The 57,671-nt window shown below is 41.1% G+C and carries 44 protein-coding genes, 1 pseudogene and 1 riboswitch (2 of these 46 running past the window's edge); of the genes and pseudogenes, 26 read left to right on the top strand and 19 right to left on the bottom strand.

Translation table 11 applies throughout. The annotated features are described in order from the left end of the window. On the bottom strand, nt 1-282 hold the 5' portion of the coding sequence (locus JK635_RS13830; protein ID WP_202654549.1) for a DNA-binding domain-containing protein. The gene continues 561 nt to the left of window position 1, outside the view; only the first 282 of its 843 coding nucleotides appear in the window; it begins with the start codon at nt 280-282; its stop codon lies off the left edge, out of view. Next, nucleotides 279-1,460: a sensor histidine kinase gene (locus tag JK635_RS13825; RefSeq protein ID WP_202654548.1), complete on the bottom strand. Its 1,182-nt coding sequence runs from the start codon at nt 1,458-1,460 to the stop codon at nt 279-281. Before JK635_RS13825 ends, JK635_RS13830 begins: the two co-directional genes overlap by 4 nt. A 303-nt stretch (nt 1,461-1,763) precedes the next feature. Between JK635_RS13825 and JK635_RS13820 the strand changes: the two genes are divergently transcribed. Then, nucleotides 1,764-3,329 (top strand): YfcC family protein, encoded by a 1,566-nt coding sequence (locus tag JK635_RS13820; RefSeq protein ID WP_202654654.1) that lies wholly within the window; start codon nt 1,764-1,766, stop codon nt 3,327-3,329. A gap of 227 nt (nt 3,330-3,556) precedes the next feature. Here JK635_RS13820 and JK635_RS13815 read toward each other — a convergent pair whose 3' ends face one another. The 5 genes from JK635_RS13815 to JK635_RS13795 all read right to left on the bottom strand — a co-directional run bounded on the left by JK635_RS13815 (nt 3,557) and on the right by JK635_RS13795 (nt 9,671). Next, the gene (locus JK635_RS13815; protein WP_202654547.1) at nt 3,557-4,759 is read right to left on the bottom strand and encodes an MFS transporter; all 1,203 of its coding nucleotides are present in this window, start codon (nt 4,757-4,759) and stop codon (nt 3,557-3,559) included. Between the two features lie 23 nt (nt 4,760-4,782). Next, a complete protein-coding gene (locus JK635_RS13810; RefSeq protein ID WP_202654546.1) occupies nt 4,783-5,364 on the bottom strand; it encodes a TetR/AcrR family transcriptional regulator in 582 nt (193 codons plus the stop codon). A 520-nt stretch (nt 5,365-5,884) separates the two neighbouring features. After that, the gene (locus JK635_RS13805; protein ID WP_202654545.1) at nt 5,885-7,174 is read right to left on the bottom strand and encodes a globin-coupled sensor protein; all 1,290 of its coding nucleotides are present in this window, start codon (nt 7,172-7,174) and stop codon (nt 5,885-5,887) included. Between the two features lie 620 nt (nt 7,175-7,794). Then, nucleotides 7,795-9,282, bottom strand: coding sequence for a class I adenylate-forming enzyme family protein (locus tag JK635_RS13800; RefSeq protein WP_202654544.1), 1,488 nt, complete (start codon nt 9,280-9,282; stop codon nt 7,795-7,797). Then, on the bottom strand, nt 9,282-9,671 hold the full coding sequence (locus JK635_RS13795; RefSeq protein WP_202654543.1) for a MerR family DNA-binding protein: 390 nt from the start codon (nt 9,669-9,671) through the stop codon (nt 9,282-9,284). The genes JK635_RS13800 and JK635_RS13795 overlap by 1 nt, the downstream gene beginning before the upstream one ends. 94 nt (nt 9,672-9,765) lie before the next feature. On the opposite strand from JK635_RS13795, the gene JK635_RS13790 reads away from it, so the two are divergent. Beyond that, nucleotides 9,766-11,370 (top strand): acyl-CoA dehydrogenase family protein, encoded by a 1,605-nt coding sequence (locus JK635_RS13790; RefSeq protein ID WP_202654542.1) that lies wholly within the window; start codon nt 9,766-9,768, stop codon nt 11,368-11,370. 146 nt (nt 11,371-11,516) lie between these two features. Then, nucleotides 11,517-11,690: a hypothetical protein gene (locus JK635_RS13785; protein ID WP_202654541.1), complete on the top strand. Its 174-nt coding sequence runs from the start codon at nt 11,517-11,519 to the stop codon at nt 11,688-11,690. Nucleotides 11,691-11,811: 121 nt separating this feature from the next. Here the strand turns inward: JK635_RS13785 and nspC are convergent, their stop codons facing one another. The 3 genes from nspC to JK635_RS13770 all read right to left on the bottom strand — a co-directional run bounded on the left by nspC (nt 11,812) and on the right by JK635_RS13770 (nt 16,879). Further along, entirely contained in the window at nt 11,812-12,939 is a 1,128-nt protein-coding gene (nspC, locus tag JK635_RS13780; RefSeq protein WP_202654540.1) for a carboxynorspermidine decarboxylase, read from the bottom strand. 3 nt (nt 12,940-12,942) lie between these two features. Further along, the gene (locus JK635_RS13775) at nt 12,943-14,142 is read right to left on the bottom strand and encodes a saccharopine dehydrogenase family protein (protein WP_202654539.1); all 1,200 of its coding nucleotides are present in this window, start codon (nt 14,140-14,142) and stop codon (nt 12,943-12,945) included. A gap of 505 nt (nt 14,143-14,647) precedes the next feature. Next, nucleotides 14,648-16,879 carry a sensor domain-containing protein gene (locus JK635_RS13770; RefSeq protein WP_202654538.1) on the bottom strand — a complete coding sequence of 744 codons (2,232 nt, stop codon included), beginning with the start codon at nt 16,877-16,879 and terminating at the stop codon, nt 14,648-14,650. A 225-nt stretch (nt 16,880-17,104) separates the two neighbouring features. On the opposite strand from JK635_RS13770, the gene secA2 reads away from it, so the two are divergent. Together secA2 and JK635_RS13760 are read left to right on the top strand one after the other, a co-directional pair. Continuing rightward, on the top strand, nt 17,105-19,540 hold the full coding sequence (gene secA2, locus JK635_RS13765) for an accessory Sec system translocase SecA2 (RefSeq protein ID WP_202654537.1): 2,436 nt from the start codon (nt 17,105-17,107) through the stop codon (nt 19,538-19,540). Beyond that, nucleotides 19,541-20,413, top strand: coding sequence for an accessory Sec system S-layer assembly protein (locus JK635_RS13760; RefSeq protein WP_202654536.1), 873 nt, complete (start codon nt 19,541-19,543; stop codon nt 20,411-20,413). 167 nt (nt 20,414-20,580) lie between these two features. Here JK635_RS13760 and JK635_RS13755 read toward each other — a convergent pair whose 3' ends face one another. Next, a complete protein-coding gene (locus tag JK635_RS13755) occupies nt 20,581-20,988 on the bottom strand; it encodes a hypothetical protein (RefSeq protein ID WP_202654535.1) in 408 nt (135 codons plus the stop codon). A 542-nt stretch (nt 20,989-21,530) separates the two neighbouring features. Here JK635_RS13755 and JK635_RS13750 point away from each other — a divergent pair. Next, entirely contained in the window at nt 21,531-24,209 is a 2,679-nt protein-coding gene (locus JK635_RS13750; RefSeq protein WP_202654534.1) for an Ig-like domain-containing protein, read from the top strand. 188 nt (nt 24,210-24,397) lie between these two features. On the opposite strand, the gene JK635_RS13745 is transcribed toward JK635_RS13750, so the two are convergent. Then, nucleotides 24,398-24,955 (bottom strand): transposase, encoded by a 558-nt coding sequence (locus JK635_RS13745; RefSeq protein ID WP_202654533.1) that lies wholly within the window; start codon nt 24,953-24,955, stop codon nt 24,398-24,400. 331 nt (nt 24,956-25,286) lie between these two features. Between JK635_RS13745 and JK635_RS13740 the strand changes: the two genes are divergently transcribed. The 9 genes from JK635_RS13740 (at nt 25,287) to JK635_RS13700 (ending at nt 34,862) form a co-directional block, all read left to right on the top strand. Continuing rightward, nucleotides 25,287-25,796 carry a JAB domain-containing protein gene (locus JK635_RS13740; protein WP_202654532.1) on the top strand — a complete coding sequence of 170 codons (510 nt, stop codon included), beginning with the start codon at nt 25,287-25,289 and terminating at the stop codon, nt 25,794-25,796. An 11-nt stretch (nt 25,797-25,807) separates the two neighbouring features. Further along, nucleotides 25,808-26,110, top strand: a complete 303-nt coding sequence (locus JK635_RS13735) for a hypothetical protein (RefSeq protein ID WP_235888101.1) — start codon at nt 25,808-25,810, stop codon at nt 26,108-26,110. A 41-nt stretch (nt 26,111-26,151) separates the two neighbouring features. Beyond that, on the top strand, nt 26,152-26,421 hold the full coding sequence (locus tag JK635_RS13730) for a hypothetical protein (protein ID WP_235888100.1): 270 nt from the start codon (nt 26,152-26,154) through the stop codon (nt 26,419-26,421). A 250-nt stretch (nt 26,422-26,671) separates the two neighbouring features. Further along, complete coding sequence (locus JK635_RS13725; protein ID WP_202654531.1) at nt 26,672-27,544, top strand: tyrosine-type recombinase/integrase; 873 nt, start codon at nt 26,672-26,674, stop codon at nt 27,542-27,544. Between the two features lie 498 nt (nt 27,545-28,042). Beyond that, the gene (locus JK635_RS13720) at nt 28,043-28,429 is read left to right on the top strand and encodes a hypothetical protein (protein WP_202654530.1); all 387 of its coding nucleotides are present in this window, start codon (nt 28,043-28,045) and stop codon (nt 28,427-28,429) included. 75 nt (nt 28,430-28,504) lie between these two features. Beyond that, nucleotides 28,505-30,325 carry a DUF927 domain-containing protein gene (locus JK635_RS13715; protein WP_202654529.1) on the top strand — a complete coding sequence of 607 codons (1,821 nt, stop codon included), beginning with the start codon at nt 28,505-28,507 and terminating at the stop codon, nt 30,323-30,325. Between the two features lie 60 nt (nt 30,326-30,385). Continuing rightward, nucleotides 30,386-31,279 carry a tyrosine-type recombinase/integrase gene (locus JK635_RS13710; RefSeq protein WP_202654528.1) on the top strand — a complete coding sequence of 298 codons (894 nt, stop codon included), beginning with the start codon at nt 30,386-30,388 and terminating at the stop codon, nt 31,277-31,279. Nucleotides 31,280-31,293: 14 nt separating this feature from the next. After that, a complete protein-coding gene (locus JK635_RS13705; protein WP_202654527.1) occupies nt 31,294-32,034 on the top strand; it encodes a hypothetical protein in 741 nt (246 codons plus the stop codon). A 788-nt stretch (nt 32,035-32,822) separates the two neighbouring features. Further along, nucleotides 32,823-34,862 (top strand): hypothetical protein, encoded by a 2,040-nt coding sequence (locus JK635_RS13700; RefSeq protein ID WP_202654526.1) that lies wholly within the window; start codon nt 32,823-32,825, stop codon nt 34,860-34,862. 89 nt (nt 34,863-34,951) lie between these two features. Here JK635_RS13700 and JK635_RS13695 read toward each other — a convergent pair. The 3 genes and pseudogenes from JK635_RS13695 to JK635_RS13690 all read right to left on the bottom strand — a co-directional run bounded on the left by JK635_RS13695 (nt 34,952) and on the right by JK635_RS13690 (nt 37,054). After that, a protein-coding gene (locus JK635_RS13695) for an IS630 family transposase (protein ID WP_235888099.1) occupies nt 34,952-36,020 on the bottom strand; the annotation gives its coding sequence in 2 pieces (ribosomal slippage) (nt 34,952-35,509 and nt 35,511-36,020; 1,068 coding nt in all). Between the two features lie 71 nt (nt 36,021-36,091). After that, a pseudogene (locus JK635_RS26970) lies at nt 36,092-36,208 on the bottom strand (IS4 family transposase); the annotation flags it as partial. Between the two features lie 276 nt (nt 36,209-36,484). Beyond that, nucleotides 36,485-37,054 carry a competence protein ComK gene (locus JK635_RS13690; RefSeq protein WP_202654525.1) on the bottom strand — a complete coding sequence of 190 codons (570 nt, stop codon included), beginning with the start codon at nt 37,052-37,054 and terminating at the stop codon, nt 36,485-36,487. Between the two features lie 777 nt (nt 37,055-37,831). Between JK635_RS13690 and JK635_RS13685 the strand changes: the two genes are divergently transcribed. From JK635_RS13685 to JK635_RS13655, 7 genes are all read left to right on the top strand, one after another. After that, on the top strand, nt 37,832-38,551 hold the full coding sequence (locus JK635_RS13685) for a GntR family transcriptional regulator (RefSeq protein ID WP_202654524.1): 720 nt from the start codon (nt 37,832-37,834) through the stop codon (nt 38,549-38,551). A gap of 12 nt (nt 38,552-38,563) precedes the next feature. Beyond that, the gene (locus JK635_RS13680) at nt 38,564-39,634 is read left to right on the top strand and encodes an ABC transporter substrate-binding protein (RefSeq protein ID WP_202654523.1); all 1,071 of its coding nucleotides are present in this window, start codon (nt 38,564-38,566) and stop codon (nt 39,632-39,634) included. Between the two features lie 70 nt (nt 39,635-39,704). Continuing rightward, nucleotides 39,705-40,526, top strand: a complete 822-nt coding sequence (locus tag JK635_RS13675) for an ABC transporter permease (RefSeq protein WP_202654522.1) — start codon at nt 39,705-39,707, stop codon at nt 40,524-40,526. After that, entirely contained in the window at nt 40,526-41,314 is a 789-nt protein-coding gene (locus JK635_RS13670) for an ABC transporter permease (RefSeq protein ID WP_235888098.1), read from the top strand. Before JK635_RS13675 ends, JK635_RS13670 begins: the two co-directional genes overlap by 1 nt. A gap of 11 nt (nt 41,315-41,325) precedes the next feature. After that, nucleotides 41,326-42,384, top strand: coding sequence for an ABC transporter ATP-binding protein (locus JK635_RS13665; RefSeq protein ID WP_202654521.1), 1,059 nt, complete (start codon nt 41,326-41,328; stop codon nt 42,382-42,384). 10 nt (nt 42,385-42,394) lie between these two features. Then, the gene (locus tag JK635_RS13660) at nt 42,395-43,333 is read left to right on the top strand and encodes a carbohydrate kinase family protein (RefSeq protein WP_202654520.1); all 939 of its coding nucleotides are present in this window, start codon (nt 42,395-42,397) and stop codon (nt 43,331-43,333) included. Continuing rightward, on the top strand, nt 43,333-44,331 hold the full coding sequence (locus JK635_RS13655) for an ADP-ribosylglycohydrolase family protein (protein ID WP_202654519.1): 999 nt from the start codon (nt 43,333-43,335) through the stop codon (nt 44,329-44,331). Before JK635_RS13660 ends, JK635_RS13655 begins: the two co-directional genes overlap by 1 nt. 549 nt (nt 44,332-44,880) lie before the next feature. On the opposite strand, the gene JK635_RS13650 is transcribed toward JK635_RS13655, so the two are convergent. The 3 genes from JK635_RS13650 to JK635_RS13640 form a co-directional block, all read right to left on the bottom strand. Next, on the bottom strand, nt 44,881-45,150 hold the full coding sequence (locus tag JK635_RS13650; protein WP_235888097.1) for a hypothetical protein: 270 nt from the start codon (nt 45,148-45,150) through the stop codon (nt 44,881-44,883). A gap of 213 nt (nt 45,151-45,363) precedes the next feature. After that, entirely contained in the window at nt 45,364-47,442 is a 2,079-nt protein-coding gene (locus tag JK635_RS13645) for an FAD-dependent oxidoreductase (RefSeq protein ID WP_202654518.1), read from the bottom strand. A 281-nt stretch (nt 47,443-47,723) separates the two neighbouring features. Then, complete coding sequence (locus JK635_RS13640; protein WP_202654517.1) at nt 47,724-48,722, bottom strand: acyltransferase; 999 nt, start codon at nt 48,720-48,722, stop codon at nt 47,724-47,726. A gap of 930 nt (nt 48,723-49,652) precedes the next feature. Between JK635_RS13640 and JK635_RS13635 the strand changes: the two genes are divergently transcribed. The 3 genes from JK635_RS13635 to JK635_RS13625 all read left to right on the top strand — a co-directional run bounded on the left by JK635_RS13635 (nt 49,653) and on the right by JK635_RS13625 (nt 53,246). Then, nucleotides 49,653-50,366 (top strand): DUF3298 and DUF4163 domain-containing protein, encoded by a 714-nt coding sequence (locus tag JK635_RS13635; RefSeq protein ID WP_202654516.1) that lies wholly within the window; start codon nt 49,653-49,655, stop codon nt 50,364-50,366. A gap of 299 nt (nt 50,367-50,665) precedes the next feature. Then, a riboswitch (cyclic di-GMP riboswitch) is annotated at nt 50,666-50,750 on the top strand. A gap of 87 nt (nt 50,751-50,837) precedes the next feature. Then, nucleotides 50,838-51,449 (top strand): hypothetical protein, encoded by a 612-nt coding sequence (locus JK635_RS13630; RefSeq protein ID WP_202654515.1) that lies wholly within the window; start codon nt 50,838-50,840, stop codon nt 51,447-51,449. Between the two features lie 171 nt (nt 51,450-51,620). Continuing rightward, nucleotides 51,621-53,246, top strand: a complete 1,626-nt coding sequence (locus JK635_RS13625) for a DVUA0089 family protein (protein ID WP_202654514.1) — start codon at nt 51,621-51,623, stop codon at nt 53,244-53,246. A gap of 412 nt (nt 53,247-53,658) precedes the next feature. Here the strand turns inward: JK635_RS13625 and JK635_RS13620 are convergent, their stop codons facing one another. Next, entirely contained in the window at nt 53,659-56,976 is a 3,318-nt protein-coding gene (locus tag JK635_RS13620; RefSeq protein ID WP_202654513.1) for a glycosyl hydrolase 53 family protein, read from the bottom strand. 589 nt (nt 56,977-57,565) lie between these two features. Between JK635_RS13620 and JK635_RS13615 the strand changes: the two genes are divergently transcribed. Further along, a protein-coding gene (locus tag JK635_RS13615; RefSeq protein WP_202654512.1) for a DUF5776 domain-containing protein crosses the window boundary here: on the top strand, nt 57,566-57,671 show its 5' portion. The gene runs 1,526 nt beyond the window's last position; 106 of the gene's 1,632 nt are visible here — the first part of the coding sequence; the start codon lies at nt 57,566-57,568; its stop codon lies beyond the right edge, outside the window.

Below are 57,671 nucleotides of genomic sequence, written 5' to 3'. Positions count from 1 at the left end.
TTTATAAGCATCTTCTCGCAATTCACTATCTCGTACTTGTGAAATCATAATAAATTTCAACTCAGGTTTGGTCTTGCCAAGTGCCTCCACTAAGGCAATCCCGTTTAGTTCGGGCATCAACAAATCGACTAATACAATATCAACATCGAGTAACATCAGTTCATTTAAGGCGTCTTTAGGCGATACCGATGTTCCAACTACCCGATTGCTCATGTCTTCTTCCACGATTCTTCGCAAGATCATCGTGACTGAAAGATCATCGTCAATAATATAAAAATTCATGACTGTTCCTCCATCGTTAGTTTTTCCTTGCTCAACGTTAAAAAGAAAATCGTTCCTTTTCCTTCTTCAGACACAACTTCTATATTCCCGCCGAATTGTTCGGTCACAATAATTTTAACGTGTGACAAGCCAATCCCCCGATAAACATCTCCCGTACGTTGATTAAATTTAGTAGAAAAACCCGGTTGAAAGATCATATCTTTAATCTCTGAAGGAATACCAGGACCGTTGTCAGCAATACTTATCAGCAACTGCTCTCCCTGATCCTTGACAATCACGGTGATAGAGCCTCCATGTTGATTTCCGATTGCATCAATGCTATTGGCAATAATATTCGACAAGATCGAAACCAAGTAGTAATGATTATTTATTTGCAGGTCAATTTGGTTCTTGACCGTAATCAAAATATCCAGTTCTCTTTCTCTAATAAGACTGCGTGAATGCATTAGGACGATTTTTAGGATGTCGCTTAAACGCATAAATGAGTCATTTTCTACTTCAAAATAACTCCCCAGCCCTTTGATCACGTTTTGATAATCTTTCTTTACTTCATGTACATCTCTGGCAATATCTAACGCAATACTTCCATTTTTGCTGGAAGGGTTTTCAATACAAAGCTCTTTATTGAGTAAATAAGCATTTTTCATGATTCTTTCAATTTCGTTAATATTCTTATTCATAAAATATACTTCACTTTTAACGGCCGAAACTGACCATAAAAAGTTATAATACCGCTGCTCATGACTCTTTTTTCGAATCATAAGCGTAAAGTAATGATACAAAAAGGCAATAAAGCAGCTAATAAGACTGCGTAGCAACGCTACTAAAAACAAGATTTTAAATAAATGGAGACTGTAATTTGAAAAATTCAACAGCAGACTAACTTCCAAAATATTAGAAACATAATCACAGAGCACAATAGTAAAAAAGAAAGAACTATCATTGCGATAGGCACGATGCCAGTATAAAAAATAGTACATACATCCGTAACAAATATAAAAAGCAATATCGGTAAATATATACTGTGCAATTGTTTCGATGGCATAATTATTGGTTATAAAAAGCAGAAGTCCTCGGAAAAAAGGTGAAGCAAATGCAATTCCAAGTGTTAATGGGATCGGATTGAGATCATCATTAAAATATAAAAAAACGGGTAATAAGATGACGGCCAGGGTCAAAATGAAGCCATCCACAAAAAACGGTATATTAATTTGTGCCGCTAACGCAATACAAGTGGCAGCAACGCTTATTCTCTTGATTTTATCTTGATTAATGTTGCGAGAAAAAAACGGAATAAAAAATCCCTCCTCATAAAAACTTGTCGAATCTTTTTGAGGTTTTTTGAAGCCTCCAAATACACTTTGATTATAGAAGTGAAAGGAGGAACAAGCAATGAACAATTTGCGAAACCTTTTAGACGATACTGCAGAGGAGATGAGCTTATGAATAATGTAAGCGTTGCAAAAAACACAGATGACTTTATGAACAATGTAGATTCCAGCACAGAAAAGCGTCCAAAAAAGAAGTTTAAATTAAGAATGCCCGGAGCATTTGTCATCCTGTTTTTCTTAACAATTGTTGCTGTAATCGCGACATGGGCGATTCCAGCAGGGTCTTATTCCAAGTTATTTTATGATCCATCTAGTTCTAAATTGACAATTACTGATCCTAATGGAGATGTCAAAAGCCTCCCTAGTACGCAAGCAGAGCTTGACAAACTTGGTGTTAAGATTAACATCAAACAGTTTACTTCGGGAGCAATAACGAAACCAGTCTCTGTTCCAAACACCTATCAAAGATTAGAACAAAAGCCTGCAGGCCCTGGAGCGATAACAGACAGTATGGTTCGCGGGACAATTGAAGCTGTTGATGTTATGGTATTTATTTTTGTTTTAGGCGGCTTGATCGGTGTTGTCAAGGCGAGTGGTTCGTTTGAATCCGGTCTTATAGCTTTGACGAAAAAAACGAAGGGACATGAGTTTCTCTTAATATTCTTCGTCTCTATTTTAATGGTTATAGGTGGAACTTTATGCGGTATCGAGGAAGAAGCCGTAGCATTTTATCCGATTTTAGTTCCTGTGTTTTTAGCGATGGGCTATGATTCCATCGTTTGTGTAGGTGCCATATTCTTAGCAAGTTCTGTTGGTACCGCATTTTCTACAATTAATCCTTTTTCCGTGGTCATTGCATCGAATGCTGCGGGTATAAATTTCACTGAAGGTCTTACTTGGCGAATTGCTGGGTTAGTTGTCGCAACGATTTTTGTAGTCCTTTATTTACGTTGGTATTCTAAAAAAGTGAAAGCGAATCCTACGTTCTCTTATTCTTATGAAGACCGTGATGAATTCAATAAAATGTGGTCTGTAGCATCTTCTGAAGGCAACCAAGATTCTGCGTTTACAGGGCGTAAAAAATTGATTTTAACATTGTTTGTCGCAGGATTCCCGCTTATGGTATGGGGCGTTATGGCTGCGGGCTGGTGGTTTCCTACCATGGCTGCTTCATTCTTAGTATTTGCTATTATCATTATGTTCTTAACGGCTACAGGGAAAAACGGTATAGGCGAGAAAGGTGTAGTCGATGCGTTTGTCAATGGTGCATCGAGTTTAGTGGGTGTTTCCTTAATTATTGGTCTTGCTCGAGGGATTAATCTCGTGATGAATGAAGGTTTGATTTCTGATACGATCCTTCAATTTTCATCCTCTCTTGTTTCGCATGTAAGTGGGCCAATTTTTATTCTGGTTATGTTAATGATCTTCTTTGTTCTTGGATTTATTGTTCCGTCGTCTTCTGGATTAGCTGTTCTTTCGATGCCGATCCTTGCTCCTTTAGCTGACACGGTGGGGATCCCGCGGTTTGTGGTTGTTACTGCTTATCAATTTGGACAGTATGCTATGCTCTTCTTGGCACCGACTGGATTAGTAATGGCAACTTTACAAATGTTGAATATGAGGTATTCTCATTGGTTTAGATTCGTTTGGCCAGTTGTCCTTTTTGTTCTAGTTTTTGGTGGAGGAATGCTGGTATTGCAAGTGCTGATTTACTAGAATTGAAAGCTTCCTTATTCTCTCTAAGCTTTTAGTCTGGACTTGGCATATTCTGCAAAAATACGTCAGTGTTTCTAAAAATGTAGTCGTTGTCACATTAGTTGTCGGAAATAAAGCCTGGTCAAAGCAACATAAAATGTGATCGTCGTAAAATAAGCGAAGGGGCAGCTCCCGTTATGATCAGCGGGAGCTACCCCTCTTTTTAGCAGACAGCCAGATATCTGTGATTATTCCGCCAAGCTCTCTGATAATAGTTTTTCCTTCCACATAACCGTAATACTGAGACCAACGGCCAGAACGACAGCGGCAAAAAGATAAGGATAGTGGATATTGATGTCAAACAAGATCCCGCCCAATGCCGGGCCGACGATATTGCCTAAGCTCGTGTAGGTTGAGTTCATGCCGGCGACAAATCCTTGTTCTTTTCCGGCGGCTTTCGATAGAATGGTCGTCAATGCCGGCCGCATCAAATCAAAGGCGAGGAAAATAAAGCTTGTTACCGCCAGCACAGTCCAAAAACCTGAGATCACAGTGGATACAACCGCCAAAATGACCCCTATAACTAAGCAAATTTGGATCAGCTTCTTTTCACCAAGCAGGTCGACCATTTGCCCAAACATAAACACCTGCACGACCACCCCGAAGATCGAGCTGATCGTCACAATAGCAGCGATATCTTTAGGGGTAAAGCCGAACTTTTCGGCGGAAAACAGGCTAAAAATAGTTTCATAGGATGATAGCCCAATCGCCAGCACAAAGACAATCATAAACGCAATAAGGTAAAGCGGGTGAAGGGACCGTTTGATATCCTTCAAAAAATTGGTTTGTTTTGCGGTCGCCGAAATTTCCGCAAGCTGCTCTTTTGTCAGCGGCTCTTTCAAAATAAAGATCGATAAGAAACAGGCGAAAAAGGCAATCACCGCCGCAAAGAAGAAGGGCACGCGCACCCCGTATTCCGCGATAAACCCGCCGATACCAGGCCCGATAATAAAGCCGGTGCTAATGGCAGCTGAAAGATAGCCCATTGCTTTCGGCCGTTCGTGAAGGGAGGTAATATCCGCCACATAGGCAGTTACCCCCGGCATAATAAAGGCAGCGCTAAACCCTCCAACTACCCTTGAAAAATAAAGCACCCACACAGTATTACCTAAACCAAAGAGAAGCTCTGAAGCTCCAAAAAGAAATAAGCCGATCAGGATCATCATTTTTCTGCCGTAACGGTCAACCCAGCGACCCGCGAGCGGCGATATCAGCAGCTGTGCCACAGAAAAGACGGCAACGAGATAGCCCATGGTGCTCCCTGACAAATGCATAATATTCATAAACGACGGCATCACCGGGACAATCAGGCCAATCCCTAGAAAGGCAATGAATATATTGCTTAGAAGAATGATAAAAACCATCTTTTGTTCTTTTATTGTCTTTTTCATACAACACCTCTTTTGTGTAAAAATTAACGCTGGGAAATGCCCCGCCAAAAAACGGCCCAAGAAGCTTCTAATTTTTCCGTCAGCCGGTTCTCGTCATTACCGTAGACAAGCTCCAGCATAATCGAATCGACTACGCCGAGGAAGGCATAAGTCAGGGTTCTTGCCGTATCTCCGACTACTGCTCCGGCATCGAGCCAATCTTGAAATTTACTCTCCAGGACTGCCTGCACCTGCTCTTCGATATCGAGGACTTCTTTCTCAATTTCTTCCTCCAGATGTGCCGGCGGAAAAAAAGTCATCCGCAGCCAAAACTTCAACTGCTCATTTCGTTGAAAAAGATGAATAATTAATTGGAGAAATCCATATAAATCTGTTTCCGGATGTTGTGCATCAACATTACCAAAATATTGGAGCTTGGTAGACAGTTCCGTCTCCTTGGCATCACGCAAAACCTGCAGAAAAAGATCATCCTTACCCTTAAAATGGGCGTAAATCGATTGCTTTTTCATCCCGACTTCCTCAGCGATTTGCGCAAGGGATGCTCCCTCATAGCCATGCAATGTGAAATATTTTAGTGCAGCTTCTTTAATTTCATCACTTTTCAATCATAACACCTCAAATTTAACGAACGTTCGTCAGTTATTGTAGCAAAAATAGTGAGTAATGGCAAATTTTTAGTATGGGAAATTAAGTAGCTGTTTGAAAGTGGAGGGGATCCACTAATTAAGGTAAGCTATCCGCCAAATGGGGCAGGCTACCGCCAATAGGAGTAGGGTTCTCGCCAATTGAAGCTGGCCACGCGCCAATAGGAGAAGAGCTATCGCCAATAGAGAAGCGACAAACGCCAATAGGAGCATGTCTCCCGCCAATTGAACGTGTCCACTGTTTAGACTAACCTCCAATGAAGGACATTTAAGTGGTCTTTAAAGGTAGAAATGTCCTTCATAGCAAGGATGAAGGACACTTAACTGGTTTTCAAAGGCAGCAATATCTTTTTTTATTACTCGCTAGGTATCACAAAAGTAAAAAAGACAAATCTTGATCCTAACTAATAATTACATGGTCTGAACGATTTAAGCTAACCCTTTTCTGCACTCAAATTTCACATATCATGCTGTATGAGCCTTATAAGTCATGAACGATTTGCGCTAAGCTGCTTGTTGTTTCGGAAAGTTGGCTTATGGCCTGATTGATTTCGCCAAAATAGTAAGCAAATGATTCCAGCTCGGTTTCGATATCTTTGCTTTGTGTCTTGCTGCCCTCCACCTCGTCGACAATTTTGGTAAAGAATGATGCGATGTCGTTCATTTTTTTGGAGCCGGCTTGAATTAAATTATTTACCTGGACAATCATGGTGGTTAATTTTTCAACCTGAGTATGATTTTTGTGAATTAATTCGTTCACATCGGTAACAGAAGCTTTCGTTCGCTCTGCCAATTTTTTCACCTCATTGGCAACGACCGCGAATCCTCTCCCTTGGTCGCCGGCTCTGGCTGATTCGATGGCAGCATTTAAGGCCAATAGGTTGGTTTGGTCGGCAATTTTCTTGACAATCTGGACGATTTCAGTGATTTTTTGAGAATTTTCCTGCAAAATCTTAATTTCATCAGTAATCGCATTGGTATTGACTAAAATATTGGTCATGGCTATTTGTTGGTCATCAATTTCTGTTTTCCCTTGGACCGACTTTTCTTGAACTTGATTTGCCGATGATACCCCTGATGTCGCCAGCTTCACCAAATGAGTCGTCTTTTCGGTTAAAGAAGCTACCGAGGCGTTCGTATGCTGAACAAAAGAAGATAAGTTTTCAACAGTTGTTAATACCCGTTCCCGGATTTGTTTCTTCTCTTGTTCTTCCCGCTTCATTCGTTCCATCTCTTCTTGATAAGCTTCCAACACCAGCTGCTGCTCAAGGTTAAGTAGTTTGGATACAACATTGATGGCCTCCATCAGTTCATCTTTGTCTTCAATATTTTGCTGCAATATTTCTGCAAAGGATTGAAACAGACTTTGAAAAGCTGCCATGTACCATTTTGTATGCAGCCCGATCACGAGGTGGATATGAGCAATCCGATTTCGCCGGGTAACAAATTTTCTATCAATGACCCCCGAAAATAGTTCGTAAAGATGCTTTTTCAGCGTTCCTTTCAGGCGATCAACCGTACTATTTTTCCAAATAATCTGCTCTAAAGATTTTTCCTTTTGAATTTGCGTGTAATACTCGCTGACAATCATTTCCATGTGTTGTTCGAAAAATGGCTGAATGACTTTGGCAATGGCTAAATCCCGCTTGCTTAATTGAATGATCATTAATTGATTCGGAAGGTCTTTAAATCCATCTACATCTAGTACAACTTCTTTTTTCACCAGCTCAAGATCTTCGAAAACCTTTGAAGCTTGTTTAGTATGATTCATTGTCGGCATGCCCCCTATGGTATTCTGCCAAATCCCTAATCTTTTTTAAAATAAGATAACAAATTAATATTATCTGACAGAAACGCCCTTATCAAACTGATTTAGTTAATTTCAAAAAATTGTCACTTTTTTGTGTGCAATGATGAAAAAAGCCTTTCTCGCTGTTAAGCAGGGACCCTTCATCATAGCAGGGCTGATCGACATACCTAAGCAAGACAATCATGACTTGTCGTTTACCCAAAAGGCGAAGAGGAAGGTGCCTGACACCATTTGGATTGCCTCTTTTGTATGATTAGGTTTAATAGAGTCGGCCTGACCTCGAACTCATGCGGCTGAAAGTTTCATAGTTCCGGTCGCTTAGAAGCAGTCTAGGTGCCCGAACAGTGGATATAATCAAAGTTTTGGTCAAGTAGAAGCAGTCTAGGTGCCTGAACAGTAGAAATAATCATAGTTTCGGATAAGTAGAGGGCATAATGTGGAATTTTCCCCGGTATTAAAAACCAACAAAATGAAGAGGCTAGATCCCAAAAGCTCATTTTTCAATTTCCTTTTGGGATATATCCTCCGACATAAACTCTTATTTGGCGGCTCTTTTCTAAGCAGGTGCAGGATGGCAAAGATTAGTTCAGTTGTTTTACCTGCTGCTTTAAGATTTTTCCACTGGCGTTCCGCGGCAGTTCCTCGACGAACGAATACAGCCGTGGACACTTATAATCGGCTAAATAGGCGCTGACAAAGGCGCGCAGTTCCGCTTCTGTCACCGTACCTTTAGTAACAACAACCGCTTTGACAGTTTCGCCCCATTCCGGATGAGGGATCCCGACCACACACGATTCAGAGACAGCCTCATGTTTCGCTAATACTTCCTCGATTTCCCGCGGATAAATATTGACCCCGCCGGAAATAATCACATCCTTTTTGCGGTCGACAATGTAGACATAGCCGTCCTCGTCCCTGTAAGCAATATCTCCGGTATACAGCCAGCCGCCCTTGATCGCCGCCGCCGTTTCCTCTGGCTTTTGATAATATTCAAGCATCAAACTGTCGCCCGCTAAAATAATCTCCCCATATTCGTTTGCAGCTGTCTCGCTGTCGTCCGGACGAACCACCTTCAGCTCCATATTGACGGTTGGATACTTGCCGATGCTTCCTGATTTTGTAAGATGTTCATGGGGATACAGGAGTGTGCCGTTCGGACCGGCCTCCGTTAAACCATATACCTGATAAAAATTGTCATTTTTAAAAGCCTTCTTGACCCGCTCGTAGGAAGCCAGTGCCAGCGGGCCGCCACCGTAAGCAAACACACGCATGCTTGATAAGTCGTATTGGTCAATCTCCGGGTCTTGCGAAGAAAGCAAATAGGCAATCGGCGCCGCAAAGGAAAAGGTGGTTTTTTCCTGCTGAATCAGCTGTAAAAATGTCTTGGGTGCAAAATCGCCAATGACATGAGAACAGCCACAGTACAGGCCGCTCATGAAAAAGGTATTGATCGGTGCCGAATGCGACAGCGGCATAAGCGTCAGCATCCTATCTTGATTGGACAAACCAAAATTAACCGAAACAGCAGTGGCAACCGCCAAAATCCGTTCATGATTGAACACGGCCCCTTTGGGAGTGCCGGTTGTTCCGGAGGTAAATAAGATTTCGCAAACATCCCGAGAATCAATCGGCAAATCCAAATTATCCGCAGAAAAACTCGCGGCCAGCGCCGCCGCCTGTTGAATCGAGATAACATGGGGAAGCGGAAGCAGCTCCTTTGTTGCTTGGACATTTGCCTGCAATTCTTCCTCGTAAAAAATGCCGGCCGCATCAACCTCTTTCAGGATCGCCGCTAGTTCCGTGGGCGTCAGCCGGATGTTGAGCGGCATGGGAATCGCCCCAAGCTTCATTAATGAAAAAAAGGCATAAAAATAATGTTCGTTGTTCCGCGACATTACCGCCACCTTATCACCTTGGTGAACACCCTGGGCCTGCAGGAGCCTGGCGAGCTGATTGCAGGTGTTATTCATCTCGGCGTAGGTCAGGCGATTAGAAGCGGTGATAAAGGCCTCTTTTTCCGGGTATTTTCTTGCATTTCTCTCAAGTACTCCATGGACAGTTGTTCCCATTATTCCAACTCCTTTGAATGAAGATATCGTTCCTTATAGGAAAGGATTTCGTCACGTAAAATTTGCAGCTCAGAAATTTGTTCGTTGATTTCGTGCAGCTTGCGGTCCGCATATTCGATGATTCGCTTTTTCTCCTCCACTCCTTCTGGATTCGTTTCGTAAAGATCAATCATTTCTTTGATTTCCTGCAGGCTGAAGCCCAGCTTTTTTCCGCGGAGGATCATTTTCAGCCTTCTCCGTTCCTGGTTCGTATACTTGCGCTGCTTCGTTAAACTTTCACGTGTTTCCGAAGAAAGCATGCCAATCTCTTCATAGTAGCGAATCGTCCTTGAGCTGATATCAAACATCGCTGCCAGCTCGCTAATGGAAAAGAGATGCTCCTCTGACATTTCTATCACTCCTAGTTGACGTTAACGTAGACTTAACCTTATAATAATTCTGAATAGTCAAACTTGTCAATACAAACCAAAGGAGTGATCCCAATTGATTTCTCAAGATACAGCCGTTAGAGGACAAAATGCCTACAGTTTCGACGAATTCGTTGCCAAGCGCGAAGCCCTTGACTGGTATCAGGACGAACCGTTTTTGCAAAAAGTGGTGAAAAAATATACCGGTTCAGCCTATGGGGAGATTCATAAAAAACTATTGGCCTTTTCGCCAACTGTTTCATCCCGTTGGAGCACCTTAGCCGCCCAGGCGGCAAGGCCGGAGGTACGGCCTTATTTACTGCATTATGATGCCTTTAATCACAGGATTGATCGAATTGTTAGACCGGCGGAAACGCTGGAATTAGAAAAGGGCGTTTTTGGCGAAGGTTTGTTCTCCAGTCAGATGCCTGCTTGGGAAGGCTTTGTCAAACGGTTGCTGATTCATCAAATTGGCGAAGGCGGCGTCACCTGCCCGTTAACCTGTACCCATGGACTGATTGCCTTGTTGGAGGAGTTTCCCGATGAAGACCACCCCGAGCTGCAGGAAATCCTACTGCATACGAAGGAAGGGGTAAATGGCGAGTTTGCCATTGGGGCCCAGTTTATGTCGGAGATCCAAGGTGGCTCGGACTTACCGGCAAATGTTTTGGAAGCGGTTCCTGATGGAAAAAACTATCGTCTTTACGGCAATAAGTTTTTCTGTTCCGTAGCCCACGCTGATTATTCCGTTGTCACCGCGAAAATATCCGGGTCCGACAAGGTCTCGACGTTTATCGTACCGTCATGGCTGCCGGGTGATAAAGCAAAGGAAAAGAGAAATAATTATCAAATTAACCGGATTAAGTGGAAAATGGGGACAGCTGAAGTGCCAACGGGGGAAATTCAATATAACGGCGCCTTGGCTTATCCAATCGGACCAAAGGATAAAGGGATTGCCGTTGCCGTTGGGATCGTCCTCACGCTGTCACGGCTCGAAATCGGGATTGCCTGCGCCGGCTTTATGCTGCGGGCCGCACGTGAAGCAAAGCTTTATAGTGATTTCCGGACCGTTTTTGGCAAAAAAATCAAAGACTACCCGCTGGCCGCAAGCAAGTTAAAGCAAATAGAAAATGCCGCGGAGCGGACAACCGCAGGCGCCTTCAAAATATATGACCTGTTTTTACGATTGGAAAAGCCGCTGAATCCCGGTCTAAAATCGGACCGCCCGCTGGAAATGAGAAAGCAGCTGTTTAACCTGAGAGAGCTGATTTTGCTCCAGAAAATTTGTACGACCAAAGAAGGGGTCGAGGTCTTGCGCGAGGCCATCTCGGTGTTTGCCGGTCACGGCGTCATGGAGGAGTTTTCCTCACTGCCAAGGATCTTCCGCGATGTCGTCGTCAACGAACAATGGGAAGGCCCGCGGAATCTACTGTTAACGCAAATTTACCGCGATCTTAGCCGTGTCGCTGATTGGTACCCGCCCGCTGAGTTTGTCAGCAGTGTGCTGGAGGGAGCTTCTCAGGAGACGATTCAAAGCTTCTCTGTGCAGCTTGAGGAGCTGCTGCAACGGCCGGTCCTGGGTGAAGTATCGGATGCATCGATCGAAGCAGCATTGGATTGGGACGCTTTTTGCAGTGCCTTCTTTAAAGCCTATCAGGAAGTCGCATTAGCGGAAGTATAATGGGTAGGGGCGATTCCGTCGCGAACGAAGTTACAGCAGGAACCGCCCCTTATAAGTGGGCCAGAACCATTAGTGCAGGTCCCTATCTATTATGGTAACCGTTTTTGTGTTATACTGTAATCAATAGAGTGTGGAGTTTTAGTAAGATGGAGGAAATCTTAAACCAAATTTTAAGCGAAATGAAAGATTTAAAACAAGATATAGCCGTTTTAAAACAAGATATAACCGTTTTAAAACAGGATATAATCGTTTTAAAAGAAGGTCAAGAACGAATCGAAGCAAAAGTTGATAATCTTTCATCAGAACTGCACATGCATTAGTTCCGATGATGAAATTTCACATCCCCCGATCACTTAATCAAAATAGGGTACGAGAACCGTTGCGATTCTGTACCCTATTTGCTGTATTGCGAACCCATTAGAAAATTCTACAGACCTCTTTTTATGCTAATCTCATCTTAAAATCCTGATAGCCAAATTGGTGGATGATTTCGCAGTTGCCGTCTTTGTCCTGCACAGCGATGGCTGGTAAGGGCATGCCGTTGAAGGTGGTGTTTTTCACCATCGTGTAGATCGCCATATCGGCAAAAACTAAACGGTCGCCGCTCTTTAACGGCGCATCAAACGAGTAATCGCCGATGATATCGCCGGTTAGGCAGGTTTGCCCGCCAAGCCGATAGGTGTACGGCTTCTCGCCCGGTTCACTAGAGCCCAGCAGCGGCGGGCGGTAGGGCATTTCCAAGACATCCGGCATATGGCAGGAGGCTGACGTATCAAGGATGGCAATCTCGACTCCGTTTTGATGGGTATCAAGAACGGTGGTAATCAGATAGCCGGCATTGAGCGCGACCGCTTCGCCCGGCTCAAGATAGACCTCCAAGCCGTATTTCTGCTGCATTCGTTTAATACAGGCTTCCAGTCTAGGAATATCATAATCTTCTCTGGTAATGTGGTGGCCGCCGCCAAAGTTGATCCATTCCATTTGCCCGAGCCACTCACCAAACTTCTCCTCGACTGCATTCAACGTCGTTTCCAAATCGTCAGCGTTTTGCTGACAAAGGGTGTGGAAATGCAGCCCGGAAACACCGTCCAGCAGCTCGGGACGGAAATGCTCTCGCGTTACGCCAAAGCGTGAACCCGGTGAACACGGGTCATAGATAGCATGGCCGATTTGTGTCGAGCATTCCGGATTAATCCTCAAGCCGACTTTTTTCCCGGCTGCCAGCGCCTTATCCTTAAATTTTTCCAGCTGTGAAAAAGAATTAAAGATAATATGGTCGCAAAGCAAGATAATTTCATCGATTTCATCCTCACGATAGGCCGGGGCAAAGATGTGATTTTCTTTGCCCATTTCTTCACGGCCAAGGCGGGCTTCAAATAACCCGCTCGCGGTGGTGCCGTCTAAATACTTGCCGATCAATGGATACAACGTATACAGTGAAAAGGCTTTTTGCGCTAAGACAATCTTACATCCTGTCCGCTTGATGACCCCATTCAGGATTTCCAAGTTTTTTTCCAGAAGCGCTTTATCCACAACATAACAAGGTGTCGGTAATTCGTGAAACTTCATCTTTTAGTCCACAAGCTCTGGGTTGAAGCTTTCCTTCCATGGTAATCCCCACTTGTTTAAAGCGTCCATGAATGGGTCTGGATCAAACTCTTCGACATTGTACACACCTGGTTTATTCCATTTGCCGGTCAGGACCATCATTGCGCCGATCATCGCCGGAACACCGGTGGTATAGGACACCGCTTGGGAACCGACTTCGCGGTAGCACTCTTGGTGGTCACAAACATTGTAGACATAATACGTTTTCTCCTGGCCGTCTTTCTTGCCGCGGAAAATACAGCCGATGTTCGTTTTCCCTTTTGTGCGCGGTCCAAGCGAAGCTGGATCTGGTAACACTGCCTTTAAGAACTGTAGCGGAATAATTTGTTTCCCTTCAAATTCAATCGGTTCAATCGAGGTCATGCCGACATTTTCGAGACATTTCAAGTGGGTTAGATAGCTTTGACCAAAGGTCATGAAGAAACGGATCCGCTTGATGCCAGGAATGTTTTGCGCCAGCGATTCCAGCTCTTCGTGGTACATTAAATACATATCACGATCGCCGATTTCCGGGAAATTGTAGACGCGCTTGATTTCCATCGGCTTCGTTTCCACCCATTCGCCCTTTTCCCAGTAGCGGCCGTTGGCAGAAACCTCGCGGATATTGATTTCCGGGTTGAAGTTGGTAGCAAACGGATAGCCGTGGTCGCCGGCATTACAGTCAAGAATGTCGATATATTCAATTTCATCAAAATAATGTTTCAAGGCATAGGCGGAAAATACGCCGGTTACGCCAGGGTCAAAGCCTGAGCCAAGCAGGGCGGTAATCCCGGCTTCTTCAAAGCGCTGGCGGTAATCCCATTGCCATTTGTATTCAAATTTCGCCGTATCTTCCGGCTCATAGTTCGCTGTATCCATATAGTGGGTTTTCGTTGCCAGGCAGGCATCCATAATGGTTAGGTCTTGGTATGGCAAGGCCAGGTTCATGACGATATCCGGTTTAACCTGATTAATTAAGGCAATCAGCTCATCGACATTGTTGGCATCGACTTGGGCGGTGGTGATTTTGGTTTTACCGCCGTCAAGCTTTTCTTTTAAGGCATCACATTTCGACTTGGTCCGGCTGGCGATACAAATCTCTTCAAATACCTCACTGTTTTGGACACATTTGTGAATCGCGACAGAAGCTACCCCGCCACAGCCGATAATAAGCGCTTTTCCCATTTTTCAATTCCCCCCAATTAATTTTTTTCAACAAAAAAAGCAAGTGCCAGGCGCATAAACGCACAACACTTGCTTTGATATAATCAGCAATATTAAAAAGCAAAAAGATACCCATAGAAAAACCATGTGGATATTTTACCAATAAAGTCACCAGACTTATGGTAGAAAGCTCTTAAATATTCAAACTATATCAAATTAGGATCAGAGTCTATATAGCAAATAATTACTTTTACCACTCTTATTGACCGTTTCACAAGTTGATGTGCTTATGCACTGGTTGTAAAGTAACCAACTTATAAAATTTGAGCTTTTAACTCAATCAATAAGGCAACTAAAGTTGCCAATCGGCATTTGACCCGGCTGTCCGTTGCCTTAACTCCTTTTTCAGAAGTGGTCAAAAATTATCTGCTGGAAAGACTCGAAGATTTGAATATCAGCTTTCCAATTAACGCTATTTCATCGTATCAGCATCCAAAATAAATAGCAAGAGGAAATTTGAAAAAAATCACACGTCCGTATTGGTAATTTCTCCATATTGGTTAGCAATCCTCAAACAAGGTGCTGAGGAAAGAAATTTCTTCGCAAACTGCTCCTTCTCCATTGGTTTGCTAAAATAAAACCCTTGATACGCATCAAACCCTTTGTTGGCTAAAAAAGCAAATTGATGAGCGGTTTCAACGCCGACTGCGATGACCTCGATGTGGAGCTTTTGAATTAATTTCACCATTTCCAAGGCCACATTATGACTGCATTCGCCATTGTTAACAATATCATCAATCATATGATGATCGATTTTGATCACGTTGAACTGGTGTTTCACGACAAAATTTAACGCGGAGTATCCTGTGCCAAAGTGATCGAGGGCAAGAGAGATTCCCAGCTTTTTAATGCCATCCAACGATTTTTTAACCTGCTTCTCCTTATGGGAGAGGACGGCTTCATTGATTTCAAACTCCAGCCATTTGGCCTCCAGACCGGTTTCAGCAAGAATTTTTTTGACGTCTTTAAGAAAATGGCGACACATTAATTGCATCACGGAAATATTGACAGATACTTTCAACGGCGGATACCCTTGGTCCTGCCATGCCTTCATCTGCCTTGAAACGGTTTTTAAAATCCATTCCCCCAGCGGGATAATGAATCCCGATTCTTCGGCAAAATGAATGAATTCCAAATGGGTGATAAATCCCAGTTCGGGATGAGACCAGCGAATATACGCCTCAGCCCCGACCACTTCTTTACCGTCAGGCCCAATTTTCGGCTGATAGACCATAAAGAATTGCTCTTTTTCCAGGGCTTTAGTGAGGTCATTTTTCAGTAAAAATAATTTATAGCTGTCCCGGTCCATCGATTGCTGGTAAATTTGATAATGGTTTTTCCCGCTATGTTTCGCATGGTACATGGCGATATCAGCATGCTTGAGCAAGGTCTTGATATCTTCGCCAGCGTCGGGAAAAATACTAATCCCAATGCTGGAGGAGATATTTAATTCATATTCCCCGACGGTAAAGGGAATACAGAAGGATTGTACGAGCGCCTCAGCCACTCCCAAAAGATAGTTCTTATTGGGGATCGATTGGATGATGATCGAAAACTCGTCCCCGCCAAGGCGGCCGACAAAGGTATTACAATCGACAATACTGCTGAGGCGGTGGCCGACTTCCTTTAGTAAGCCGTCGCCAATTTCATGGCCGAGGGTATCATTAATATTTTTGAAGCCATCCAGGTCCAGGAATACGACGGCCATTTGCGTTTGTTTCATTTTGGCGGACTTTAGCGAATCTCTTAACTGGCTTTCGAAATGCCGACGGTTCGGCAGGCCGGTTAAATAATCATAGTTTGCCAGATGGTCAACGATATCCGAAGCTTCTTTTTGCTTGGTAAAATCTCTCAGGTTAAAGACAATCCCATGAATATAAGGATCGTCGAGATAGTTGTTAAAGGCTACGTCACACCAGCGGATGGATCTGTCTTTATGTTTAAATTTGAGCTGATGGCGAATCGATTGATTAGGATGCTCGGCAAGATGCTGCAGGATGTTTTTTCCCAGGCTGGCATCTTCAGAATGTAAATAATCGACGAAGTTTTTGCCGATGGTATCAAACGTGGAAAAGCCAAGGACACGTTCAAATGCCGGGTTGAGATAACTAATGCTGCCATCCTTGTCGATGATCCCGACAATATCGTACGAGTTTTTCGTTAACGCGCTTAATTGCTTATCCTTTTGGGCCAAGCGAAATTCCATTTCTTTTTTTTCCGTGATATCTTCTTTTAGCGCAAGAAATTGAAAGGGCTTTCCGATTTGGTCGAGCAGCGGAGTGATGATTAACCGAACCCAGATAATTTTTCCATCTTTTCTTCTGTTTTTGATGTCGCCGCGCCAAATCTTCCCCGCCTGAATCGTCTCCCACATCTCTTGGAAAAATTCCTTTGAATGATAGCCGGCGTTAAATATTTTTGTCGACTTTCCGAGCAATTCCTCAGGTGTATAGAGGGTCAGATCAAAAATATTCTGATTGCCGTACAAAATATTGCCATCGAGGTCTGTCAGGACAACGTTCATGGCCTGATCAACCGCATACACCGTTTTTTCGTTAATCAGGATTTTCTCGGGGTCATGGTCAGGAATGTGGTTCCACCTATTCCCGGTACAGTCCATTTCAGGATGCCCAACATCGGAATGGATGGCATTTGTCTGTTCTTCCTTGTGATCACCAATTGGATCGTTGTGGTCCATTGCTTGACGCCTCCATTAGCATACTGGTCTATTATAAGTATACAATAGTGTCAAGATAGGAAATTTACTAGATTATAGAAAAATTGTGACAAATTCGGGAACCGAAGCAACAGAGACTCCACTAATCTACCAGTTGGTAATATATCCAAGATAGAGTATTTCCCCATCGGTTGTGATATAATTCGACATAGATTCGTATTTTACTCGTTAGCGGGAGTTGGAGAAATGATTAACGGTTTAAAACAGCTGTTTAATGAAAGTACATATGATATCAGAAAGTTAAATAAATTAGTCGCTTTGGTCAATCAACAGGAAGCGAAGTACGAAGCATACAGTGATGAAGAGCTGCGCGGCATGACGGCGATTTTTAAAGAAAAGCTCGAGCAGGGAGCGAAATTGGATGATATTAAAGTAGAGGCGTTTGCCGTTGTCCGGGAAGCGGCCAAACGGGTGTTGGGACTGCGGCACTATGATGTCCAATTAATCGGCGGCTTTGTCCTGGCCGAGGGCTCGATCGCACAAATGAATACCGGCGAAGGAAAAACATTAGTGGCCACACTGCCCAGCTATCTTTACGCCTTAGAGGGCAAGGGTGTTCATATCATCACCGCCAATGAATACTTAGCGCGGCGAGACAAGGAAATGATGGGCCAAGTCCATGAATTCCTTGGCTTAACCGTCGGCTTGAATATCTCGCAAATCGAACCAGAGGAAAAACGGCAGGCGTATCAAGCAGATATTACATACGGAACGGGAACGGAATTTGGCTTTGATTATCTGCGCGATAATATGGTCATGGACATCGACGACAAAGTGCAAAGAGGGCTGCATTATGCGATTGTCGACGAAATTGACAGCATCCTCATCGATGAAGCAAGAACCCCGCTGATCATTGCCAATAAATCTTCCGAAGGGGCCGAGCTTTATAAAATTGTCGCATCGATCATGCGGGAATTCCAAAAAGATATTGATTATAAGGTGACAGAGCAGAAGGAAGCGTATTTAACCGACGAAGGTGCCTCCAAGATCGAAGCTGCCTTTGGCATTGCCAACCTCTATGAAGCTGAGCATCAAGTACTCGTTCAGGCGGTCACCCAAGCGTTACGGGCCCATGCGGTGATGAAGCGCGATGTCGATTATATTGTCAAAGACGGAAAAATTGAACTGATCGATCCGTATACCGGCCGGGTGATGGAAGGCCGCTCCTTCAGCGAAGGTCTCCATCAAGCCATTGAAGCCAAGGAACAAATTGAAATCACCCCGGAAAACGAAACGTTTGCGACGATTACTGTGCAGAACTACTTTATTATGTACAAAACATTATCGGGGATGACCGGCAGCGCGATGCCGTCGAAGAAGGAATTCAACGAAACGTATAACCTGAAAGTCGTCGAAATCCCGACCAATAAACCGGTACAGCGCATCGATCTTCCGGACTTACTGTTCACCAATTATGACGCCAAGGCGAAAAAAATTGTCGCTGAAGTGAAAAAAATGAACGATATCGGGCGCCCGGTATTAATTGGAACAACGTCGATCGAACAATCAGAAAGACTGTCGAAGTATTTAAAGAAGGCCAACATCGTGCACGAAATTTTAAATGCGAAAACCGAAGAGGACGAAGCCCGGCTGATTGCCACCGCCGGGCAACGGGGCCATGTGATGATTGCCACCAATATGGCCGGGCGCGGAACCGACATCCTGCTCGGGGAAGGCGTGGCCGAATTGGGCGGCCTCCATATCATCGGGACGGAACGGCATGACAGCAATCGCATCGATATGCAGCTGAGAGGCCGGGCCGGGCGCCAGGGGGACCCTGGTTCTTCCCAATTCATTATTTCGTTAGAGGATGACTTGTTCCTGCACTACGATGACGAGCAGCTGAAACGCTACCGGAAGAAGCTGACCGCCGATCCGGACGGGCTGGTACTCGCCCCCGATCCAATCAGTTTTGCCAAGAAAGTGCAGGAAACGGTGGATAGCCGCCACTATTCGGCGCGCAGCCATTTATTGAAGCTGGAAACCGTCATCGACCGCCAAAGTAAAGTGATTTACCAAATGCGCGATATCCTGCTGGAAAAAGAACCGCAGGAAATGGCTGAAGAAGCGTTGAAATATATGCAAGACTACTGGCAGCAAGTGGTCGAGAATTATTTTTCCAGCGGCAGCCTGCAAAACCCGGAGGCCTTGATGGAAGAGCTGTCGGAAATGTTCGGTGACTTAGATTGGGATGTGGAAGAGCTGGAGGATCTCGATAAAAAGGCTATCGAAAATCGGGTAGAAGCGGAAATTGCCCGTTTCGCTGCCTCGATCGAGCCTTTCAAAGCGGATCTGGAATTAGGCGAACAGTTAAAGCAGTTCATGCTGTTTGAAATGGACACCAACTGGGTGAAGCATTTGGATTACATGAATCAGATAAAAGAAGGAATCGGCTTACAAGGCTATGGCCAGGAGGACCCTTACCGCAAATTTGAGGTGGCAGGGTATGAGGCCTTTAAATACCTGCTATTCACGATTCAAGGCGAAACGAGCCGGCATTTAGTCAGCTTGATCGAGGACCGGCTTACCACCGGGGAAAATGAAGATACTAGTGGGTTTGACGTAGAAGAAGAAATCGGCGAGTTGAACGGAGAGCTCGAGGAATTGGAGAGGGTGGAGTAAATGGCATTATTCGAAAAAAAAGAAACCGACGCTGCGGCTAAGCAAAATACAAGTGCACAAATAGAAGAGACTGAGGCAGCAGACACAGTGGAAACAACGCTGCATTTCCCGGAGCAGTGGGACATCCCCGCGAAAGAACGCTATGTGTATCAATTTCACCATAGCAGGCTGCCTAAATTAAAAGCCAATCAGCTGTCGATCAGCGGCTATAAATTCGTCGAGGAGGACGGGAATATTGAAGTCGAAGCGTTTATTCGCAGCACCGTGGACCGGCCGGTGCAAATTGAAGCGGTAGATTTAATCTTATTCGATGAAACCGGACAGCCGGCAGCACGAAAACACGATGACTGGGACGAATTAGGGGAGCTGCCGCCATTCTCCTGCATCCCCTGGCGATTTACTTTTACAAAGGAAGACCGGCTCTCTGATGCGGCGGTAAATGACAAGTGGCAAGTCCTGTTCGAGCTGAAACAAAAGGCGGAGGAAACGCTCGATCTTGACCCGGCTTGGGAGGAACGATTGACCCCAGAGAAAAAGGCTCACTTCGAAAACCTGCTGACCAAGCTGCCTAAGTTAAGACCGAAAGAAGTCAATATTACCGGAGTAGAACTGACCTTCCTCGAGAATCAATCGCTTGAGGTCATTGTCCTGATTCGCAACGGCACCGAGCAGGAAGTGCAAATCAGCCAGCTGCCGTTAATAGTGGAGGATGCTACTGGTGAAATCGTCTGCCAAGGGCAATTTACACTCCCGCCGTTAAAAGTAAAACCAAAAGGGGCGAAACCGTGGGCCTTCGTCTACCCGGCAGAGTTGATTGGAAAACCGGATGCGGATTTCAGTAAGTGGAAAATACTCGTCAAACAAAATAAATAAGAAGCTAAAAAAATCGTTGATCAGGGATCAACGATTTTTTTTACACCATCGGCGTGCTGTTTGGCTGATTTTCTTTATACATAATGGTGCTTTGTTAAAAGCACGTATTTGTTCAGAAGATGAACAAGCGACACGGGCTGATCAGAATTGGAGAACATTCTGATTAGCTATGTAAAGTCGGGCCAATTCTGTTGATAAAGATCGCCTTCGATTTTCTCTAATGTACGATAGCGAAAAGGAATCAGTTCTTCATCCTTTTTCTTAATAAAACTTCTGGCCATTTCGAACGGGATTAAGTTATACGTCTCTTCACCTTCTGAAATCAAGTAGGAGCCGATGACATTTCCTCCGTTTTTCATATTGAGTGATAAGAACGCCGGGTAATAGGTCTCATCAGCCGCCATTAAAACAGCCTTAGCAGTGATTGTGCCGTCCTCCTCGACCTCAACGGCATCATTGCTGATGTTTTCCAATGTCTTAACAGCCCAACCGGGTCGTTTATAACCGCCAATGATCTTCGGAGGATTAGCGTTCAAGGCATCAAGAATGTCATTCGGATTGTTTGAGTTGTTCATTCAGCCATAAACCTCCATTTACTATACGCTGGGAAAGTGTTACAATTTCCCCTTTATTCTCCGCACAATTAGATTATCATATTCACTTTTTTAGTACAAACAATTTCAAGTTTCTTCAAATACGACAAAGAAAGCAAAAACACATAATTGAAAAATTTTACGCTCCAATTTGTGTACCTCACCGATAAACCATTGATATAACAGCCTTTTATTTAGCCAAAAAAAATTAAAAACTCTAATTTTTACAATTTTGTAACATATTAAACTAGAAAAGGGTGGACTTTTTGGGAAAATTGTAGTTATAATGGTATGTATTACCACAGTAATTTCAGCCCAAAATATACTAAAAAGGCTGGATTTTACTAGTGTTTTGTATTATTATAGTTTCAGAGGTTAGACTTGGCAATTGGCCCAAGTTTCTCTATCTAGTGAAGAATTTTCATTAGACTAACCTTGTTAAGTTTATTAGGCGTTGGTTGTATTGGACAGACCGATACTTCTAATGAACTAATTTTTATAAGAAGAAGGGAGAAAAAAAGGTAATGAAAAAGAAAGCTATTAAAATTGCAACAGCTTCTGTCGTTGCAGCGTCTTCATTTGCGGCTGTAGCACCTTTCTCAACTGAAGCCGCATCAAGCGTGCCGTCGACTGTTGCAAAAGCTGTAAAATCAATGAAAGCTGCCAAGACTGCTTACAAGTCACTAGGTGATAAAGGTAAAGTAGCATCTGTAGCTTCTGTTCAAAAAGCAGTAAACCAAGCTAAAGCTGACTACAGCAAGGCTAAAGCAGCCCTTGCCAAGTACAAAGGAAAAGATAAATCAAAATTAAACAAGCAGTTAATGGCTGCAATGAAAGACTATCACAACGCTACGGACTACATAAAAGCAGTTAATTATGCTTCTGGTCTTAAAAAGCAAGCTGATTCATTTGCTGCTGCTGCAAAAGCTGGCAAATCAATCAACGCTAGCGACTATGCTAAATTCAAAGCTGAATTAGCAAAAGCTACGAAAAAAGTAATGGATCAAATCGTAGGTCTAGCGGACAAAGCTGTTGTCAAAGCCTACATCACTCCAGCATTAGCAGCTCAAAAAACAGTTGATAGCTACTTAGCAACAGCTAAATCTGTTGACGAAGTAAAAGCTATTGAAGTTAACGAAGGCACAAAATTAGAAGATGTAAATCTTCCAAAAGTAGTAACTGTTACGCTTAACAGCGGCAAGAAAGTTGAAAAAGAAGTTAAGTGGGACACTAAAGATTTAGAAGCTAACCTTAACAAACCAGGCGAATACACTGTAAAAGGTGAAGTAACTGGTACTAAACTGGAAGCTTCTGTAAAAGTAACTGTTAAAGCGGTTGCTCCTGCGGTTGAAAATGTAAGTGCGATTAACGCTAAAAAAATCGAAGTTAAATTTAACAAGGAAGTTAACAAAACTACAGCTGAAACCCCTACAACTTACAATTTTGTAGGTTTAACAGCTGGTACTACTTGGACACCAGTTTTACAAGCTGATGGAAAAACAGTTGTACTAACTTTAAATAACGCTATTGCTAACGATACAACTTTCGTTGCTATCGTTAACGAAGTAGAAACAAAAGCTGATTCTACTAAGAAAACAGAGAAATTCACTAAAACTATTACTTTCAGTGATACAACTAAGCCAACATTTACTGGCGTAACTTATCCAGAAGCTGGAACTGCTGTTCTTAACTTCTCAGAAGATTTAAGCACAAAGGGTACTGTTGCAGTTTATGATGGGAATACAGACGTAACTGGCTCTTTAACAATTACTCATAATGCTAACTCAAACCAAGTTTCTATCGCTGGTTTAACTACTGATAAAGAATACCGAGTAGTAGTTGTAGGTGCAAAAGACCAATCATCAAACTTAATTCCTTCTCCAGTAGAAGTTTTTGTTAAATCTACTGTTAGTGAACAAATAAAACCTGTAATTGAATCAGTAACTACTGTGGATTTAGATACAATTAAAGTTAAATTCAGTGAAAAATTAAAAACAATTGGTACTGGTGTTTATGCAAACCTTTCAATTGACAATACGCCAGTTGCTGGTACAACTCAAACATTTGATTCTGAAACAAATACTTTAACAATTACTAAAGCTGGATTAACAACTGCAGGAGTTCATTCAGTATCAATCAGTGGTTATAAAGATTTATCAAATAACGCTGGAGATACTTTAACAAAAGCAGTTTCATTTGCAGCTAGTGCCCCAGTATTAGAAAAAACTGAAGTTGTTTCAGATGCTACAGACACATATGTTGTACTAACATTTAACGAAGCTCCAAACCTTGCAGCAGTTCAAGGTGTAGATATTACTGGAACGTACACTACTCCTGAAAATATTTTAAAAACTTTTGCTACTGCAGATTTAACAGAAGCAACTGATATTTCCGTATCAGGAAAGACTATGAAGATTAAAGTAACTGGAAAAGCTGCTGGTAACTATAAATTAACTATCCCTGCTGCAGGTATTTCTGATGGAACTACAGCTAGAACTGAGAATTTAGATATCACATTTACATTAACAAGCTCTTCTGACACTACAAAACCAACTGTTAGCAACGTATATATTCCTGGTGAAAATGCTACTGCAGTTGGTGGTCCAGCTACAGTTGAAAGAAATACTGTATATGTGAAATATTCTAAATCAATGAATTCAACTGCAGTTAATCCAGATAACTATACTATTGACGGTCAAAAAGTATTTGATTCAGCAGTATTCTTTGGAGACAAAACTTTAGTAAAACTTACTCTTAAAGAGGGAGTTCTTGCTCTTAGCGGAGACCGTTCATTCCAAATTTCAACTGCTGTAACTGGAGAAAATGGTGTTGCAATTAATACTTATAGCTCAACTGAGCCACTTGTAGAAAATGTAAAACCAGTTCTAAGTTCTGGGGTTGTAATTGACGGAACGACAGTTGAACTAACATTCACTGAAGCTGTGGCGGATGCTAACTTATTAGCTACAGGTGCAGGTAATGACTTTGAAGTATATATTGATGGTGCTAAGAGCACTGTTGCTAATGTTGTTACAGGAGCTACAGCAAATGACAACAAACTTCAATTACAATTAAGCTCAGCTATTACTGCTCAACAATTAGCAAGCAGCACTATCACAGTGAAAGTATTAGATACTACTGATGGTGCAGATGCTAACGGTAACCCTCTAACAAAAGGTACAGTAATTACTGTTGCTAAGTAATAAGAGTAGGTGCCTGTTACATCTCGAAATATTTCAAAAAGCTCTGCGGAGAGAAATCTCTGCGGGGCTTTTCTTTTTAGATATAGTAACCGAATCAAATAGAAAAATAAGGATATATTATTATAGGTTCTATGTCAATTGTTGGGGTGCACTTGATGTGAAGTGCACCTCTTTTATATGTATGAAAGTTAAATAAGTGAGCATAATACCTTATTTCTAAGTCGTTGAAAGTTGCGAATACCATAAGACATTCGTTTAATGACTTTAATTTTATTGTTAATCCCTTCTAAATAACCGTTAGTGTAGGGATAAATAAACGAATTGATGATTTCTTTCTCCCAGCTTTTAAAGGTTCGTTTCATGTACTGATATTCGTCCAGTCCTGATTCGTCAATCGCTTGATACAGTTGTTCTAAGTTCAACCTTACATTGCGTTCATTGCTTTGTGTCATCCATTTTTTAAAGACTTCTTTCACTTGGTATGCTTTCTTTAAATCGGGGGACAACTCTAAATAATATTGCAGGAGCTCCTGTTCTCTTGTGGTTAACTTCTCTTTCGGTTTATGTAAGAGAAAACGTAACTTTTTCATCGATTTTCGATCTTTGTCTTGGAACGACTTTTGTACTCTCTTTCGTACTCGTTCAAGTGCCCAGAAGTTATGATGAGCATAATGGAATTTGTCCACGATGATAATTGGATTTTCAAGGGAAAGGTGCCTGTCACTCCTCGAAAAATCTTGTTTCACAGGAATGTTTCACAGAGGGGATTGGTAGGGTTTTTAAAATGATTAAGGAAGGCCCTGTGGAGAGGAAATGAACTGCCCCCTGTCATGTAGACAGTGGAAATAATAGGGGAAAGGTGCCTGTCACGCCCCGAAGTTTGTCGAGATTTGTAGAAATTGAGACAAGTAGATTGGAAGGAAAGCTCTGTGGAGAGAAATCTCTGTGGGGCTTTTCTTTTTGCCCAAATCTGTATCAAGCTTAATTTCAAATATATATTATGATTTTGAACTTACAGTCATAAAGCCTCAATTCCTTTCGGGGAATTGGGGCTATTTTTGTTTAGGAGGGAAAAGGATGAGCAAGTATCAAACCATCAGCCACCAACAGCTAGAATTGCTAGAAAGAGAGGTGTCTGCCAAACAGCCAGCGAAGCGCGTCAACATTGTAAGCCTGAAGCTCGTTCGTGAGTCTAGCGTGCTGTACAAGGAGCGGCAAATCAAATCCCCGGAAGATGCGTACAAGCTGCTGAATCCGTTTCTTGTGGAAGCAGACCGTGAGAAGTTTGTCGTTGTCTGCCTTGACACGAAAAACCAGCCGACTGCCATCAATGTCTGCCATGTAGGGAGCTTGAACGCTAGTATCGTTCATCCGAGGGAGGTGATGAAGGCTGCCATTCTCTCAAACTCGGCTTCTATCATCGTAGCCCATAATCATCCCAGCGGTCATTGCGAGCCGTCGAGGGAAGATATTGAAGTAACCAAGCGGTTAGTAGAGGCTGGAAGAATTGTTGGTATTGATGTGCTAGATCATTTGATTGTTTGCACTGACAGATATTTGTCTCTAAAAGAAAAAGGATATATTTGAGAGGAGACGAGATGATGTTACACATGAATTGGTTTGTAAGGACAATGAAAAGAATATTCAACGTAGCAGTCAATATTGACGAGGTGGGCTATGAAGCGTATGAATTCTATCACGAAGAGCTGGATAACTATCTTGTGCCTGAAGAGCATCTGGAAAAACTCCCGAATCCGCTGCTTTTTGAGACTCTAAGCTATGTTGATGAAAAACGAAATGAGTGGATAGCGGGTTTTGTAAGAAATGAGGAAACGAAGGAGAAATTGTACGAAGTGTGGATAAAGAATGGGGAGTCAATCGCTTACGAAATATATGTCTAAGATTGGCGGATTTTCGTCCTGGAATATTAAGGATAGACCAAATGAAAGGGGAAGGGAAAATGGCAAAATATCACCGCATTATCATTGACGGGGTGCCGTACTATCGGGAATACAGCTACGGGCTGGATGGCTACGGCGAGATGCTTAGCGAAGATGAGCTTGTTCAAATGTTGTTGGAGGAGGTGATAGACGAAGAGATTGAGATTAACGAAAGGGAAATCGAAGCCGCTCTGCGCCGGATTGCAGACCGTGACGACCGGAACCTATTGCAGAGCTATATCCGCTACTTGGAGCGAATCAGCCGGGAATGAGACCAACTCACGACATTTCTTTTCAAAAACTCACGACAAAACTAAAAGGATTCCAACCATACATGGCAGATTCGATGAACGACAAGGAACCGCCATGCTTCCAATGCCAAAAAACTCCCGACATTATTATATTACTGTCGTGAGTTGGAAGGAGAAAAAACAAAAAATGAAAATAGAAAATGTGTAAAGGGCTATTGGTGTATAACAACTACATCAATAGCCTTTTTCTGTGCTTGGAGGTGAATGTCGCTTGTATATAGAGGAGTTTTCAAACTGGCTTTTTGAGGAGGGCAAAGCAGACAAAACAATCGAGTCGTATGTGAACGATGTCAAAGGATTTCAATCCTATCTGGAGGAGAAGCACAAGGATATACCAGTTCTTTCTCGCTTCTCTTTTGTGAGGTATAAGGAACACCTGATAAAAGAGGGCTATGCCGTTTCAACCATCAACAAGAAGGTTAACAGCCTAAAGGTTTACAACGATTTTCTAAAAACCAAAGGAATAGTAAGCGAATCATTCATCCAATTGAAGAGGGATAGAATCAAAATAGCAGCTGGAAGTGAGGATGTTGTAGATATACTTTCAGAGGAGCAGGTGGAGAAGTTGCTCTTCTACGTTGAGGACAGACGGAAAGTGAGCATAAGGAACAAGCTGATAGTCTATCTCTTGTTGTATACAGGTGTGAGGGTCAGTGAACTGGTAGGAATTCGGATTGTAGACATCGACTTCTTGACGAGCCAACTCATAGTGGCAAACGGAAAAGGCGGAAAGAGGCGCGAAATCGGGCTCCGGCAGGATGTCCTCCATTTAATAAGGGAGTACATGAAGGACGAGCGTTCCGAGTCCGTTTTCCACCATAGCGACTATCTCTTGGTCAGTCAGAGGTCAGAAAAAATGCATCGGGATGCGGTTAGAGATTGGCTGGCGAAAGTTTCGGAAGAGGTTGGGTTCAAGTTGCATCCTCACAAATTTCGTAGGAGCTTTGCATCTAGGTTGCTGAAAAGAGGGGTAGACCTGACAACTGTTAGCAAGATTTGCGGGCATAGTTCGGTTCAAGTTACAGCTCGCTATTATATTCAAACCACACGACAAGAGAAAATGGATGCCGTCCAGCTGCTATAGAAGTGAATAGAAAGGAGAGGAGCACATGAAGAATTGGAATGTGGTAGTTGAAATACTAAAAATTGTCCTCGAAGAAATGAGCAGAAAGAGGAAGTACTAAGCCTTTTCAAAAAACAACATCTAGGTAGCTTGCGCTGCCTTTTTTTTATAGTCCTTTTGCAGTCGGAACTTCAGGATAAAATTTTCACAATAAAAAAATTCACATTTTCGACACAATTTTATAATTTTACTATGAAATCTTAACTTTCCGGCTGGAAGGCTTAGTCGCTAAGCAAAAATAACTGAATAAACCGATTCGATAGGTGAGCAATGCTTTCTGCCTGAAATTCCTCTTTTTTATGAATAAATAATGCATAAATATTCATTAAATCACCTTGACATCGTTGATTTTAAGCGTGAATATTGGGTTCTGTTTTGAATTATTATTGCGATTGTTGAATATTTTGTGGCATACTTCTCCTGCAAACATAAATCAATACTTTGAAGGAGAGGGACAAAATGAAAATAAGAGGGAAAAAGGTTTCACTAATGTATCCTCCTTGTAGAAAGTTCATAAAAGCAAAGATTTTTACCATTTGGGAAAGTGAGGGCGTGCATTTCTTTGACGATAGGATATCGGTCCTGTTCTGTACAGAAAACTATGCAGCAATCCAGCATAATTTTCCGTTGTATTCAAGTGATGATATAGACTTTGCAAAACTCGTGGATTGTACGCTAGGAAGAAGCGAACAGGAAACTGATATTCGACTAAGTGACCTAGTGGGGCTTGAGTGCGGAATCAAAGTAGAGAGCGTGCTTCGTAACGGTAAACTGACTGTAGAGGTTGTGGATATTTGCTCTTTAAGTGAGCTGGCGGAAAAGCAAGCAGTTCAAATAGCAAAATAGCAATCCACGACACTATTGTGGGGGAAGTATTTCTTCTTTCCCCCTTACTAACTATGAAGAGAAGGAGCTATTTACATGAACCCAAATACACCAACAACTAAATCACTTGTCATTGAAACAAGCCGCCTTCAAGAGGGGAAATCCTATCAGATACAAAACTTTGTTCTGAACAGTAAAGGGCTGTTTCTGAATGAACTCGATAAGGAAACGAACGAGGTTACAGCCCATAAGATTAGTGAACCCATGTATATCAAAGAAACCGTACAAAATCGTGATACGAAAGACGTCCATGCTACCCTATGCTACCGCTACAAAGGGAAGTTTCATGAAATTCCTATACGGTTGGAGCAACTCATTCCAAATGAGCTCATTAAGCTTTCTGGAAAAGGGGTGGATGTTTCACACCAGTACAGTAAGCTAGTTGCTATCTTTCTCCAAGAACAACAGAAGCTGGCTCCTCACAGAGAGATATATCGAGAAGTCGGTTGGCATGAGGAAGAGGATGGGGTCATGACATTTCGACATCATTATGAGTTTCCTCATCAACCTAATATCTTAGCTTGCAACGATAGTAAGGAAGGTTCCTATAACCTAGAGCCAAAAGGGGCACTGGAAGTATGGAAAGGCATGGTATATGCAGAAGTTCTTCCACATCTCCCGCTCCAAACGTTGCTATGTATCGGGTTTTCAGCTCCCTTGGTAGGGTATCTCTCAAAAAAATTCGATGATGTAGATACATTGCTGATTCACCTAGCCGGTGACAGTACCAAAGGGAAAACAACGGGTGCACTACTGGCTACTTCTATATTCGGTCTGCCATCTAATAAGAAAAAGGGATTGATGAAATCTTGGAATGGAACAAAGAATGCTATCCCCAATATGTTGGGTGGCAACTACGGCATACCAGTTGTGTTGGACGAATTGTCCATGAGCGATGCTAAATCGCTTACCAGCGAATTCTATGTGATGGTCAATGGGCTGGAAAAATACCGATTGAATGATGAAATGAAGCAGCGGAAGCAAGCTTCTTGGGCAACTACAATCATCTCCACAGGTGAACAGTCCATCTTTGAGCGAACAAATCAAAATGTTGGGTTGACGGTTCGGGCGTTTGAGTTTTCGAACATTAGTTGGACGACTTCTGCTGAAAATGCGGATGCCATACGTGATGTGATTCAAGAGAATTACGGTCATGCAGGACAGGCTTTCATACAGTTCTTGTTTGAACAAGGATTGCCTATCATGGAGGAAGTGTGGCAATACTGGCAAGAGCGTTGTATTACTGCTTTGCCTGATAGTCCGTTCCGGACAAGAATTGCCAAGAAATATGCCATCATCCTTGCTGCTGGTGATATTGCCAATGAAGCACTCGGACTGATGCTTGACCTAGAAAGTATCCTTTCCTTCCTTGTTGAGGAAGAGAAGGAGCGAATGATGGCGAGAGATATTGGCGCAAAAGCACTCAACTTTGTCACTCAGCTGTTCATCCAGCATCAAATCAACTTTCGCAGGGATGGAAGCTACAGCAATCCTATCAACTGCTGGGGAAAAATGTTCAGACATCCGGAATATGTGGAAGTTGCTTTTCTAAAGCACATTCTAGAACAACAATTGAGGCAGGGTGGTTTCGATGACCCTAAAGTAGTCGTTCGTGACTGGAAAGAGAAAGGCTGGTTGGTGACAGAGGGTGATAGAGCAACCAAGCGTACAAAAATATTTGAGGACTCGGAACAGGAAGAGCGCAGAAAGATACTGGGTACAGAAAAAGTGCCGAAAAAGCTCCAAGACACAACCTACAACATCAAACTACCGTTGGAAACTCTCAAGGGTTTGATACAGCAACAAGAACATCCGATAAACGCTGACCAAGAGGCAAGGAACTATTTTGGATTCTAGCAAACTAGGCAAAGGATAGCTCCTTTGCCTTTCCAATAAAAAAAAAGGGGAGAATAAACTATGAATCAAGTAGAGATTACAAGCCTATTGTTGAACCAAGCCATTTCGGTATTTGAAGAATGGCTTTCGATGAGGGGAATGAGTGGAGAAACGATGAGAGGCTACCTTGTCGACATCAACCAATTCAACCGCTGGATGACTTCAAAGTCCAACAGCCCCGTATTGGTGGATGCCATCACCGTGCGGCATGTAGAGGAGTTTGTCAGCTATCTAGCCAATGAACGAGGCTGCAAACCGAGAACGGTGAACCGCAAAATCAACGCTCTATCAACGTTTTTCCAATGCATGAAGAAAAAGCGGATACTCTCCGAAAATCCACTGGAAGACTTCGAGCGTGTCAAAGTGCCGGATTCGGAGCGCATCTATCTCAACCGGGAAGAGGTGGAAGCCATCATTCAGGCGATTGACCATCCTGTCCTGCACTATTTTGCGATGACGATGGCGTACACGGGGCTCCGAGTCAACGAATGCATCAACCTCACGCTGCATGACGTCAACCTAGAAGACGGATATATCCAAGTCATCAACGGAAAGGGAGGGAAGAACCGAACCGTGCCGATGAGTGATAGGCTGAAATCACAACTGCAAACCTACTTGAAGTTTCATCGACCAAAGACGGATTCTCTCTTCTTCTTCGCTCTCAAAAAGACAGGAACCGTCAGCGACCAGTACGTCAACCGCATTCTGAAAGAGGCGTGCAAAAAGGCGGGAATCACGAAGCACGTCACCAGCCACATTCTCCGCCATTCCTTCGCCAGCTATCTGGTCAAAAAGGACACGCACGTGGCGGTCATTCAGCGCCTGCTGGGACATGCCAGCGTCAAAACCACGTCTGTCTATTTGCACGTTCATCCAAATAACCTCAAAGAAGCCGTCAACCAAATTGATTTCTAAGGAGGAATGGACAGATGACAGCGATTGACCCATCTGTATATGATGACCCGAAAATCAGCCAGACCCTTGCCATGTTGGCAGAAGGAAAGACAAAAGAGGAGATAGTAAGGCATTTCGGCAACAAGAACTGGTCAACCATCGACATGTATTTCAGACGGAGAGGGTTCCGCTGGAAAGGCAAAACGTTTGAGCCGCCAGGAGAAGGAGGGACGGATGCAGTGGAGGAGGCCCGTTTCGTCCAGACAAAGGCGGCGCAGATAGTCAGGCAGTTGGAGCAAAAATATGCGGACATCCGGCAGGTCGCCATCAAAAACGGCTTTTCCACCATCGAAGAGATGGGAGAATACATGAAGTCGCAAGGGTATGTGTGGAACAGCGACATCAACAACTACGAGTACGATGAAAACATGGCGAAAAAACAGCGAGTGCAAGCCAGACATACGCAAGGCAAAGCATCCGGGAAGGTGGAGGAGCTGCCAGACGAGTATCGGGACTTGTTGGCGTATTTGCTGGACAGGAAGGAGCGATTGTACGAGCTACTAGAGCCGCAGAACAGCGGCACGCTCCCACGCTACAAGTTCAAAGGAGCCAAAGCCAACAAGACGCTAGGGCTTCCGACTTCCTTGCAGACCCTGCTGAATGATTTCAGCAAGGAGTTCAACGTCACACAGAGGGACATCATCGAGGTAGCTTTGGCGGAGTTTTTCAAAAAGTACGGATACGAAGAGCAGTTGAACAGTGTACTGCAAGTCTAGCGGGGAATGGGAAAACCAACCCCGCTTTTTTTGTTGTCCGCTCCTTGAGTTCCCGGCCAACCCGTTGTCCCGGTGAGAAAATGGAGTATTTGAAAGATTGATAGAAAAGTAGGTAACTTGTGAGGAGATAGGGTGTTAACCGTATTAGGGCGTTTGGTGTTCTATTTTTTTGTTGGTTCTTGTTCTATTTTCTGGAGTTTGTGACGAGTTTCTACATATTATATATAGTTTTTTATTTTACAAGGTACGTTTTTTTCTCTTTTTTTTCTATCGGGTTTTACGGGGTTTTCGGGATTCTGATTATTCGTCTCGATTTTTTCATTTTGAAGGTTCCGGTCTCTTACGGTTTTGTCGGGACTTTTCTTTTTTTCCTATTCCAGCTTTCACTCATCTTTTCCTAAGCTCTTCCACAAACTACTCTTTTTTCACTCGTTTTTTACTAAGCTACCAACTGAAGAAATCGCCCAATCCCTTGTGTCCGTTGGGTTTGAGGGGCACTCAAAAAAGCCAAAATTCCAGGTTAGGTTTGTGCGATTAACTCTAAAACTTTAGAAGTTAAATTTAACAAAGCTGTAGATACAACTAAAGCAACTCTTGAAGTAGTTAAATCTACAATCAAACAAAACGTTTCTAAAACTACATGGGCTTCAGATGGTAAATCTGTAGCACTTGAACTTTCTACTAAACTTACTAAGGGTGATTACACAGTAAATGTTAAAGGTCTTACTGACGAAACTTTAACTAAAACTGTTTCTGTAGAAGATGAAAGAGTAGAGTCTATTCAAATCTTGTCTACTGATGCAGTTGTAGATAATACTGCTAGTCCTAAAACAGCAACTGTTTCTTACCAAGTAAAAAACCAATATGGTGAAGACATTACAAAAGCGACAACTTTACAAACTAATGGTTCATCGATAGTAGCTTCAAACGGTGTTGTTACACTTACTTTAGCATCAGGCGCTAAAGTTGGAGATAAACTTCCAATCACTCTTATTGATGTTGCTAGTGCAAAATCAGCTACTCAAGTAGTTACTTTATCTGCGGCATCTACAGTTGCTGACGTAGCAATTTCAGGCATTTACAATAAAGATGGAAAAAACCTAAATGAAGATACTGTTCTAGGAACAGATGAATTCTATCTATTAGTAGACGTAAAAGACCAATATGGTAACGCAATTACTGATAAAGATGTTGCTGCAGCTGGTTTAGTTAAGTATGAAGCAAATCCTACTGTTATTCAAACAGAAGGTGAAGGAAATAAAGTTACTTTAACTGATTTAACTATTAACGGTAAAAAACAACTTGGCTTAAAATTAACTAACCTTCAAAAGGCCGGAGAAAACCAAGTTACTTTAATTTCAACTACTACTGGAAAAAGTGCTTCTTATAAGGTATCAGTAGCTGAAGCTACTCGTACCGATGTTGTTAATCTTTCAGCTCCGGCACTAGCAGTTGCTAAAGAAGATATTTTAGTCCCTGCATCTGTTCTCGATAAAGATGGTAAAGCTATTACAGATGTAAAAGTATTAAACGACGCCCAAAAAGGTGTTAAAGTAACTTTTGGAACAACTCAAGTTTCAAATGCATTTGTAAAAGGTGAAGATGGAAATCTTTATATTAAAGTTCCAGCTGGTACAAACACAGCTGACGGTGTATTCCCGTTAGTAGCTCAATCTTCAACATTTAAGGTAGCTACTGCAACCATTAAAGTTGAAAAGGCTGCTGTTCCTACTACTGTTCGTGGATTAAAAGATCCTTTAACACTTGTAGCTAAGAAAACTAAAACTATTAATGTTTCTGATTTAGTTGTTGAAGACCAATTCGGTCGTGTTATGAAATCAGCTGATGTAACAAAATATTTACAGGATAATTCGAAAGGAATTCTTGTAAAGGATAATACTGATTCTGATATCGTAACTGTAGCTGCTTCACCAAACCATGTAATAAAATATGATGAAGGAGTAGTATTAACTGCTGGTACTAAGAATGGTACTGAAACAATTCAATTTGTACTTGCAGATGCTGATGGTAAAAACCCAATCGCAGCAAGCACAGCTGATGCTACTATCCGTGTAACAAATGGCTCTGAATACGTTTCATATGAAGTAGCACCAATTGGTACTGTATATGATGAAGTAGCTGCTGGGAATTCAGATAATGATGCGTATGACAAAGTAGTAAAAGTATATGGTGTTTTAGCGGATGGAAGTAAAGTGTTGCTTAATAAAGCTGATGGAGATTACACTGTTTCGTCTACAAACGATACGTTTAATTCTGATGTAGCAGATGGTACTATTGATGTTGCAGATGCCTACACTTCTTATGGTGACAATAATGAAATTAAACTTCCTTTAACTGTCACAATCAATGCAACCGGTCAGAAACTTACTCAAGAAGTTACAATTTCTAAAGTAGCTCCAAAAGTAACAAAAATTGATGTAGTTGAAGATGCAGATGCTTTCATTGCTGGAACATCTAGTAAAGTTGTTGATAAATTTGACTATGCTAAAGCTGAACCGTTTACACTTGCTAGTTACCTTGCGAATGTAAATGTAGTTGTAACTGACCAATATGGTGCACAAGTTGAATTAACTAGTGCGGATGGCAAAGATACATTTGCTGATGGTACTGCAGTTGTATCGCAAGCACAAACAACATTAACTTTATCAAAAGTTTCTGGCAACCTTGTGTTTACAGGTAACGGAACAAATAAAGCAACAGTTACAGAACTTCCAAAGGATTCTGTATTTAATGCAGTCTTATCTTTAGGAGCAGTAAGCGCAGCACCAGTTAAAGTAACTGTTACTGGTGGCTACCTTTCAAAGTAATAAATAGTCAGCGATGAATCTTAAACTGTAATGAAAGGTCCTGTAGAGAGATTCTTTACAGGACCTTTCTTTTTGCTATATAAGTTGAACTAAAGATTTTCCCAAATTGCATTGGATTCCATTCTTACGCAAAGACGGTCAATAATTTTCACGGGATCCTGCATGATGTTCTTCATGAAGGCACGAATGTTTATACGAATTTCCTCTACTTTATGGTAGAAAACATTATTGATCACATCTGATTTTAGCCATTTCCAAAGACCCTCTACCACATTTAGTTGAGGGCTGTATGGCGGTAGAAATATAAATTTTAGTCTTCCACCCATTTCTTTTAGAAAAGGTTCAAGCAATTTTGCATGATGAATTCGCGCATTGTCCAAGATCATGACAATATTACCGGTTGGATAAGCAGCTGTTACTTTCCGAAGGAAAGCAAGAAACTCCACCGCAGTATATTGTTCTTCTTCCTGCCATACCACTTCTCCAGTGACGTAATTAACTGTTGCCAATAGTTTTACGCCACGATGTTTACCAGTGGTTTTAATGATTCTTTGCTTTCCTTTGGCAAACCATGTGTATTGCAATGCCTGGTAATCGCGAATCATACTTTCATCTTCAAACAAAATATGACTAATTTCGCCGTTATCGTATTTTTTTTACCTCTGGGAAGGTATTTTCGACAAAATCTTTTTGTTTTTCTTCATCTGCGGCTTCTAAAGTGTATGTCGGCTTAGTGTAACTCAACTCTAATCGATGCATCATTTTCGAAACCCCACGGATGGAGTAATCATGTCCAAACTCACGTTTGATGTATAAGGAAATGATCTCAAGGGTCCAATTAAATTTTGTCGGGAACCCAACCTCATGAGGAAGATTATCGATGATAGTTTGTTTCAATTGAGCCTGTTGTTCCGCGGTTAATCGCGGTGGTTTTCCAGTAGAGAATTTCATAGTCAATCCATCTAACCCATGTTCTTTATAAGTATTGATGTACGTCCGGATTGTTTTATCTGCTCGCTTAAGAATGATAGTAATCTCTTGAATTGATTTACCCATTAAATATAAACGAATGGCTTGATAGCGCTCATACATGCGCCTTCCATTCTCATGCTTAAGTCTATTTTCAACTTCTAATAATTCTTCAATATTGGATTTCATAACATATCACCGTCCATTCTTGGTTATTAAATATTCGACAAGTGATATATGGAAATCCTTTAAATTTACTTTGTAATACTTAAGTTCAATTTATATAATTTCATCGTTTTCACCTGTTCCTCAAATAATTGAAGATTTATTGGTGAAAACCATTGTCCAAATGAAGTTTTTCGTGTAATCTTGTCCATGAGCTAGTCCTTTTATATTGGATTTGGACGGATTACCACCTGACCTATCCATTATAAAGGACTTTTTCTTTGCAGAGAATAATAAAATTGAACATTTCAAGTATTCCTAATAGTGAAATTAAATTAATGCAACACTAGTGATTTGGGATATATATAAATAAAAGCTGCTCTACGGATCATGTTCTGGCTTTTTTGCCTTTTTGGCCTCTGCAAGAACCCCAAAGCAAATCATAGACCAAGCAGCCGCAACTGCTTGGTCTATGAATCTGCCCCGGGTCATTTCCCCTTATTCATTTTGTCGGTGTATTTTTTGCGTTTCTGTACGCGTTTAGTTACGAAATCCAATCGATCACGCTTTGGTTCGATCGTGAATGTGACCGGATTGTTTCTGAATTCTGTGGTAATCTTTTTTAATTGGTCGGCATTTTGCAGCTTCGTGTTAAAGGATGACAGCTTGTTGGGAACGAGGATGCTGCGTCCATTTCCTAATAGTACCAAAGTTTTTTGGCAACAGCACTTGGTTCTGATAATTTGATTGGGATTAAACCATATCGTGTCATCGTTCTTTGCTGACTTCGTTGGAAAGACACAAATTTGATGGATGGGATTGACCATGATCGGGCACATCTGAATATCACCAAGGATCGATTTGGCGGTGGCAATCGCTCCTCTTAAATCAAACCCAATACGTCTAATACTATCTGCAAGAATTTCAATCGGTGAACGCTCAACAATCAATGTTCTATGTACTTCGTGAACAACCGAGAATCGGTTGCCGTATCGATCATAAAAACCTGCCATATACATAAACTCTGGTTTGATAAAATAAAATTTTTTACTGTTCAATTTATTCGCCTCTTAACATCATTTTGATTGTATTCAGTTTCGATCGATATATATACTAATAATTCGTTAGTTTAGGTTGAAATACTTAACCGAGAGCACTGTCTCAAACAGGATCGCAGCTCTTGGTTTTTTAGTAGCTCACAGCTTCATCACCACCCTTCCGTTGTCAATGATCTGTACAAGCGGTTACCAAGAAGTCGTTTTTATAAAGAAGAACCAACTGTCACACGCTGGTACAACAAATCTCAGTGCTAAGTTATATGTGAAAATGTGAGCAATCAAGCCGCAAAAAATAGGTGACTAACTAGATGTGAAAAATGTATAAGTGAAATTTTTCTGACAAATAAAGAATATCATAAATAATGACTAATTTGGTAATCAAAAGGGATAAAATTATTAAATTTTTGTGAAAAAAGTACTAGAAAAACGTTAAAATTTAACATTTATTTCCTGTGCCTATTTTGTGCCTATTTAATGATAAGGAAGTTACTATTATCCTCCGAAAAGATAAAAAAATAGCGGCTCAATCCTAATAGTATATTGCCAGATGGTCCTTTTGTTACAAAGCATGAAAAAAGGCTGGCAGAACTGTTGTTTCAGGTGGTGCCAGGGAATCGCTCCTTATTTTGCTATAAAAAGAGTTACATTCGAACGAAATTTTTCGAAAATTTGGTCTTTACATTATATTATTTCTTCTCTATAATCAGTTATGTATATATCACTTGTACACATAACCAAACAACTACATAAGAAACTGACGAATGGGGCTGTGTGGAAATGGAAACAAAATCGCTTGATAAAAATGATGTGGTTCCGCTCTATGTTCAATTACATAGAATCATAAAGGAGCTAATTTTAAAGGGGGAATACAAAGAAGGCGACCTACTTCCTTCCGAAACGACTATGATGAATACGTTCAATACTACGAGAGGTACAGTAAGAAAGGCGATCTCAGAGTTGGTTAAAGAAGGGCTGGTCTATCAAAATCAAGGAAAAGGAACTTTTGTTTGTATTAGACAGGTTAAATACAGTATTTGGAATTTTAGTGGATTTACAGATTATCTGAAAACTAAAAATGAAACACCTGTTTCCAAAGTTTTAGCACAAGAAAATGTTACGATTGATGGAAAAGATTATTTTAAATTGGTAAGAGCCAGAGGCGTAAAGAAAGATGGACAAGTCCTTTTTCTAACTATTGATACTTCTTTATTACCAATCAGTTTGTTTCCTAGTATTGAGAAATATAATTTTGCGACTGATTCGCTATATAGAATCATGCGTGAGGAATACAATATTTATCCAAGACACTCAGAAATTACCTTAAGTCCTGTTATGATAGACGACCGAACAAGGGAAATCCTTAGGGTTAAATCAGAAAATTCCATCTTAATGAAGGCTGAAGGAAAGGTATTAAATGAAGAAAATACCGAAATTGAAAAAGTATCCGTTATTTATGGAGATAATATTGAAATTAAAATAATGACAAATATTAATTAGGGGAGATAAGCCATGTTAAAAAAGTCTCTAGGATTGATAATAATTTTTATTTTATTAATTGTAAGCGCTTTTGGGTGTTCTTCTTCTAAAAGTTCAACGGATAAAGGCAAAAAAGAATTGGTCATCGTAAATTGGAAAGACTATGGTTCAGATGATCCAGCTGTTGTTAAAGAATTTGAAAAAAAATATAACGTAAAAATCACCCACCAATATATGGCCTCGGAGGAAGAACTGCTTACAAAATTAAGAACGGGAGGGGTGGGAAAAATTGATTTAATCCTCCCTAATGCATCTATTCTTCCTGTTGCCATTAAAGAAAACTTACTTGAAGAAATTGACACAACCAAACTATCAAACTATCAATATATTTTTGACCAATTTAAAAAACTTCCTGAAAATCAGAAAGATAATAAAGTCTATGCGGTTCCATGGGTATGGGGGTCTACAGGCTTAGCCTATAATTCTAATGAAATTAAAGAAAATGTTGATACCGTAAATATCCTTTGGGATAAAAAATATAAGGGAAAAATAGCCTTTAGGGATGACTTCAATGATGCAGTGATGACAGCGGCACTAGCACTAGGACAAAATCCAAATAACCCATCGGATTTAAACGCAATTAAGAAAAAATTAGTTGAACAAAAACAATTGAATAGAACCTATTGGAAAACTGGTGATGAATTTTCAAAACTATTTGCTGGCAAACAAATTACAGTCGGGCTTATGTGGAGTGGACAAGCAGCTGCAATGAAAAAGAATGGCGAACCTATTAATTACGTAATACCAAAGGAAGGTGCCATAGGCTGGGTTGATAACTGGGCCATTGTAAAGGATTCAAAAAACTATGACCTCGCAGTAAAGTTTATTGACTATATGTTGAGCAAAAAGTTCCAGGAAGATTGGGTTAAAAAAGGTGGGCCCAACCCTGTTAATATTGAGGTTACGAAAAACTTAGATGCTGAATTTGTGAAACAAATGGGCATAAATGAGGAAACCATTGCTAAACTTCATTTTATTTCTTATCACTCCGATGCTGAAAAGAAACAATGGAATGAGATGTGGCAAGAGGTGAAATCACAATAATATTTAAAATGAGGGCAGCACGGGTGTCACTGCTGCCCTTAATTTAATGAAAGAAGGAGGGGAAATCTGAGTGAATAAAAAATTTTGGTTGGTGAGCCCACCTGTATTGTTATTAATTGCTTTCTGTGTCATTCCGTTATTTATCATGGTTTATTTTAGCTTTCTTAGCGATGGGGCCGATCCTCATTTAACCCTGTCGAACTATCTAGACTTTTTTCAAAAAGGGTTTTATTTAAAATTAACCTGGAAAACGATTTCAACCAGTCTAATCGTCACCATCATTTGTATTTTAATCGGCTATCCTATGGCTTATATTATGGCAAAAGTGATCAATAGCGGTAAAACCATCATATTAATCGCTATTATTATTCCCTTCTGGACCAGTCAGCTTGTTAGGGCTTATTCGTGGCAAAATCTGTTAAGAGATGGCGGCATTCTAGAAATGATTCTAAGAAAGTTTCATTTAATCGGTTCAGAACCTTTGGGGATTCTATTCACCCAGACAGCAGTTATTATTGCACTTGTACATATCTTTTTCCCCTACATGGTGATCACCATTTATATGTCTTTAGAAAAAATGGATCATTCCATCATTGAAGCTTCCAAAAGTTTAAATGCTGGACCGTTCACAACCTTTTGGAGAATCATATTACCTTTGAGTAAACCCGGGATTATCTCAGGGTCCATTCTCGTATTTGTTCCAAGCTTAGGCGTATTTGTAGAGCCAAGAATTTTGGGCGGAACGAAGGGGTCAGTGATTGGTACAGTCATTGAGGATCAATTTTTCGAAATATACGGTTGGAATTTTGGGGCAGCAATAGCCTTTATCCTATTAATGATTGTACTGATTTCCATAGCGATCTTGTCAAAATTTGCGAAGGAAGAGGTGTGATGATGATTAAAAAAGGGTTCGGCTGGCTGTATACAGGTATTATTTTTATATTTTTGTATGCTCCTATAGCGGTTTTAATGTTGATGTCTTTTAATAAGTCTCAATATAACTCTCTTCCTTTCCAATTTAGCACCCGCTGGTATAAGGACCTTGCCAATGATCAGACATTGATTGACGCTTCCTTGACCAGTATTTATATTGCTGCCGTAACGGCCATTTTCTGTGTCATTTTAGCTACTATGTTGATGCTATGGATTGTACAAACAAAATCAAAGTGGAAAAAATGGATAGATTCACTGGTTATCTTACCACTGACTATACCATGGTTAATACTCGGACTAGCATTATTATTGTTGTTAAACTTTTTGAAATTAGATAAAAACTATTTTGTACTACTCATTGGACATATTATTGTATCTCTTCCTTACACTGTTATGGTGATTAAGGCCCGATTACAGAGTCTGGATCTTACGATAAATGAAGCATCGGCCAGTCTAGGAGCAAATGAGTGGACTACATTTCGAAAAATCACTTTGCCTTTATTGTTTCCAGCCATGTTAGCTGGAGGTTTCCTGGCTTTTGTGATTTCATTTGATAATTTTATTTTGTCTTATTTTCTTATTCCTAGCGGGCATTCAACATTACCGATTGAAATCTACTCTTCTATTAAATTTGGATTTACCCCTGTCATCAATGCAGTGTCAACGATCATCCTGGCGGGTACAACGATTGTTATTCTTTTCATTATTATGGTGATGAAGGCTTCATTAAAATATTTATTCAAGTAGGAGGGGTAGTCATGGGATACTTGGCGATTAAAAATTTAAGCAAGTCTTTTCAAAATAACAAAGTACTTGATCGGATTAATCTTGATATAGAAAAAGGAACTTTCTTATCCTTATTGGGCCCTTCAGGCTGTGGAAAGACTACAACCCTTCGTTTAATAGCAGGGTTTGAACGCCAAGACGAAGGAACCATAAATATTGGAGGAAATATGATAGATCGATTACCTCCGTATAAAAGAAATATCGGATTAGTCTTTCAAAATTATGCACTATTCCCGCATATGACAGTCAGCCAGAATATTGCGTATGGGTTGGAGCAAAGAAATTTTACAAAAGGTGAAATCAAAAAAGAAGTTTCAAAAGCCTTGGAAATGGTACAGCTGACGGGATATGAAAATAGGAAACCGCGGCAGCTTTCCGGCGGACAGCAACAGAGAGTTGCACTCGCCAGAGCATTGGTCATTAAGCCCAGTCTTTTGCTGCTTGATGAGAGTTTAAGTGCATTAGATAAAAAATTACGGGTAGATATGCAAATAGAGCTAAGACAAATCCAGAAAAACATTGGCATTACGACCCTGTTTGTAACGCATGATCAAGAAGAGGCCATGACGCTGTCGGATCAGATAGCTGTTATGAAAGATGGAAAAATAATTCAAATAGATACACCACAAAAAATATATGAAAAACCGATTAATACATTTGTTGCCAGTTTTATTGGTCAGTCTAATTTCTTTTATGGAAAAATCAAAGATCACCTCCAATTTGAGTTACAGAACGGCCAGAGCTTTTTGCTGCCGCATGGCGATTACTCTTTGAATAAGGGACAAGACTGTATCATTTCCATAAGGCCTGAGAAAATTCGCATGGACCGAAACCGGCCATCCCACCCGCATATTCAAGGTAAAGTAAAATTTATTACTTATGTCGGAAATCTTTCGATGTATCTCATTGAAGCTTTAGGGCTGGAAATTAGAGTCCAAAATCAAAATCACAATGATGGTGTTCCATTTGAAATAAATGACGAAATATTTTTAAGCTGGGATTCCGGAAATCAATCCATTCTATTTGAATAAGGAGAGTTGCATGAATCAGCATATTCTTTTATTAGGCGGTATTATCATTGATGAATATATAGTAGTAAATGAATTTCCCGCCAGAGGCGAAGATACCATCATCACAGATTCCTTTCACAAAGTTGGCGGCTGTGCGATAAATGTCGCAATGACATTGAAAAACCTAGGGTTGAAGCCTCAAATTGCCTCCGTTTTAGGTATGGATGAACGTGGGAAAGAAATAAATGATTATTTACTGGATCATGGACTGTCAAGAGCATGTATTCAAATGACCCCTAACAAAAAGACAGGCTATTGTATATCAATATTGGAAGACTCAGGTGAGCGGACCTTTCTCACATATAAAGGATGTGAGGCAGAGTTTAGCTTTGACATCATTCGTGAAGATATACTCAAGGAAACCTCCTTCCTTTTTGTAACTGGATATTATTTATTAGACGATAACTTCGCGGGAACCATTATTCAGTATATTCAAAAAGCAAAAGATCTAGGAATAAAAATTTTATTTGATCCCGGTTCCCTAGTTTCCAAGATTGATCGACACATCCTCTTATCGATGATGAATTTGGCAGATATGATTACCCCAAATGAAGGAGAGCTGGAAAAAATCATCGTGCTATTAAACATTAAAAAGGAGAATTTTTCAAGCTGGCTTTTCAAAAAAGGGGTTCGGTGGCTCGTTGAGAAAAAAGGAAAACTGGGTGTAAATTTATGGGACAATTCCAGCGGAAAACAGATGTTTATCCCCTCCTATAAGGTCTCATGTATAGATACCTCCGGTGCAGGAGATAGCTTTGCAGGGGGATTAATTTACGGATTGCTGCAAGGATATGATATGCAAAAATCCATTAAGTTGGCCAGTGCATGTGGGGCCTTTACCACTACCTTCATGGGCCCACATAAAAACTTTACGTTAAAGGACATTTTAAAAATTGTAGGTGAGAGTTGATGAATCCATTATTAGATAGAGCGTATGGCTGCCTTATTGCAACTGCCATTGGGGATGCCTTGGGAATGCCTGCCTCTTTTATGTCTATAAGTCAGATAAAACAAGAATATTCAAAGATTACAGATTTTGTAACTCCAAGTCGAGAACAAGTGGCCCATAGCAGTATTGTAGCAGGGGGAATTACGGATGATACTCAAGAAAGTTTAATTGTATCATCCGTACTCAAAGAAGCTGGAAAATTTGATACCGAGCTGTTTATTCTAAAAATGAAAGAATGGGCAGTCAAATATAACATCCTAGAATCCACAGTCATTGGTCCTAGTACAAGATTATTTTTGGAAACTATTATATCCGGCGGCAATTATCTAGAGGCTGGTAAAAAGGGTGACACAAATGGGGCCGCAATGAGAGTAGCTCCAATTGGCATCTTTCACCACCACGACTTTGAACTTGCAATTCAAGATGCCATTGCTTCTGCATTGCCTTCACATGGCAGTAAACCAGGTGTAGCCTCTGCCTGTGCCATCGCTGCGGCCGTTTCAAAAGCCATAGAAGGAAAAAGCTTACCAAGTGAAATAATGGTAGCCGCCATACTGGGGGCAATAAGAGGGGAAGAAAGTGGCTATGACATTCCTTCCCCTTCCGTAGCTGCCAGAATCCATCTTGCTATGGAAATAGTAGACCGAAATCAAGACAAGCCGCTAGAGGAAATCTGCTTACTTCTCTATAAATATATAGGTGCGGGAATGAAATCGTATGAGTCGATCCCATTATCGCTTGGCGTATTTTATGCTGCAAAGGGATCTGTGACGGATGGTTTAATAGCAGTGGTCAATTTAGGTGATGATGCTGATACGAATGGTGCCATTGTTGGTTCATTGTGTGGAGCCTATAGTGGGGCTTCTACTATAAACAAGTCTTGGATTGAAAAAATCGAAAAGGTCAATAGTATAAATTTTAAAGAAATTGCGCAAGACCTTTTAAAAACCTGTTCATAAAGAATTGTGCCACTAAAAAATGAAGAAACCTGCAGGACCATATAAAAATGGTGTAATTGTACTGGAGGTAAATGGGGGAGCCGATTCTAAAGATATGCTCGGGTATTTGTGATTGACTGAACCGTCAGGATTTTGTCCTTGACGGTTTTCTTGAATTCATTCGTGAAATTTTGAAGGGCGTTGTGTGGGAAGCTGCTGCACATGTCATTTGAAAAAACGTTTTAGATCACAAGAAAACCACCCATCGCCGTACAAAGCAGAGTGGTCCCCAAAAAACGAACAAGCCTGCAGCGGAAATTTCCAACCCCCACTTTACTATCACCGATCACATGACAGAAATTTTCCTGCGGCAGGTCAACAAAAATAGGATTCAGAACTTCTGAACTTCATTTGGATCGCAATAATAACCTTTCCTGGTCCTCAAGTTGCTGCGCCACTTTCTCAATATGTTGCACCACAACTAATCCCGCCAACCTATGAATGAATGGGGATTAGCGGATTATAGGGAAACACGATTATTCGGGGAGTGGCAGGGGCATATTTTGTTGCCTATATATTTCCCCCTCCACCAATATTTGGCTTTACATCTTGGTCAAAGATCACCCCATCGATCACTTCAAAACTATCATTGTTAATATTTAAAATTCCAGTGTTTATATTAGCAAAGCCGTAAATCCCCCCCATATTTAAATTATATTTTCGGTTGGCATCCATGCCATTGATCACCGTTTCACCAACATTGACATTTGAGTTCGGTTGAAGGGAATTTACATTTAATGAACCTAAATTAATAATTGAGGGCATATTTTTTCCTCCCATTCCCAATCCCCTTATCTAACCTATTATATGTACGTCTATAGGTCTTGTGAGGAATTGTGGGGTCTGAAAACACATTTTGGGGTCAGCCCCTCGCTCAGCTAAAGTTTAACGCGGTAAAGTGCTGAGAAGGCATATAGGTGCTTTGTCGTGGAGTAAAAAGGGGATAGCCCACGCTTTGGATCGTATGTGGCGTGGCTATCCCTGCTTCATTTTTTAAACATGCTGTAATTTTCGTGATTCTCGTAATTCGATACTTCTGGCAGCATCATAGGCATCCCAGATGGCCTTCATTACGCTCTCCGGTTTGTCAGCGTCACCGATTAAATAAACATGATCTGCCTTTACTTGTTCATATAACTGATTGTCACTGATGTATCCGACGGAAACCACGATGTGATCGGCTTTAATTTGTGATTGCTGCGGAATTCCTTCAGCCCCGACAGCAAACATCATCTTCGCTCTGTTAGCAACGTTTGGATAGTTTTTAACCATGGTTGTAATATGGGCCATGCCATTTTCATACTTTGTCACGGAAGAAGATTTCATGACATTGATTTGATAATAATCCAGCATCTCCATCAGCATATTGTAGTTGGCTGCTGATAAGCCGAATGTATTCAAGATGGTATCAGCCGCTTCGACAACGGTTACTTTCTTGCCCTGTTTTCCTAATTCACAGGCGATTTCCACGCCTGTTAAGCCGCCGCCCACGACCACGATATTGTCACCGGTAATGTCTTTATGTAACAAGGCATCCACGGCATAGGTTACGTTTTCGGAATCAAAGCCTGGAATGGAGAGCTTCCGTTCTGTTGCCCCAGTGGCGATGAAGATATCATCGTATCGATGTTCGTTGATAAATTGTTTCGTGATTTCCGTATTCAAATGAATGTTAACACCTAAATCTTGCATTTGTTTGATATACCAATTCAGTAAACGCCGGTCGTCTTCTTTATATTCAAAGGCCGCCGCAGCGATAAAGGCACCGCCTAATTGCCCTGATTTTTCATATAAATCGACATCATGACCTTTTAACGCACAGACGCGGGCTGCTTCCATGCCGCCGATGCCACCACCGACAACAAGGACTTTTCTTTGTCGATCCGCTTTGCCAATGCCATAAGTAAGTTCTCTGCCGCAGGCCGGATTTACCGCACAGGAGATATCTTTGCCTTGGAAAATCGCAGAAAGACAGCCATTGTGGCAGCCGATGCAAGGCCGGATATTGTCTAAATCGCCCGATGCAAATTTATTGGCCATATCGGGATCCGCCAATAATGGACGTGCCATTCCCATCATGTCAATTTCACCGTTAGCAATCACTTCATTGGCCAGTTCCGGATCATCAAATTTACCGGCACAAATGACAGGAACGGATACATGTTTTTTCAGCATCTTCACATCTTCGAGATTACAAGCTTTTGGCATGTATACTGGCGGATGCGGCCAGAACCAAGAATCATAGCTTCCATTATCGCAGTCTAGCATATCATAGCCTGCTTCAATCAGTTTTTGGGCAACTATGATACTTTCCTCATAATCACGGCCGAACTCCTTAAATTTTTCGCCGGGAAGTGCGCCGCGATTGTAGCCCTTCATATAACTTTTCACGCTGTAACGCAAGGAAACAGGATAATCTTTGCCACATACCGCTTTAATAGCTTGAACAATCTCAGATGGAAAACGGAGACGGTTTTCCAGGCTTCCGCCGTATTCATCGGTTCGATGATTGGCATATTCCATCGTAAATTGGTCTAACAAATAACCTTCATGAACGGCATGAACTTCGACGCCGTCAATGCCGGCCATTTTACATGCCAGGGCGGCATTGGCAAACATTTCAATATATTCGTGGATTTCCTGCTTGGTCATTTCTCTGTTTGTTTTGGTAGGGTCCCACACATTTGGAAGCGCACTAGGTGCCGGATCTTCGGAGTGAATACTGGATCGCCCGGATAATGCCGTGATTTGAACTATCACCTTTGCGCCGTATTTATGAATTCCCTCTGCTAAATACTTTTGCTGCTGGATATATTTATAAAAGCCCTCACCACGGTCACCAGGTCCCTGACCTTTAGGGAACCAGCTAACCGGGAGCAGTCCGGTAACGATTAAACCTGTACCGCCTTTTGCTCGTTCAATGTAATAATCGGCGCCATCCTTCGTATAAGCACCATTCGGACCCATAAGTCGAGGAGAGAACACCCCCATTGCCATCATGGCGATCCGGTTTTTTACTTCCATATTGCCAATTTTAATCGGGGAGAATAACGCAGGAAAACGATTGACCATAATAAACATCCCTTTCACAATGCAAAGTATTTTAGCGGATTTCTTATGCTTAATTATAGTTCATGTGAGAAACTATTCATTAGCATTGTTCACTTTTTCACAAATACTTCTTATCTATATTAAAACAGTGAAAAGTGGGAAAATTGGTCGGCAAATGGGGGAATAGTATGGGTGTCCGCATTCCACAAGAGTAACTTGCTGATATTACGGTTGATTTTTTTGAAAGAGTTTTCCTTCGAGCGGGAGGGAGTTAATACTCCCGGCCCCTCGCACCACTATTTTTAACTAAGGACTTTTCTTACAATCGGAATTTTACTAATCAACAGTGAAAAAAGATAGGAAGCTATAACTGTCAATCCAAATAAAGCAATAATATAAAGAGACGGCTGTAAATCGAAAGCATTTAAATATTGCTGGAAATATTTCGAAAAGATAATATGGACAAAATACATCGTAAAACTGACTTCAGAGATGCTTCTCGTGATTTTAAATATGTTTTTATTTGTATGAGAGATAAGGACTACGATGAAAATGGTATAAATTAAAACGTTAAACGACAAATATTTATAAAAATAGGGATGATATCTACCGAATGAAAGGGTGCTAAGGTAGGTTCCGGTAAATGTCACAATTAAAGATAAAATCCCTAAAGTGTAAATCATCCCCCGTTTATTTAAAAATAAATCCCTGTGAAAAATCAAATAACCTAAAATTAAATAAGAAACATAGCCAGAAAAACCAGAAAAATAAATTTTAGGACTAATATGTAAATAACTTGTACCGATGAGATAGCCGTTTTCTAATATAAAAGAAAGAATGACGTAATACAAAAGAATGTTAGTTGGTGTATTTTGAACCACCTTTCTTAAAACGGGAATAAATAAGTAAACAAAAACGATCAAATAAATATACCATAAATGATAATAAACATTTCCTGTAATAAATAGTTTTAAGAAATCTCTAATATGGAATTTTTCAAAATCGAGTGTAAACAGGATATTTCTTTTGTACAAATAATAAATAAAACTCCAAACTAAAAATGGAATTATAATTTTCGCAGCTCTCTTCTTTAAAAAAACGGATAATGGTTCATCTTTATGTAACAAGAGGGCGCCGCTGATTAGTAGAAAAAGTGGCACAGCAAATCTTGATAAACTGTCAAAAATGTTTCCTGCAAGAAATTCATTTCCTATCGGTTTATAAAGAAATGGGGCTGTTGAATGTATCATAATAACAGCCAGTATTGCCCAAAACCTTAGCTTCATAATGTGTGTATTCATAATGATCGCCTCCGATGTCCAAACTATTTAAAAAACAATAAAAAACGGGGTTCTCCCTCGTTTCGAATTGTAGAAAAGCACCATTGCAGTCAGTTGCCTTCTACCTATTGAGACACTCAAGTTTTCCCCTTAGTCTGACACTCGTCTTCGTTTTCTGGTTACATCGACCGTTTTAGAAGTTTCTTATATGTCTATTATGTATCTTTGGCGCTGCTTTATCAATCCTTGCAAAGTTAAGGTGGTCGGTTGTAGTCTTCCTTCCGTAAAGAGAAGGGGTATTACTGACGAATAAGCTGTAATTACTGTCAGACAGGTAGTTAAAGTTTAGCACGGTATATTACTGAGAAAGCATGTAGGTGCTTTGTCGTCAATTCGATCATCTTGGTTCGGTAGGAGCGGTCTAGCTGCCCGAACTGAAGATATTTTCATCATTTCGGTCAAGTAGAGGCGGTCTAGTTGCCCGAACCGAAGATATTTTCATCATTTCAGTCCAGTAGGAGCGGTCTAGTTGCCTGAACCGAAGATATTATCAACATTTCGGTCCAGTAGGAGCGGTCTAGTTGCTCGAACTGAAGATATTTTCAAAGTTTCGGTCCAGTAGGAGCGGTCTAGTTGCCTGAACCGAAGATATTATCAACATTTTAGTCAAGTAGAGGCCGTCTAGTTGCCCGAACCGCACATTTTATTATCATTTCGGTCAAACCCCAAAAAAGAAATAACCGACAAAAAGTTCATATCGATCCCCTCGTATCTCAAATAAGGCCTATTTTAACATAATATTTAAAAAGTTCACACAAATAAATTTACCCCTGGGAAGACGGGGAATACGACCAACATACCTTTCTTACTACATTCCTGAAATCTAGCTTTCATTCTTAGACCCTTTCCTACTATAATAAATAGGTGAAATATAAAAATGGGGGTTAAACAATGAAAAGAATACTTGCAATTGGAAAAATTGTTTTGAGTTTGCTGCTTTTAGGTGCTGCTGTTTTTTCCTTTGAAAGCAGCACGAGTCAAGTTGAGGCAGCATCAGCTAAAGCTAAGGTCATCACGAAAATTTACAAAGGGAAAAAGTTCCTTAAGTATCCGCAGGTTTCAGGAGGCGTTAGCAAATCGGCCCAGGCCAAAATAAATAAGGTGTTATATAGCCATATCAAGCGATCCTATAAGGGATATACGGACTTGAAAAAGTCTATGGAGGAATTCCAGAGCGACCCTATTTGTAAGCAGTATCCGTCTAGCTGCAGCTATGAGTATAACGTTTCTTATAAGGTTCAATACAATATGAGCGGTAAGCTAAGCATTCGTATATCGGATTATCAGTTTTCCGGCGGTGCCCATGGCAATAGTGCTGTTACCGTTTACAACTTCAACTTAAAGAGCGGCAAACAATATAAGCTGACGGATGTTGTCAAAACGAAGGCCAAGCTTCAAAAGGTGTATAACTATACATATAACTATATGGCCAAACGCCCGAATCTATTTTTTGTAGAAGAATTAAAAGATAATCTAAAAATTAATAGTAAAACCCAGTTTTATTTTACTAGCGGGGGAATTATCCTAGTATTCCAGGAGTATGAAGTAGGTCCATACTCAAGTGGTACCCCGACGGTCAAAATTCCGAGCCAAGTATATAAATAAAGGCAGCCAATTTTTATAAAAAAATACCATGAACCTATGATAGGAAGCAACTGAAATGAAACGGAAATTAAGAGTTTGGGTGTAGTCTTCTAAAAGATTGTTGCTTTCTTCTCCTTGATTCATATGAATTTGCTGAGATTCTATCTTTTCGTATTCATCGACAATTTCGATCCTTGCATACACTACAAAAGCTATCGAAATATGGATTATTCAAAAAGTTCAGGGGGAAAATAGAAAAATATATTGATTCATCCAACTTTAGACCCTAAAATAAATCTATAACACCTATGATATTTTACCTACAACCAGGGCAAACCCATTGAAAGATGGGGACGCAAAGCTACGAGCCTAAAGCAGTATTGCTATGGCAGTCGGGTTGCATAATAACTGATAGATTCTATATCGTTATCTTTGCCCTGCGGTCAAATAAGATTGCAGGGCTTTTTATATACTATTTTAGGAGGGGGACATGTGAGCTTGAAGGGAAAGTACTTCAAATTATTAGCAGCGATCTTCATTTGTATTTTGTCAGTGAGCAGTTTTTGCAATATACCTGTAGCTGCAAAGAGTAGTTCAAAAGTTTATCCGGCTTATGACTTCAACGGGGATGCGGGTAAATTTCCAAAGAAGCTGCCAAATGGGTTAACCATTGGAAAGGAAAAATGGGGTGGTTATTCCTATGTACCTACCATTTTAAAAGGAAAAAAGAAAGTCTGGAGTGCTGCCAAACAATCCATTATCGATGGTGGTGGACAGACTCAATTTACCGTTACCAGCAATCGTGATACGTTCCTTTCGTATTATTCCGGGGCAACTGGCGGGGAAATGACAACATTGGTTGGTGTCCATCAAAACGGGAAAGTATTTTTCAAAAAGAATTTTGGCAGTGGGGCAGGATTAGAGGTTAAGTTCCTCGCTTCAAATAAAGTGAAAGTGGCCATTGAAAGAGTAAAGAAAAATTGGGATCCATCCAGAGAGCCCAATGCAGCCAGACATTCAGGCATTTGGGATGTCAAGGAATATACCATTTCGACAACAGGACACCTGAAACTTGTGAAAAAGTACATAAAACATGGACTCTAAACGAACACGAATAAGGAGACTACAAGATTGAAAAAATATTAATTCCTTAAGATTTTCTTCTCAATTATAGTGACTTGAGGAGAGGTACTAGATTTTTTGGGGGATTTTTCCGTTCAACTTATTCATCAACAAAGACTGTATCATTACTATACTATCAATGGGGGAAAAAGCATGAACAAATTGGCTAAAAAAGTGGTATTTTTCTTGATTGCTTTCATCATCATCCTTCCTTTGATGACGTTCCAAAGCAATCAAGCTTCAGCAAGCACAACGCAGGACTTACCGTTTGGAACGAAAACGACCGGAAATATTACCGATTCTGACCCGGAACAAATGTATAAGATCGTCTTAAACGGCGCGGGCAGAATTACCGTCAACCTAGATTCTTATATGGATGAAACCTATCTTGATTTAATCGATGATCAAGGAAATTACGTCTGGCATAACGAAGATATCTACTATGGCCGTACGGATGACCCGAAAAAATGGTCGGGTTGGGAGGACTTAGAGCCAGGCACCTACTACATAAGAGTCCACCAATACAACAGTAGTACGGGAAAATACGATTTATCAGTTACCTATGACCAAGCCTATAATACGGATAAAGAGCCGAACAATGGCACCCTGCAAGCCCAAGAGCTCACCTTAAATACGCAAAAAGTAACTGGTTTTATCAGCTGGAATGACGATACCGACTATTATAAAATTCACCTGGATAAGGCTGGCAGGATTACTGTTAATCTGGACTCGTATATGGATGAAACTTATCTTGATTTAATCGATGATCAAGGAAATTACGTCTGGCATAACGAAGATATCTACTACGGCCGTACGGATGACCCGAAAAAATGGTCCGATTGGGAGGACCTGGAGCCAGGCACCTACTATATTAAGGTCCATCAGTATAACAATTCAACCGGGAAATATGTCCTTTCCGCGGCCTTTAATCAAGCCAATAATACCGATAAAGAGCCCAACAACGGCACCCCGCAAGCGCAAACACTAGCATTGAACACGCAAAAGGCAACCGGTTTTATCAGCTGGAATGACGATGAGGATTACTATAAATTCACATTGCCGAAAGCCGGCACGATTACAGTCCGGATGGATTCCTATATCTATGATACTTATCTAGACCTGATCGATAATCATGGCAATAAGATATGGAGCAATAAGGATATCTACTACGGTGCTTTCAATAATCCGAAAAAATGGTTCGACACAGAAACCCTGTCTGCGGGCACCTACTATATTAGAGTCCACCAATATAGCAGCTCCACGGGGAAATACAGCTTACGTGTAGATGCGCCGTTCCTGCTGCCGGCTCTTAGCGTGAACACGGTTAGCAACAAAAGTACAACGGTAACTGGAAAAACAAGTAAAGACAGCACGGTTTATGTTAAAGTCGGTTCTAAAACCTACCATGCTTCCGTTAACAGTAAGGGCGAATACAAACAAACGATTGCGAAGCAACAAGCCGGGGCAAAAATTGAGGTCACAGCTGCCAACAAATACGGCAGTAAAAAGATGACGGTCACCGTTGTCGATCGAATCCCGCCAACGACGCCGGTTGTTTACTCAATTAACAGCAAATCAAAATATATTACCGGAAAAGCGGAACCATATTCAACCGTGGTCGCTACGATCGGTAATCATAAAATCGGCTCCGCCAAAGCAGATAAATACGGAAAATACAAAATAAAAATGACCCCAAGAAAGAAGGGTACCTTTATTAAGGTAGCCGCGCTCGATAAAGCCGGCAACAAAAGTTCATATAAAACCATAAAGGTTAAGTAGAAAGATAGGCATAGAGTCTGATGCTTCCTCAAGAAAATCCCCCGGTTTGTTATCAACCGGGGGATTCCTTTGTATCTATAAACGGTGCCTGACACCGCGTGATTTTTCCTCAAGCATTAGAGTAATCCAACTTTGGGTCGTTTAGAGCGGTTCTACTTTCCCCAATCACCGGGGCAACCCAACCTTCCTTCGGTCACCTAGTACAGTTGAAATGATAGATTCTCCTTCATGGCAGCACAGTCGGGTTAACCTACTTCTTTATGTAATGGTTCGGGAATGAGGGTTGGACGTGTATAGGAAATTGTAAAAGCAAATGATTGTTCTTAAAACACAAAGCAGGGTGCGAAACCAATTTCGCACCCTGCTTGTATGTTATATTTTATTTAGTTTTATGTGCTTGCTGGTAAAATACTTACCTTTTATTGGTTATAGCTTTGGCATTGATATAGCCGATCCATTTCCCCTTGCCATCATAAAGAGATAGATATTTTGATCCGTTACTATGATAATAAACATACTTAGCAAGGTAGGTTTTATTGATTACTTTGACATTCTTTTTCTTCCAACTGAAGCTTTGAAATACGTTGTAGTGCTTACTTTTTACAGTGACATACTTGCCGTACTTCAGCGGGTAGCCTTGCTTACCGTTACCTGCTTTAACAGCTTTGGCATTGATATAACCTACCCATTTGCCCTTGTCATCATAAAGCGAAAAATATTTTGATCCGTTACTATGATTGTAAACATACTTAGCAAGGTAGGTTTTATTGACTGCAGTGGCATTCTTCTTTTCCCAGCTGAAGTTTTTCCATACGGTATAGTTTTTGTTTGTTACAGTAACATACTTACCATATTTAACCGCATTCCCTTGTGGATTCGAGTCATACTTTACTGTGATAGTTTTAACACCCTCTGTATTTGGTTTGAGTGTATAGGTATATGACTTGGAAGAGGGGATGTAATACTTTACAGCTGGTAAAGTAACTTTCATTGTCTGACCAACAGTTCCCCTAACAATGGTATTAGTTGTAATTGATTTACCTGTCTTAGCATCAACATATTTAAACACTGTTGTTTGGGTTGAGCTCTCGCCAATAGAGTCCTTATAAAACTTCAGTGATTGTAAAGCATAACCGTGATTATCAAATAAGGTTTGGTTATCCCATGATGAACCGCCCCAAGCTGGTTGACCATTCCAATACAATTTACTGTCCGGAAAATAACCGACGGCACCTGAACTTGCCCAACCGGTTCCGAACTTTTCAGCTATTTCTTTATTAGCTTTCCAATTGGTCCAACCAGGATGAACAGGAATCCAAGCTGGCTCCCAATAGAATGCACCCAGGCCGTTTGATTGACTCATCATTGTACTGTATAGACTTGTCATAGCATCTACTTGACCCTGTGATCCAACTGGGAAGGCATTCGTATTTTGCCAATCACTTTGTTCTTCACCGATTGAATTGGGTGTCCCATCGGAGTCTTTCAAGCTGTTTGTCCAAGCTGTTTCCATAACGGCAAATAGCTTACCATAACTGGCAGCCAGTTTTTCCACTTTAGTTAAGGTATCAGGTGTATTGGACTTTGCCGTTACTGACCAATAAGGATAGTATGACGATCCAAGTACATCATAGTCGACTCCATCACGCTTCCAAGCATTCATAATATCTGTATACTTTTTAACATTAGGGGTTTCGATGTGTAAAGTTACTAAAGCATTTGGCGCCATATCACGAACAGCCTTGACACCAGCCTTTAAATAACCATTAACACGTGCAGATTTTATTTTATCGTTCCAAACACCAGCGTATGATTCCCCTTTATCACGGTTGGTCGTCACACCCATCATGCCATTGGTAATCTCATTACCAACTTGGACCATTCCAACATCGGCACCTACTGCTTGGAACTTTTTAATGGTGTCACTGGTAAAGTTGTAAACATCCTGTTGCAATTGTGAGTCGCTATGACCTTGCCAAGCCTTCGGCAATATTTGCTGCGCAGGGTCTGCCCAGAAATCTGAATAGTGGAAATCAAGTAATACTTTTATTCCATACTTGGCAGCTTCTTCGGCAATTTTTAGTTCATGCTCCACATCAGACTGTCCGCCACCATAGATTGCACCATCGGCATTTTTGGGATCATTCCAAATGCGTAATCTGATATAGTTAACACCATTATCATGAAGGATCTTTAACAGACTTTGCTCCTTACCTTCGTAATCGTAATATTTTACGCCCGCTTGCTTCAACGCTTCATATGATGAAATATCCACGCCACGAATGGTATCAGGGGACATGGTTGAAATCTTTTTAATTGTAACGGACTGATCCTTTAAGCCGGTATCAGCCCCGGTTTGATAAGGATCCGCTTGCGGAATATCATTATTTGTCTCGCTGCTATCGTTGTTATCTTCTGTACCGGACAATAATTGCTTAAATGTTGTAAGAGATTGGAGCGGATTCCCCAAGTCATCAAATAAGGCTTGGTTATCCACTGAGCTGGCACCTGCCCATTGATCAGCACCATCTACATAGCCAGCAGCAGCGGTTGTTGCCCAACCGGTTCCATATTGTTCCGCTGCCGCTTTATTGGCTTGCCAATGGGCACCGCTATTGCCAGCTTCTACAGCAATCCACACCGCATTGTCATAAAAGACACCAGCGTCGGCCGTATTGTTACCGTCAGTTGTGATCGCACTGTAAAGTTTGCGCAGATATGTCGCTTGGCCTTGTGGGCTTACTGCCCCGATACCTTGGCTGACAATATCCCCGGCTGTTGAGCCATTACTTTGTCCATCTGAATCTTGATCGGTAAAGGGGTAGCTGACACTTAATATGGCAAACTTTTTACCAGCGTTATTAGCCGCTTCCTTGGCCCCTTGTATATCCGACATTTTATCCCATGCTGCATATACATTGGCACCTAAAATGTCATAATCGACATGGGCACTTTTAAGATTGTTTGCAATGGTTGTAAACCAGCCTGATCCGGAACCAGCATTTCCTAATGCGATTTTGCTGCTGCTGTTGATGGTTCGAATTTCATGGGTAACAGCCGCCAGAATTTCATTACCAGTTGCTAAATCTTGGTTTAGGAAATTCTGAGCCATATTACTTCCAATTGTGATGATCTCAGGTGTAACGTTGTTGCCTTTCAATTCATTTAAGGCGTTATGAATATATTGAACGGCGGTCTGCTTCAAGTTATCGGTTGACCAATTTTTGGGCAGCTTTTGGTTGTCTTTAAATGTATAAAAGTCCGAGAATAAGAAGTTAATATTAACCTTTAATCCTGCAGCCTTGGCAGCTTTTGCCGTTTTAATAGCATTATCTAGAGTCGGATTTCCGCCGCCGTAGGATGCTCCTGAATCATTTTTAGGATTAACCGCAACCTTAAGATTGATATAATTGATGCCAGATTCTTTTAATAGATTCATAAACCCATTTTCATCCAGCGTTTGGCCGTTAAAATCTTTGTATTTAACACCGGCGGCCAATTCAGCTTGGTATGGTGTTAAATCTACACCACGAATCGTATCCTCTGTAACAGTGGATACTTTATTGATGGCAGCTGGTAATTTAGCAGCGCCAGTATCAGTACCGTTGCTATAAGCAGATGAGACAGTATCAGCGTATGCAAGCGGTACCGCTAAAGATGGGGCAAACGATCCCGTTAATAATGCTAACGTGGAGCCTGCCACCAGGAATGATTTAGTTATCTTATTCATGAAAGTTCCCCCTTCAAACATTTCTATATCTTTTTTATGGCGGAAAAATTTCCTTGTTGTGATAGATGATTACAACACCATTTCCCCACCGCATAACATGTGCTAATGCTGCTCGATTTTTCACCCCTTTTTTCCATAACAAATAGATTCTATTACCCTTAGGGTGAAAATAATAGCGGGAATTGCAGGAAATTAATTTCCAAAATAGCTTGTTTCGTTTGAAATATCTCTTCAATGTGGTTATGTTTCACTAATCTTTAAGAAATCACTTCTAGAAAGGTTGCTATTATTTTGGTAAAATTAGGAGGGTGGAGGTTTGTCAAAATTTATAGATTAATGTCATAGCATTACTATAGTAGAAAGGAATAATAGATTTTATCGGTGATGATGGCGAATGAGGGGTTAAAAGTCGATTAATCTTCATTGCCTGCATATTTGAAAAGCTTCGTTCAAAACCGCTATTAAAGCCTGAAAAGATAATATTCTATCAAATAAGGTTATATATTGGCAGATAAGTAGATGGTGTGGCAGAATCTATTACCTAACAGTCAAAATTTACGTTTAGTATCGAGGAGGAGAGGAAGTAAAATTGAAGAAGTTTTATTTGCTTGCAGTGTTATTGGGGATTAGTATTTTGGCCATGTTGGGTGTTCAGAATGCTGCATATGCGGACATGGCACCGGCCAATCCGGATA

Source organism: Neobacillus paridis (genome assembly GCF_016765675.1).
GTDB lineage: Bacteria > Bacillota > Bacilli > Bacillales > Cytobacillaceae > Neobacillus > Neobacillus paridis.
This window is presented reverse-complemented; position numbering and strand designations above follow the sequence as displayed.

What these genes read in the sequence shown, in the direction of transcription:
- JK635_RS13815 (WP_202654547.1), bottom strand. Translation starts at nt 4,759, where the DNA reads ATGAAAAAGACAATAAAAGAACAAAAGATGGTTTTTATCATTCTTCTA.
- JK635_RS13740 (WP_202654532.1), top strand. Translation starts at nt 25,287, where the DNA reads ATGAGCAAGTATCAAACCATCAGCCACCAACAGCTAGAATTGCTAGAA.
- JK635_RS13720 (WP_202654530.1), top strand. Translation starts at nt 28,043, where the DNA reads ATGAAAATAAGAGGGAAAAAGGTTTCACTAATGTATCCTCCTTGTAGA.
- nspC (WP_202654540.1), bottom strand. Translation starts at nt 12,939, where the DNA reads ATGAAGTTTCACGAATTACCGACACCTTGTTATGTTGTGGATAAAGCG.
- JK635_RS13635 (WP_202654516.1), top strand. Translation starts at nt 49,653, where the DNA reads ATGAAAAGAATACTTGCAATTGGAAAAATTGTTTTGAGTTTGCTGCTT.
- JK635_RS13805 (WP_202654545.1), bottom strand. Translation starts at nt 7,174, where the DNA reads ATGAATCATACTAAACAAGCTTCAAAGGTTTTCGAAGATCTTGAGCTG.
- JK635_RS13710 (WP_202654528.1), top strand. Translation starts at nt 30,386, where the DNA reads ATGAATCAAGTAGAGATTACAAGCCTATTGTTGAACCAAGCCATTTCG.
- JK635_RS13750 (WP_202654534.1), top strand. Translation starts at nt 21,531, where the DNA reads ATGAAAAAGAAAGCTATTAAAATTGCAACAGCTTCTGTCGTTGCAGCG.
- JK635_RS13800 (WP_202654544.1), bottom strand. Translation starts at nt 9,282, where the DNA reads ATGGGAACAACTGTCCATGGAGTACTTGAGAGAAATGCAAGAAAATAC.
- JK635_RS13665 (WP_202654521.1), top strand. Translation starts at nt 41,326, where the DNA reads ATGGGATACTTGGCGATTAAAAATTTAAGCAAGTCTTTTCAAAATAAC.
- JK635_RS13660 (WP_202654520.1), top strand. Translation starts at nt 42,395, where the DNA reads ATGAATCAGCATATTCTTTTATTAGGCGGTATTATCATTGATGAATAT.
- JK635_RS13640 (WP_202654517.1), bottom strand. Translation starts at nt 48,722, where the DNA reads ATGAATACACACATTATGAAGCTAAGGTTTTGGGCAATACTGGCTGTT.
- JK635_RS13680 (WP_202654523.1), top strand. Translation starts at nt 38,564, where the DNA reads ATGTTAAAAAAGTCTCTAGGATTGATAATAATTTTTATTTTATTAATT.
- JK635_RS13775 (WP_202654539.1), bottom strand. Translation starts at nt 14,142, where the DNA reads ATGGGAAAAGCGCTTATTATCGGCTGTGGCGGGGTAGCTTCTGTCGCG.
- JK635_RS13705 (WP_202654527.1), top strand. Translation starts at nt 31,294, where the DNA reads ATGACAGCGATTGACCCATCTGTATATGATGACCCGAAAATCAGCCAG.
- JK635_RS13730 (WP_235888100.1), top strand. Translation starts at nt 26,152, where the DNA reads ATGAAAGGGGAAGGGAAAATGGCAAAATATCACCGCATTATCATTGAC.
- JK635_RS13760 (WP_202654536.1), top strand. Translation starts at nt 19,541, where the DNA reads ATGGCATTATTCGAAAAAAAAGAAACCGACGCTGCGGCTAAGCAAAAT.
- secA2 (WP_202654537.1), top strand. Translation starts at nt 17,105, where the DNA reads ATGATTAACGGTTTAAAACAGCTGTTTAATGAAAGTACATATGATATC.
- JK635_RS13755 (WP_202654535.1), bottom strand. Translation starts at nt 20,988, where the DNA reads ATGAACAACTCAAACAATCCGAATGACATTCTTGATGCCTTGAACGCT.
- JK635_RS13620 (WP_202654513.1), bottom strand. Translation starts at nt 56,976, where the DNA reads ATGAATAAGATAACTAAATCATTCCTGGTGGCAGGCTCCACGTTAGCA.
- JK635_RS13715 (WP_202654529.1), top strand. Translation starts at nt 28,505, where the DNA reads ATGAACCCAAATACACCAACAACTAAATCACTTGTCATTGAAACAAGC.
- JK635_RS13645 (WP_202654518.1), bottom strand. Translation starts at nt 47,442, where the DNA reads ATGGTCAATCGTTTTCCTGCGTTATTCTCCCCGATTAAAATTGGCAAT.
- JK635_RS13685 (WP_202654524.1), top strand. Translation starts at nt 37,832, where the DNA reads ATGGAAACAAAATCGCTTGATAAAAATGATGTGGTTCCGCTCTATGTT.
- JK635_RS13795 (WP_202654543.1), bottom strand. Translation starts at nt 9,671, where the DNA reads ATGTCAGAGGAGCATCTCTTTTCCATTAGCGAGCTGGCAGCGATGTTT.
- JK635_RS13735 (WP_235888101.1), top strand. Translation starts at nt 25,808, where the DNA reads ATGATGTTACACATGAATTGGTTTGTAAGGACAATGAAAAGAATATTC.
- JK635_RS13770 (WP_202654538.1), bottom strand. Translation starts at nt 16,879, where the DNA reads ATGGACCACAACGATCCAATTGGTGATCACAAGGAAGAACAGACAAAT.
- JK635_RS13650 (WP_235888097.1), bottom strand. Translation starts at nt 45,150, where the DNA reads ATGGGAGGAAAAAATATGCCCTCAATTATTAATTTAGGTTCATTAAAT.
- JK635_RS13655 (WP_202654519.1), top strand. Translation starts at nt 43,333, where the DNA reads ATGAATCCATTATTAGATAGAGCGTATGGCTGCCTTATTGCAACTGCC.
- JK635_RS13670 (WP_235888098.1), top strand. Translation starts at nt 40,526, where the DNA reads ATGATGATTAAAAAAGGGTTCGGCTGGCTGTATACAGGTATTATTTTT.
- JK635_RS13820 (WP_202654654.1), top strand. Translation starts at nt 1,764, where the DNA reads ATGAACAATGTAGATTCCAGCACAGAAAAGCGTCCAAAAAAGAAGTTT.
- JK635_RS13785 (WP_202654541.1), top strand. Translation starts at nt 11,517, where the DNA reads ATGGAGGAAATCTTAAACCAAATTTTAAGCGAAATGAAAGATTTAAAA.
- JK635_RS13625 (WP_202654514.1), top strand. Translation starts at nt 51,621, where the DNA reads ATGAACAAATTGGCTAAAAAAGTGGTATTTTTCTTGATTGCTTTCATC.